The following is a 55,499-nucleotide window of genomic DNA, read 5'->3' as shown; positions in this document are numbered from 1 at the left end:
GATGCACGTGCTCGGCGTGACGGACAACGACGATGCCGACTTCGCCGCGATGATCCAGTTCGGTGACTCGACCATCCGACTCGCCGAGATCGCCCGCCAGTCCGGACGTGCGGTCGACGCGGTCAACGAGCTGTGGCCGCTCGTCGCCAGGCTGGAGGCGCGCGCCGCCGAGGGCCGCGCCGAGCGCGACACGATGATCCTGCTCGGGCAGGGCAGGGCGGCGCTGGGCGTCTCGCTGGGCACCGTCCTGCCCGAGGAGCGGTTGGCCGCTGCGGCGCGCTGGACCGGCAAGGCCCTCGTCGTCGCCGAGCGGCTGGGCGATCCCGTGTTCCTCGCGCACGCGCTCCGGATGCACGGCAACGAGCTGCGCAAGGCCGACCACGTCGGCGCGGCAATCGCGCGACTGAGCCGAGCTGTGGCCGTGTCCAGTGATCGGGAAGGCCAGGGCGCGGCGTTCGCCCTGCTGGCGCGTGCTGCGGGGGAACAGGGCAACGCGGACCTCTTCGACCAGGCGATCACCGGTTACCGCGACCTGCTCGACGCGGAAGCGGGGCGCGGGATGCTGTTCAACCGGTTCACGTTCCGGGAGATCGAACTACGCGGCCTGATCTCGACCGGCCGCGCCGCCGAGGCCGTGCGCGCGTTGCAGACCGACGTCAGCGGGCCACCTGTCGCACCGCAGTGGCACATCATCGAGCGGGTGACCGCCGGGCAAGTGCTGCTCGCTGCCCGGCATCTCGACGGCGCGACGGAGGCGTTCCGAGCGGCGCTGACCGCTGCCGAGGTCCACCGGTTGCCGCACCAGGTGCAGCGGACGATCCGTGCGGCCGACGCTGCCGGTCTCGCCGAGGTCAGTGCGGACGGTCGCGCGGCTCTCCAGCGGTTGACCGATCAGCTCGCGCCGTCCTCGGCGCGGCGGTGACCCGAGATCGCCCGAGTTTCGTACACAGCGCGAGCTGCTATGACGTACCGGTCGGGCGGACGGCAGTCGGGGGGTCATCCCCCACCCCTGGTCAGGACTGCTCGCGTGCGCGCGGGGAGGCTGCCGACCGGTCGCGACGGTGCTCGTCGGGATCACCATTCGGCTCATTCGGATCAGCACCCGTGACGTGATCCGAACGGGCCGAATGGTGATCCGGATAACGGGTCACAAGTCGAGTGACCAGACCGACCCCTGTCCGAAGCCCTGCCGGGTGGTCGCGATTCCGGCGCGCTTGCGGGCACGCTTCAACGTCGCCTCGGCGATGCCGTCCGCGCGTGCGGCCTTGATGATCTCGGCTGCCTTGCCGCTACCGCCGTGCTGGATCAGGTAGTCGCGCAGCCACGCGGCAGCCTCGTCGCGCTCCGAGCGTGCCTCGGGATGCCGGTCTCGGCGAGGATGTCGCGCACAGTGCGCTCGGTCTCACCCATCATGACCAGCCGACCGACCTCGGCGGGACCGTCGTCGGTCGGGATCACGGCGGACTCGATGCGGTAGCCCAGTGACGGCAGGTCCAACCGCCCGAGGTTGTTCTTGGCCTGACTGATCACACACGCGCCGTCGTCGCTCTCCTCGTCGCGAGCGACCGCCAAGACGGCGCGCGCCACAGCCGAGAACGCCCGACTTCCGGTGATCAGGTTCAGCGGGTCCGGGCTCGCCGACTTGTTGAAGTGGGCCAGCCCGACCACCGCGCACCCCGTGCGATCGGCCATGCGCGCCAGTGGTTCGAGGGCCTGCCGCAGCTCCCGGTCCCGATGGCGGACAGCAGCGGGTCGAGGATCAGCAGGCCGACGCCGCGCGCCGTGATCTCCTCGCCCAGCGCCTCGCAGTCCCGAGGCAACGTCAGGCCCGTGATGATGCCGTCCACGTCCACCTCGGCCCGATAGACCGCGTCGAGGTCGGCAGCGGCGAGCCTGGGCGCCACAGTGTGCGCCCAGGAGTCCTCGGTTGCGGTGTAGATGACCGGTCGCGGCTCGCCGTGCAGAGCGCCCGGCAACGTGCCGTTGGTGACCTGGGCGGCCAGCCAGCACGCGAACTGGCTCTTGCCGATGCCCTCGCGACCGGGCACCAACGACAGGGAGCCCGCGGGAACCCTGTCCTGCCAGGTCCAGCGCACCGCGCGCATTCGGATACCGGAAGCCGGGGTGAGCCTGATGTGCCTACCCTGCGGTGTCTCGATGCTCGGTGGATCGGTGCCGTAGGCCAGCGTCACGCGGCATCACCGAGGCCCCAGCGCGCCATGTGATGCGCGTGCTCAACCTCGGCGAGGGCGTAGCGCTCATGGACGCTGCGCACGTACCGCACGACCTCGGCGATTGCGCCGCTGTGCCGACCGACCACCTCGACGCCCGCCGCACCCCACGTCAGCCGTGCGGCACGTTCCAACGTCGCCAGGTCGATCCATCGGGCGTCCGCCAGATCGACTCGCACGCGCACGCCGAGCGGTACCGGGGTCGCGTCGCCGAGCGCGTCAATGCGCAGCTCCAACACGCCGTAGACCGTCCCGTTACGCTGGACGGGGTTCACTTCTCGATGCCGGGCGGCGGCTCCTGCCGGGGAGCCGCCGCTGTTCGTCTGCGTCACGCGGCGTCGTCCTCCTTGACGCCGAGCACCCCGCAGCAGGTCGGCCGTTGCGACGCGGTACGTGCTTGCCCAACCGCAGCACGCGTACCGGCAACTGATCGGATCTCGCCAGTTCGTAGGTCTTCGTCCGCCCGATGCCGAGCGCACGGCCTGCGGTCACCAGATCGACCGAGGGCGGCAGCGCGAGCAGTTCCCGGCGGGTCATCTCCCCAGACACTCAGACTTCATTTCGCAGCACCGATGTTGCAAATTGCACTCTCGATATGGCATGATCGTTCTACTGAACAGGACCGGACGCTACCGAGCCTGTCCAGCCAGTGCAAGGGAATCACCAGGAGGACACAGTGCACGAGCTGAGCGAGACGGTGGCGCAGGAAGTCCAGCGACACCGCAATCGGCACGGCTGGACACGCAAACAGCTCGCCGAGCGGTGCCAGGAACTCGGCGCGGACTGGCTGACGTTCTCCGCCATCACCAGCATTGAGACCGGTCGGCCGGACGAGACCGGTCGCCGACGTCGCGGCGTCACCGTGGACGAGCTGGCGGTGCTCGCGCGGGCGCTCCTGGTCCCCCCGGTGGTGCTGATGTTCCCCCTGCACACCGACGCCGAAGTCACCTGGTCCCCCGGCGCGACAGCACACCCCTGGCACGCGATCCGCTGGTTCAGCGGGGAAGGCCGCCAGCCCGTCAAGCCACGCGGCGGCGGGGAGTACGACGCCGCAACCGGCATCCACAAGTGGTACGAGGAGGAACCGAAGGACAACCACGAACAGCTCGACCTCCTGCGCCGGCACGAACGGCTCATCCGCGCGCTGACGGAGTCGGAGCAGCGGGCGATGAACGCGCACCGCTTCGCCGAACTCGCCCAGTCGCCCGAGACCAGGCAGGCCCGGCTGATCGAGGCCGACGCGGAAGACCTCTACCGCGCCCAGGTCATCGAGCGCGACCTGATCAACGTTCGCCGCGCGATGCGCCGAGCCGGTCTCACCCCACCGACCAACGACGAACTCGACCAACTCGACAGGAAGGACACCAACCGGTGAAAGCGGGAAGCATCACCCGCCGCTGTGCCTGCCGGAATCCCGACACGGGCAAGCAGTACGGCAAGGCGTGCCCGAACGCCAGGAAGAAGGGTCACGGCACCCTCGCCATCCGTCAGGAACTACCCCCGACCGCAGACGGAGAACGCCGAGTCTTCCGGCGCATGGGCTACGCCACCGTGGAGAAGGCACAGGCCGACCTCGACAAGGTGCGCGCGCTCCTGGCGATCCCGGAGAAGGACGACGACGAGGGACGCGACGCCATCGCCGCGCTGCTCGTCCAGGTCGCGGCCAACAAGGAGCCGATCCCGGACTACGACGAGACCAAGCGCCGCCTGCGCACCGGTCAGAACCTCGTCAACCGGATCACGGTCGGTGAATGGCTCGATCAGTGGATGGCGTCGGAGCAGCACCGCCGCGCCACGACCGTCAGCTACGAAAGCCACGTCCGCCTCTACATCAAGCCCAACATCGGCGACGTCCGGATCGACCGCTTGCAAGTCGCCCACGTCGCCAGGATGTTCCAAGCGATCGAGGACCAGAACGAAGTCATCCGGGCGAACAACCTCGACCGCAAGGAACTGGAGGTGCAGATCAAGCGGACGAGCGTCCGCAGCGAGAAGCGCAAGCTGCGCGAGCAGTTGGCGAGCCTGCCGCCGTACCGGCGGATGGTCGGACCGTCGAGCCGTCAGCGGATCAGGGCGACCCTGCGCGCGGCGCTGAACGACGCCATCGCACAGCAGTTGATCACCTTCAACGCCGCCGCGCACTTCAAGATCCCCTCAAAGCGACCCAAGCCGCTGGTATGGACCGCCGAGCGCGTCGAGCAGTGGCAGGCCACCGGCGTGCGACCGTCGCCCGTGATGGTCTGGACTCCAGAGCAGACGAGCCAGTTCCTCGACCACGCCAAGCACGACCGGCTCTACGCGATGTGGCACGTGCTCACCCTTCCGAGGGCTGCGCCGAGGTGAGGTGTGCGGGCTGCGGACAGAAGACGAGGACTTGGACGCGGGCACCCTCCAGGTGGCGAAACAGCTCACCGAGGTGGATTACGAGGTCGAGGAGAGCGACCCGAAGACCGAGGCTGGAGAGCGAACCGTTGCCCTCGACGCCGCCACTGTGAAGGTGATGAAGGCGCACCGCGCGCAACGCGCCTCGGAGCGCCTGACGGCAGGCCCGGCATGGGTCGAGTCTGGGCGGGTGTTCACGCAGAGGAACGGTGAGCAGCTTCGTCCGTCGTGGGTCACCGACCGGTTCGCCGTGTTGGCGGCTCAGGCTGGTCTCCCGCCGATCCGGCTGCACGACCTCCGCCACGGAGCGGCGACGCTCGCCCTGGCGGCTGGTGTCGAGATGAAGACGGTTCAGGAGATGCTGGGCCACAGCTCGATCACTGTGACGAGTGACACCTGTTCGACGGTGCTTCCCGAAGTCACTCGGAATGCCGCAGAGACGATCGCCGGTCTGGTCACTCGTCGGACCGGAACCGATGGGCACACATCGGGCACACAACAGCCGTCTCACAGCGAAATGGTCACGAGCTAAGCAGCGAGAAAAAACAAACCCGCTGGTGAGAGCGGGTTTGAGGTGGCGCGCTCGGCAGGATTCGAACCTGCAACCTTCTGATCCGTAGAGGCGAGAAGATCGACCTCCACGGTCCGCGTGGTCCGTCCACGCAGGTGAGCGTCCTTTCGCAGTCCAGGTCAGGGCCTCCAATCCCGCCCCGTCCGAGCAGTCCGTGAGACGACTGTGAGACGGGTGCGACGGAGGCCCACCGATGTCGACACCCACCCACTCCTCTATCCGCACACCCGACGACGTCCCGCGCCAGCCGCTGAGCGAACTGGTCGAGCACTGGTCGTCAGCCCGACTCCGCACCTTCGTGGCCGCCCACATCGAAGGCAGCACTCCAACCGCCGACGACCTGTTCGCCGAGCTGGCCTACAGCACCCGCATCGCCCAAGAGGCCACCTCCGGCCGCTGGTGCGTAATCGCCGACCTGTTGCGCACGCGCAACGCCATGTCCTGGACCGAGCTCGGCACCGCGATGGCGATGACCGGCCTCGAAGCCAAGACTGGCTTCCACGACTGGGTCATCCGCCAGACGCGCCTGCGCACCGTCACCGGCAATATCGGCCTGACCGATGCCGAGGCAACCACCCTCCACCTCCTCGCCGAGGAGGTGTCCTGGTGAGCATCGAAGCGATCAACTGGGCTCTGAACGATGCACCGATCCCCCGCGACCGCGGAGACGCCGCCAGCCTGGCGGCCGTCCTGATCGGCCTGGCGAACCACGCGGACCCGAACGGTCGCCACGCCTTCCCCAGCATCGAGAAGCTGATCCACTACACGCGTCTGTCCGAGCGCACCGTCCGCTCAGCTCTGCGCAGCCTCCAAGCCCTCAAGCTGATCCGCCCCTCCGATCCAGCCGTGATCGCCGCGCACATCAAGAGGGCCGACCGCAGGCCGAACGGCTACGACCTGGCCCTCTGCCCCTTCACCGGGCCTGCGGACAGCCACCACCACGGCCTGCGAGCATTGCCGCCCGTTGACCAGCACGAGGGGCAGATAACGTCGCTACGACCGGCAAGGAACAGCTTCACGAGGGGCAGCACTCGCCCCCGAACCGTCCTTAACCCTCCAGAGAACCGTCCTTCACGCGAGCGCGCGCCCGAGGCGCGCTCGCCCATGCCGCCCTGCGGCGAGTGCGACGCCCGCGACTCCGACCCGATCTCGGCCCGCGTCATCTGGCTGGACGAAGACCGAACCCGCTCGGTCCTCTGCGCACGCTGCCACCCACGAGCCACCGGAGCCGGGGAGACGGCCCAGTGACCGCACCCAACCCAGAACTCGTCACCCAGATCCGACAGGCGCTCGAAGCGGCGCGAGCAGCTGGCGAACCACCACCAGGCCGCCCCACCCTGGTTCGCCTGACCGGCGCCACCGATCACGCAGTTCGCAAAGCGCTGGCGGAGCTGGCGACGGAGGACACCAGCCTTGGCGACACCTCCACGCCACTCTCACCAGCCACTCCACCAGCCCGAACCACAGACGGCCGCCTGGTGGCCTGGGCAGGCTTCGTCTTCGGCTCGGTCATGTCGATCGCCGCCAACGTCCTCCACACCTGGCTACCAGCCGAACACCACCCCACCGGCTGGTCACCAGGACTGCCCCCGCAGATCGGAGCCGCAGTCTGGCCCATCGGCCTACTGCTCTCCGTAGAAGTCCTCTCCCGCATCCCCTGGCCCAAGGGCTGGCAATGGACCCTCGCCCGCTTCGGCGGCACCGGCACCGTGGCCCTCGGCTCAGCCGTCATCTCCTACGGCCACCTCCGAGACCTCCTACTGGCCTGGCACTACGGCCCACTGGCAGCAGCAGTCGGCCCCCTGGTACTCGACGGCCTCATGGTTATCTCCGGCTTTGCCCTTCTAGCGATGAGCCGCGTCACCTCCGATATCAACGCGGCAACCGTTGACGGTGAGGACGATGTGGTTGAGCCCACGTGAGACTCAGTGGAGTGATCTACAGGTCGCCTGTTGCCGTTGCAGGGCGCATCCCCCGTCAGGTCACTGCCAGCCACCCATCTCAGGATGCTGCGGCGAACTCCAAGAGATCTCAGCTGGAACCGGCGTGCTACACCCGCGCACCAACCTGCATGCGAAACTCCGGTACGGAGAGTTTGTGTGGGACGGCGCAGCCCGACGCCCTAGCATCATGGTCATGGCCGGCAGACACTTGAAGACACTCTTTCGGGCGTTCCATACCCGGGATGAGCTGGCGTTCCGTCGCGCGGCCCTTGAGATCATCGAGGAAGAGCAGGCCAAGCAGCATCACGCGTTGGCGCGCGATCTCCAGAAGCTCCTTGCCGTAGGTGGCACGGTCGATACCGGTAGCACCGTAATCCTTCCAGAGCCTCCGAAGGACCGGGAGGGAGAGTGGCCGCTTGCTGAGGTGCGTACACCAGACCGGCTCATCGAAGATCTTGTCCTAGCTCCCGAACTTGCAGCCACCCTAGGCCAACTGGTCGAAGAGGTCCGTCGATGGCCAGACCTGGACGCTGCGGGCATACCCAGGCGTCAGAGGCTACTTCTACAGGGACCACCAGGGTGTGGGAAGACCACTGCGGCAGAGGCACTCGCCACAGAACTGGGACGACCTTTTCTTTTGGTACGTCTCGATGCTGTCGTTTCATCTTACCTAGGAGAAACAGCAAGTAATCTTAGGCGTGTTCTAGACTACGCCAACCAGGCTCCTTTTGTTGTACTTTTCGATGAGTTCGACTCTCTCGGCCGCTCTCGCGACGACAGCAGTGAGCATGGTGAGATGAAACGCGTAGTAACCGCATTTTTGCAGATGATTGACACTTACCGCGGCCCCAGTCTTCTGCTCGCAGCTACTAACCACCCCGGTCTTCTTGACGCGGCACTGTGGCGTCGCTTCGACGAAGTCTTCACCTTCCGACTTCCTTCTGTACATGAACTGCGCCGGCTACTCCGTCTTCGACTTCGCCCCGTCCCGCATCGCGGAGTCGATATTGACAAAACAGCCAGCGCACTCAAGGGCTTGCCCCATGCAGCCGTGGAGAAGCTAGCCGCAGACGCTCGCCGCGCCGCGCTCCTACGGGGTCACAATGAGGTCCTGCCCGGCGATATCACCGATGCGATCGCAGTTGTGACCGCGCGGCCCTGGTAACGCCTGCTCAAGGAGGCGCACGATGCCTAGTCACCTGCTGCTACCCGATCCACGCCCTGTCGGGTCTCGGCGAGCTGGCGGCGGAGGTGGCACGCCAGTGCCGAGGAACCGACAGCAGCATGGTGCCCACCTGCAAGCAGAATTGCAGCAGGTTGTCACGGCACCGCGCCGCCTCGACGCAGGCGTCGACCCAAGTCTCGTTTTTAAGATTCGCGCCGCTGGTCGACCACAGGAAAATTCGCTCGAAGCGCGAAAACTCCAAGTTCTCGGCGAAACCGTGAGTTACACATACTTCGTACTCAGTAACGATGGAACGAATGAACTCGCCGTAGCGCTTGCAGAATATGCTCGAACCGGAGCACTATATTCGCTCGTCGACCTGATTAACGATATAGAACCCTACGGACCGGAGGATCGTCGCGGCCCTGGACTTGCCCCGCCACCTGATGGACAGTTTCTCGTAGACGTTATCATTTGGCCTTCACCAGACGGAACGGAAGCACGGCGACGCGCCTCCATCGTTGATGCAGTGCTTGCACAAACGGAAGTTCAGGCTCAACTTCGTTCCGTTAGCCCTCGACGAAACCTGATTCGTGCACGTGTCAATGCGGAAGGTCTCGAAGATCTACTTAATACCAGTGTAGTGGAACTGGTCCGCACCCCTCCTGTACCATTCCTTGATTTTCGCGATTGGCGCACACTCCAATCTGAGGACCTACCCCATCGAATTACCGTGGCATCGGCTGCAGTTGGCGTGCTCGACGATGCCCCCGCCTCTGCCCATCCACTGCTATACGGCCTTGTAGAATCCGTGGACCCTGTCGGACCGCCCAACTACCCGTGGCAGCAGCCTGGTGATCACGGTAGCGAAGTGGTCGGCCGTGTCCTTCTACCGTTTCTTCACGAAGAATTGCGCGAAGGCTCGCCTTTCAAAGCCTACGGAACAGTGCGCGTAGCGCGAATTCTGGAACCCGATCCAAATAACCCTTCCGGTGCCCCACGGTTTGCAGTTAGCGACTTTCCACACACGCTCGTCGAAAAAGGAATTCGCCACCTCCACAAGACTTACGGCGTAAGAATATTCAACTTGTCGGTCGGCTATAGCGAACCTTACTCCGATATTCACCTTGACGCCCTTACCGAGACCATTGACGAACTCGTTAGAGAACTCAATATTGTGGTAGTCGTTCCTACGGGAAATGTAGTTTTCCACTCCCTTAGCGCCATGACACCCAGTGGCCATCACGCTGCTGACGACTACCCCAAATACCTCGACACTCCCGAACATCGACTTTCTGAACCCGCACCCGCAGCCCTCGCCCTTACTGTCGGCTCCTTGGCACTCAGTGAAGGAGTAGCCGAGATAGGGTCGAATCGCCTGGGATGGCAAGCCATCGCCAGCGCAGATCAAGTATCACCTTTTAGTCGCACCGGCCCAGGAACCGGATCGAATGAACGGCGACGCAACAAGCCAGAAGTAGTTCACTACGGCGGAAACCTCGTCTTGAGCGATCTCGGGCATGTGGTCACCAATGATATGGGTGCCAGCCTCGTCAGTACGGCAATAAATTCGACGAACGGACAACTGTTCAAAGCTTGCAACGGGACAAGCTACGCAGCACCAGCCGTGGCGCGCATTGCAGCTGACATTACGCACGCCTATCCTGATGCTTCGGCCAACCTAATCCGAGCGCTGCTAGCCGGTAGCGCACGTTTGCCCGATACGTCAGCAGATAACGTCGAGGAGCACCGCAAGGCTGCTCGATTCGGACTGGGACGCCCCGATACAGAACGTGCCATCAATAGCGGAAATCGACGCGCGACAATGACTTACGACGGTGCCATGCCTGTCGACACCGTGCACCTGCATCCGGTACCGGTTCCTGAAGTTTTCCGACGAGGCAGTGGTAGCCAACGTACACTCATCATAGCGCTGGCGTTTGACCCTCCGGTGCGACGTCAACGTCGCGAGTACCTCCACGCCAATATGCAGGTTGACCTTTACCGCAATATCGATCTTGACGAACTCCGAGAAGTACTACGACGTCAAGAATCCACAAATGCCCTGGATCCAATCAGAGACCGCAGACGCCCTCCCCTAATTCCTGGCAGCGATTTCGTAGCAAGCAGTACGCTGCAAGTGCGCAGCTGGACTATGACTAACTCGTTCGTCAACGATGACGATATCTTCTATGTCGCGGTCACTCATCGCGCAGCGACTTGGGCCAGAAACGACCCTCGTTACCTTGAGCAGTCGTATGCACTGACCGTAACACTGGAAGACCAGCATCTTGTTCATGCGAATCTACACCAACTTCTAACTCAACAAGTTCGTCTACCTGCACGACTCAGGATTCGCCCATAGATGTCGGGACGACAGAGCCGCCGCGACTCTTAATAGGCCGTTTGATAGGAGCCGGCTCCACCTATTTTACTCAGCGCAGTACATGCTGAGCAAGATAGGTGGAAGAGTGCCTCTTCCACCTGAGTGTGCGTGCGGCATGGCATGCTGTGCACCTGGGTAAGGCATCACGAGGAAGCAGAAGAAGACCACCAGGTGGCCCACCTAGCTGGTGGTGACGGCGTCCGAAGCGACGTCGTCCTAGCCAGTGTCGGGGGGACACGGTTATGGGTGGGCAAGAGCAGGAACGGTTGGGCTATCGGGAGCACGCTGCAGGGGAGCGACGGGCTCGGCGTGGGGCTTTGCGCTACACCGACGCCGAGTGGGCAGACCTATGCAAGGTCGCTGCTGTCGAGGGAATGAAGCCTGGGGCATGGGCTCAGCAGGCTGCGCACCAGGCTGCGGTTCGGAAGCTTCGCGGTGAGTCGTTCGAGGACAGCCAGGTACGCGAGCTGATCTCGGAGCTTCGTGAGCGTCGGCGAGTGCTGACTAATGTGGGGAGCAGCCTCAACCAGGTTGCTAAGGTCGCGAACTCGACCGGGCGGGTTGATAGCGCTGCCGCCATTCGCACGATGCTTCGAGTTCTGGGCAATATGCTGAGGTCACACGACGCTGTGGTGGCTTCGATCTGGTCGAGGCTTCGACGATGATCGCCAAGGTCGTTCGAGGGTATCGGCCTGCCGGGCTGATTCGGTACCTGTTCGGACCTGGCAAGGCCGAGGAGCATCGGAACCCTCGAATTGTTGCGGCTTGGGATGATGCCCCTTGGGCACATCAGCCGGAGAAGGCTGTGGCTGTCCGAGTGGATGGCGAGGTAGTCAAGCCGGGTGAGTTCGACTTCACGCTCGGGCCGCTGATCACCACCATGCAGGAGTGGCCGCGGGTAGCCGGGTTGCCGTTGAGCACTCCGCAGGCGATCACTGACGAGTGGGCAGAGCGGATTCGGTTTGGGGACGTGCCGGCGGATGCTCCGGCTTGGGTGCGGCACTACAAGTGGGATGCCCGGAAGAAGGCCGTAGTGCTCCGGCCTGGGTACGTGTGGCACACGCCGGTTCGGCTTCATCCTGGGGATCGGACGCTGAGCGATGAGGAGTGGGAGGGCATCGCTGAGCGGTTGATGAAGGCAACTGGGATTCATCAGGCCGGGTGTCGGTGGATCGCTGTGCGGCACGCTGACGACCACATTCACCTCATGGTCACGCTCGTCTCCGAGGTCACCGGTAAGCAGTTCACACCCTACCGGGATTTCCTGGCACTGCGGAAGGAGTGCCAGGCGCTGGAACGTGAGCTTGGCCTGACGCCCACAGCCAGCATCGACAAGACCGCTCCGGTGGCGCCTACCCGGCAGGAGAAAGGCAAGGCTGAGAGGCTGGGGTGGGAGGTGACGGCTCGGGAGGAGTTGCGGCTTGTCGTTTCGCAGGTCGCTGCGACGACGAGGAGTGGTGAGCAGTTCCTGCGTGAGCTGAAGCGGGAAGGGTTGAACCCGCAGGCCGTGGCTGGTGATGGCGGCCGAGTGCTCGGCTACACGGTTTTCTTGCACAAGGATCGCACCAGGAAGTCGAAGCCGGTTAGGTACTCGGGGTCGAAGCTCGCCGCTGACCTGAGCTGGCCGAAGCTCACCGAGCGCTGGGCTTCTATACCGCCGCCCGATGCGTTGGAACGGATCAACGGCGCGTGGGCCACGCCTGAGCAGCGCCAGACGGCTATGGAGGCGAGCACCAAGGTCGTCGAGCACGTTGCCGAGGTACTGCGGACCCGCACCCTGCACGAGGATCTGGGCGGGATCGCGCATGCCACTGGCGAGGTACTGGCTGCCTTGGCTCGGGGACGGGAAGGGCGCTCGGGCGGTGTGCTGACTGAACTGGTCACGCAGTACGACCGAGCGGCACGAACACCACATCGGGTTCTACCGGAACGGATCGGACCGCTGGCCCGCAAGCTGCGCCAGGCAGCGAGGGTGATCGCCGCGGTCGGGGTTCTGACTGCGCGCGGCAATGAAGCGCTGGCTGCGCTTGCCCTGCTCGCGGCATTGGTGCTGCTGATTGCGCGGATCGCGATCTGGCTTCAGGCTCGCAATCGAATCCATCAGGCTGCTGCGGCCGGTCGAGTGGCTCCCGCGCTGAGTGAGTTCAGGGACGCGGAGCACGCAAGGGTGCACGTTGTTGTCAGGCGTTCGACCAACACCCCGGTGAGCAGGACACGGCTTCAGCGCCCGATGGTGGGAGGGAAGCCGGTGGTACCGAAACTTCAGCGGCCCCGTGGACCAGGCCATTGAAGGTGGCTGTCTTACCGACCTAGCAGCGTGTCGTGGATGTGGTCGTCCAGCTCGGCGACGAAGGACTCCTCGCGCCATGGGCGCAGGTGCCTGCGTGCGCGGCCGATGCGTTGGGCCGGCACTCGGCCGCCAGTAGTGGCGGTGATGTCCACAGCTTCGTGGAGGAGGGTGACGCAGGCTGCGGCGTCACCGAGACCGAGGCGGGCCAGGGCGAGGTCCGTGGCGCCGATACCTCGTTGGACCGCGTCGCGTGCGCCGGTGAGGCTGGTCAGGGAGCGGGTAAGCAGGTCGTCGGCGCGGTGGGCTTGGCCGCTGTAGAGGGCGCACAGGCCCTCGAAGCCGCTGACCCTGTCGGCGTTGAAGGCGGCGAACGGGTCGCCCACGGAGAGCTGGTCGACGGTCTTCCACGCACGGTCAAGGGCGGTGGCTGCGGCGCTCGGATCGCCGGCGCGGGCTTGGACTTCGGCATGGACGGCGTGAGCACGGGCTCGGATGGCGTGGCTGGAGCCGCGGTGGGCGTCGACGGTGGCGGCGCGGGCGAGTTGGAGTGCGGCGTTGAGATCGTCGGTGGCGTGCAGGGTGACCATCGTGTGGCTGGTGAGCACGGCCGCCAGGCGGCTGCGGTCGGGCAGACGGGCGGCGGTGGCTTCGGCGTCGCGGTAGAGCGCCATCGCGACGTCGTCGTCGCGCGTCTCGAAGGCCAAGCGGGCGGCCAACGCGTAGGCGTCGGTGGCGAGGATCAGCAAGTCGATGGTCGGCTTCGGCCCGGTCAGCAGCGTGCGGCAGGCATCGAGGACCGGTGCCAGTTGGAGTTGGAGGCGGACGAACGGTGTTGAGCCGACCTGTTGATTGAGGTCGGCGACCGTGACGGCCAGGTGGTCGACCAGGTCGTCGGCTCGGCGTGCCGGATTTCGTGGACTCGGTCGGGCGTGGGTGATCGAGTCGATGAGCCGGTCGATGCGTTGAGGTGCGGTGCCGAAGTCGCGGAGTACGTCGAGGAGCTTGGCGAAGTCCGAACCGGTGCCGAGATCCCAATCCCCAGTCGAGGTCTTCGCGTAGATCCGGGCCAGGAGGTATTGGTAGCGGTCGCCTGGCTTGGTGCGATCGGCGGGACTCTCCCAGCGGGCGACGGTGCGTTGGATGCTGGACACCGGAAGGGTGGCCGGAGACGCTATCCCGAGATCGCGGGCGGTGTCGCGGAGTGCTCGGGCAAGGTCCGCCCAGGACCAGCCGCGCGACTCGCGCAGCCTGCGCAGGCCGGCGGCACCGAGTTCACCTTCGACGGCGGTCACGGATTCATTAGAGCACTCATTCCGTGTCAGACCGGTACCACCAGGCGAGGCTTTCCCCGATCGGCGGCATAGTTCAACGTGTACCAAGTGCCGGAGGTCTGGCCGGTGCCTCGGGGAAAGCCGATGACAAAGTCGCTGCGATCGACCATGTACCGGTTGCGGGCGTGGTAGGCCGACGTGTCGAGAGCGGGCGCGGCCAGCTCGATGACTTCGGCGAGTCGGTTGTGCCCCCGCCACGACTTGATCGCCGAAGAGGCTGATTTCGGCTGGTCAGCGACTGTGCAGGGGACCACTACGGTGAGGGCTGCCGAGGTGTTCTCGGCCAGCCAGTTGAGAGTGGCGGTGTCGATACCGGCCGCTCCTCCGATGTAGAAGTGGGCGTTGCCGAACGGCAGCAGGTAGTCATCGAAGAGCACGTTGAGGCGGTCGTCGTCTTCGGCCGATATTGAACGCGTTCCCGTGATGGTGATGGTGCGAACCACTCGGAGCCGTCCTTTCCGCGATGTCATCGAATGTCATCTGCCGCGCGAGCGCCCTCAAACGATCTCATGACTCGGCAATCCGTTCGCGCGCCGAAGGGAAGTCATGGAGATCGTGACCGAGGAGAAGCAGTCGTCGGCTCGGCTGAGCACGGCACGCAGCAGGGAACTGGGCGAGGAGCTGCGGCGCGTCCGCCATCGGGCGCGGTTGTCGTCTTCGTTCCTGTCCGAGGCGCTGGGGTGGTCGCTGGGCAAGCTCAGCAAGTTGGAGACCGGCAGCCGCGGCACGAGCCCGTGGGAGATCGGCACGCTGTTGGGGCGTTGCGGCGCGGACAAGCCGACCCGCGACCGCGTCATGGCCATCGCCAACGAGCCGGACACGGGCAGCTTCCTGCGGCTGCACGACGGCTCCCCCGACTCGCTGCTAGCGCTGTCCGTGCATGAGCAGACTGCGCGGGCCGTGACCGTGTACGAACCGCTGACGGTCCCGAGCCTGGCGCAGACGGAGGACTACGCACGAGCGGTGAGTGGCAACGAATCCGTGGTCGGGGCACGTGCAGCGCGTCAGGAGGTGCTGCGTCGGCCAGGTGGACCGCAGACGGTCCTGTTCGTCCACGAGGCCGCTCTGCGGTTGGTGGTCGGCGACCACCAGGTGATGCGGGACCAGATGCTGCGCCTGACCCTGATGTGCGGCTGGGCACGGATGAGCCTGCGGGTGATCCCAATGACGGCCCACGCGCATGGGGTCTTGCGGGGTCCGGCCGCGCTGCTGACCTTCACGGCGCCGGTCAATCCAGTCGCCTACGCGGAGACGGACACCGCAACCGTCTTCCACGATGCCCCGAATGTCGTCCTCACCTACAAGGCCAAGATGCGGCAGTTGGAGCGGCTGGCCTTGAACGCGGAGCAGTCGCGTGCGGTCTTCGCCCGGTGGGCCGATGCCTACGACCGCGAGAACCGCTGACGCACCCGATGTCATACACAGTCAGGCTGCGCACCACGGCATTCCTCCAAGCTGTGCGATCCGCACGCATGCACTCCGACTACGCGCTCACACAAGCGATGGAGCTCAACCGTTCCACCGTGACCCGTGTGATCAAGGGACAGCTGAACCCCGGCCCGGCGTTCATCGGCGGCGCGTTGAGCGCGCTGAACAAGCAGTTCGACGACCTATTCGAGGTCGTCCATCTTCCGCAACCGGGGAAGACCGACTCGTGATCACCAGTCCGACTGAGCTGCCTGATCTGCGCTTGCGGATGCGCGAGCACGTGATGACCTCCAAGTGGGGACACGAGATCGTGCACCGCCTGGATGAGGGCAAGGCCGCGTTGACGCCTCGGCTGACCGGTCCACCGCGCATCCGGCGGGCAAGCACGGTGACCGGTGCGTTGCTCATGGCGCGACGTGAAGAGCAGCGCTTAGGCGAGGCCCAGCTCTACTGGGTCGACCAGGACATGAGCACGCTCGCACTCGCAGCCGCTGCCACGCCGTCCCGTGAGCCGGTGATGGCACGCCGAATGCCTGCCGAGTCTGGGCTGATGGTGTTCTGCGAGCCGATCGGCGGCCGGGGTGGCGAGCAGGTCGTGGCGGTGTCCTGGTCCCACTGGACGCCGCAAGATCTCGGTTTGGAGGACGGCTCGGGTCTGCTCACGTGGAGCTTGAACACGCTGGGCGGCGCAGTCCCGCTGCACCCAGGTTTCGACGGCGTGTGGCTGACCTACTGGACGCCGCAGCTCGTGCCGCTCGCCGAGTCGGTGCTGCCGTTCGGTCAGCCCTTACCGCTTCCACGCCCCGACACCGCAGAGCAGTGGGCGCACGTCGTCTACACCTCCTGGCAGCTCATGGCGCAGACCGGCAATGCCCGACTCGCCGCGCTCGAAGAGCTCACCCGCACGCGCCACGGCCGCAAGCGTGACCAGCGCGCCGACATCGAGGACTCCAGCGCCGTCCGGCTCGTCCGGGTCCACACGCGCCAGCGAGCCATCGCGCCTGCAGGACATGATGCCCCGCAGTGGACAAGCCGCTGGCCCGTCCGCCCTTACCGGCGCAACACCTGCCTCAACTCCCGCCTCCATGCCGACGGCGGCTGTGAGCACGAGGAGCGAATCGTTCCAGCCCACATCAAGGGACCGGCTGATAAGCCACTCAAGGTCAACACCAGGGTGAATGTCTGGGACTCCCCGCCACCGACGAAGTCCTAGACCGGCCTAACGCAACACGAGTGTGTGGCGATGACCTTCGCGAAACAGTTCCATCATCGTGGGGGAAGACGTGCAGACGGACGAACAGCGGGGCGCGTGGCTGATGCTCGCCGTCGGGGACGACCGGCCGCGCCGCAGCAACGACGGTTACGACGACGCGCCGGCGGCCCACTACAGCTGGGACAGTTCGGTCCTGAACCACCAGCTACCGCAGGCGGGCGACGTGATCGTCCTGTGGAACAAGAAGGTCCTGCTGGGTGCCTCGGTGATCGAGAAGATCGTCGTCGGCGAGGAGGACAAGGCCTTCCACCGCTGTCCGTACTGCGGCAGGGCCACCATCGAGCTGCGCAAGACCGCGAAACCTCCGTACCGGTGCACCAAGTGCACCGGTACGTTCGAGGTGGCGGAGGTGGTCACCATCCGAAAAGACGTCACCACCTACCGGTCACACCACGAGGTCGCCTGGGTGGATCTCACCGGGGAGCTGACCAGTGATCGGTTGCGCGGGCTGTGCACGCGGCCGAAGTCGCAGCTCAGCATCCGCCAACTCGACTACGCGAGGTTCCAGGAGGCCGTGCGGGCGGCACCGGGCCGACCGTCCCTGTCACCGGTCGAGGCCGCTTTGGCAACCACGCTGAGGGGCGGTCACACCACGGCGGTCGTGCGCGTACGGCGAGGGCAGGGCGCCTTCCGCAGCCACCTGCTGAAGGAATACGGCGACAAGTGTGCGTTCACCGGCCCCACCCCGCACGCCGCGCTCGAAGCAGCCCACTTGAACAGCTTCGCCGCCGACGGTCGGCATCACGACCAGGGCGGTCTCCTGCTTCGGCGCGACGTGCACCGCCTTTTCGACCTCGGCCATCTCGCCGTGGATCCGCAGGACCACACCATCGACGTCTCCGAGGCCATCGGCTGCTACCCCGAGTACCGCCAGCTCCAAGGCGAGAAGCTGCACGTAGAACTCACCACGCGCCAAGAGGGCTGGATCGCGAAGCACTGGGCCATGCACCGAAGCTGAGCTGACAATTGTGTGCCCGTTCCGGCGGGGCGTCCGCCGACAACGCCTGGCTACGCCACAGCTATTGGTCCCTAGGCTGCGTCGTCCGACAGCTTGCGGATGATCGATGCCGTTACTACGCGATAGCTACGGCGCAACCTGATCACCCTGGCTGGGAAGTCACCGGTGGTGATCAGTTCGTAGGCGTGACTGCGTGAGATGCCGAACGCGCTCGCCGCCTTCGCCACGTTCACTGTCGCGGGCCAGCGCCTGACCTCATCGAGCGTCGGGCGCCATGTGTCGTTGTTTTGCCTGGTCATCGAACGATCCCCCCGATCGTTGAACCGCCATTACTCCATTCGAGTGTGCGTCGACCTTCATCTGTCTGTCAAGCGAACCGACGAGCTGGCATACTCGGCGAGGTGACAGAGCCGCAGTCGGTCGGTGCCGTCGTCGGGGAGAACCTGGAGCGCCTGCGGAAGTTGGCGCGGCTCACCCAGCACGAGACGGCTCGGTTGTTCTCGCGGCGGGGTATCCCGTTCAGCCGCAGCAAGATCGCGGCGTTGGAGGCTGGCGAGCGGCCTAACCCGAACTTCGCTGACGTGCTGTTGATCGCTCACACGTTCAACGTGGAGCTGTCCGAGCTGTTCGAGGGTGATGGGCCGGTGGCTGTCGCCGAGCACTTCACCCTGAGCAGGCCGCTGATCCGGGACTTCATCCGAGGGATCGCGAGCGGTGGCCGGTCGGAGGAGTGGGATCCGAAGACGCGCCGGGACGAGCTGTTCGGGCTGTCGGCGATCCGGGCCAAGGGTGAGGCGTGGTTCGCGGCCAAGGTTCAGGGGACCGAGGCTGACAACACCCTGGCCCAGCGACTTGGGGTCTCGCCCAAGGCGGTAGTCGACGTCGCCCAGAAGCTCTGGGGACGGACGCTCACCGACGAGCGGGACGCCCAGCTGGCCGACCTTGGCGACCTCGACATCAACGAGCGCCAAGCCCACCGCGGGCACATCACCCGGCTGCTGTCACAGCAGGTCCAGGCCGAGCTTGATCGGCGTGGGCTGATCGTGGAACCGATAGAGGAGCACCAGGAGGACGAGTGAGCGACCCGATCAAGAAGATCACGTTGAAGGACGGGACGGTGAGATACCGGTTCGTTGTGGACATCGGCCGCGACCCGGCGACGGGCAAGCGGCAGCAGAAGACCTTCACGTTCGACACCAAACGCGAGGCCCGCGCCGAGTACGACAAGACGCGCCACAAGGTCAACGAGGGCACTTACATCCGGCCTAGCAACACAACGGTCGGCGAGTACCTCGATGGGTGGTTGGAGGGCGCTACGCGGAACCTCCGGGCGTCCAGCAACCGCAGCTACCGGGACGCGCTCCGGCCCGTGCGCGAGCAGCTCGGTGCCACGCCGATCCAGCGGGTCACCAAGGCCGACATCGAGCGGATGGTCACCTGGATGGAGACAGCCGGGAGACGGCGAGGTGGCAAGCCGGGGACGGGGCTGGGGCCACGCAGTGTGCGGTTGACGTTGGGCAGGCTCACGGCCGCGTTCGAGATGGCGACGCTGGAGGGGCTGGTGGCGCGCAACGTCGCCAAGCTGGTGAAGCCGCCGAAGTACAAGCCGGCGAAGCCCGACACTTGGTCGAAGAACGAGGTGCGGCTGTTCATCCTCAAGGCCAAGGAGGATCGGCTGCACGCGGCCTGGCGGCTGACGCTGTACGGGTTGCGTCGCGGTGAGGTGCTCGGGCTGCGGTGGGACGAAGACGTCGACTTCGGTGAGTTCGCCAAGGCGTGCGAACGACACGAGCTGAAGTGGTGCGTGGACTGCTACGCCGAGGGCACGGCGACCGTGCAGGTTCAGCAGGCGAGGGTGCTGGTCGAGGGCAAGGTGCTGATCGTCCCGCCCAAGTCGGAGAACGGGTTCCGCAAGCTCCCGCTCGACGTCGCGGCGGCATCAGCTCTGCACACTCTCAAGGTCAAGCAGGCCGAGGAGAAGCTGGCGGTCGGCGAGGGCTACCGGCAGAGCGGCTACGTGGCTGTGGACGAGGCTGGCGAGCCGGTGCACCCCGAGTGGTACTCGGACGAGTTCGGCCGCCTGTCGAAGCGGGCCGGGGTGAAGCGGATCGTGCTGCACGAGGGACGGCACACGGCGCTCAGCCTGATGGAGAAAGCCGGGGTGCCGATCTCGATCGTCAGCAAGTGGGCCGGGCACTACGACACGGCCTTCACGTACTCGACCTACGTCCACGCTAGTGACGAGGATCTCCAGAGCGGGACCGAGACGCTAGGCAAGCTCTACGGCTGAGCAGCAGTACGAGCGTTCGTGTGAAGATGTGAGACAGCAGCCCTCCACACAACAAATCAGGACCCCGTTCCGTTAACCGAAACAAGGCCCTGACCTGGACTTACTCTAGTGCGCTCGGCAGGATTCGAACCTGCAACCTTCTGATCCGTAGTCAGATGCTCTATCCGTTGAGCTACGAGCGCATCGTTCTTCAGTTGTCACCCAGCCGAAGCCGGGTGTTGCGGAGGCTCCGGGATTTGAACCCGGGATGGGCGATAAACCCAAACCGCATTAGCAGTGCGGCGCCATAGACCAGACTAGGCGAAGCCTCCCGGAGCCCTCGGCTACGACGCATAGATTACACATGCCACCGGCACCCAAGCAAAACGCCCCCCTCCTTACGGTGTCTACCCTGGTCAGAGGGGGTGCGGGGGGCGTTCGCGAGGGGGTCAGGGGACGGTGGAGTGAGGTAGGTCTCCTGCCAAGTCGATGAATGGGCGCAGTGACGCCGGGTTGCGCAGGGCGTCCAGGCTGACCGCGCGCTCGGGTGGGGTGCCGGCGAGGATCTTCTTCACGGGGACCTCGCACTTCTTGCCGTTGAGGGTCCTTGGGATCTCGTCCACTGCAACGAACCTGTTCGGCACGTGTCGTGGGGAGAGGTTGGTGCGGAGTTCGGCTCGTAGGAGGGGCTCGACGGTTGCCAGGGTTGTGCCTGGCTCCAGGACCAGGAAGCACAGGAGTTCGCCGTCGGTCTGGCCTGCGCCTGAGGTGTCGATCACCAGTGAGTCGGCTACGCCGGGCATGCCTTCGACCACCCGGTAGAACTCGCTGGTGCCCATGCGCACTCCGCCTCGGTTGAGGGTGGAGTCGCTTCGGCCGTAGATGATCGCCGAACCCCGCCGTGTGATCTTGATCCAATCGCCGTGCCGCCAGACTCCCTCGAACGTCGAGAAGTACGCCTCGTGGAGTTTCGAGCCGTCCTCGTCACTCCAGAAGAACACCGGCATCGACGGCATGGGCTTGGTGATCACCAACTCGCCCACCTCCTCGATCACCGGAGTGCCGGACTCGGAGTAGGACTCGACGGCCGCTCCCAGCGCACGGCACGAGAGTTCGCCCAGCCAGACGGGTAGGTCGGGGGCCGCGGCCACGAAGGCGGTGCACAGGTCGGTGCCACCGGAGACCGAGGCGATCTGGATGTCCTGACCGACGGCGGACGCGATCCAGCGGAAGCCTTCGGGGGTCAGGGGGGCACCTGTGGAGCCGACCACGCGCAGGGCCGTCAGGTCGTAGCGAGTGGCCGGGTGGAGGTCTTCCTTCAGGCACGACTGGATGTACGGCGCCGACGTGCCGAAGTACGTCACGCGGTGCTGTTCGGCGAGGTGCCAGAGGACGTTCAGGTCGGGGTGCGCGGGGCTGCCGTCGAACAGCACGATCGTCGTCCCGACCAGCAGGCCGGAGACGAGGAAGTTCCACATCATCCAGCCGGTGGTGGTGAACCAGAAGAAGCGGTCGCCAGGCCCCAGGTCGCTGTGCAGCGCGAGCATCTTCAGGTGTTCCAGGACGATCCCGCCGTGGCCCTGGACGATGCCCTTGGGCAGCCCCGTGGTCCCCGACGAGTACAACACCCACAACGGGTGGTCGAACGGCACCGGCTCGAAGGCCAGGGCCGCGCCGTCGTGGTCGGACAGGAGGGAATCCCAGGTCACCACGCCTGGCAACGGGGTGCCGCCGACGTAGTCGATCATCACCGTCGCCCGCAGGGACGGGATCTCCCCCCGCAGCTTCTCCACGGTCGGCCGGACGTCGAACGCCCGCCCGTTGTACCGGTACCCGTCGACGGTCACGAGCACCGTCGGCGTGATCTGGGTGAACCGGTCCGCGATCGCCCTCGCCCCGAAGTCCGGCGAGCACGACGACCAGGTCGCGCCGAGCGACGCCGCCGCCAGGAACGCGATCAGCGCCTCGGGCGAGTTCGGCACCAAAGCCACCACCCGGTCACCGGGACGCACCCCCAAAGCGACGAACCCGGCTCGCACCGCGGCCACCCGCCGGCGCAACTCGCCGTACGTGAGCTGCGACGACAGCCCGTCCTCACGGTGGAACACGACCGCCAAGTCGGTTTCCCGGCCCCGCAGGGCGTGCTCGGCGTAGTTCAGGGTGGCACCGGGGAACCAGGACGCCCCGGGCATCACGGGAGCCTCCAGCACGCGCGTGGGAGCGCTGTGGAACACCACCTCGAAGAACTCCGCGATCGCGCCCCAGAACCCCTCCAGGTCGGAGGTGGACCACTCCCACAGCGACCGGTAGTCGGGGAAGTCCAGGCCCTTCGACGAGGCGAGCCAGGAGCGGAACGCGGTCATCCGGCTGTCCTGGACCCGATCGGGGGCCGGGCGCCACAGGAGTTCCGCCTCGCCGGCGGCGGTGCCGGCACGCATCTCGGTCATACCTGAAGTTCCTAGCCGATCGGACGGCCCGGAACCACAGTCACGACCCACACATCCGGTCAGTTCCGGCCGGCGCCCGCCACCAGTCCCTCGACCGCGGAGATCAGCCGCTGCGCGTCCGTCGGCGCGACGACGAGCCACCCGTCGTCCCGCCGCACCAGGTACCGGCCCTCGGCGGTGTCCAGCCACGACACGACGGCGCCGGTCGGGTGCAGGTACCCGGCCCGGTTGCGGGCGATCACGCCGACCTGGCCGCCGCCGTTGCGCGTGGTCAGGGCGCGCATCAGGGTGTTGGCCTCCGGCTCGCGCAGGCCGACGTCGCGCAGCGCGTCGAGGAACCCCTCGGTGCCGTCGTTCTCCCCCGCCTTGCCCGCGGCCAGGTAGTCGTCCCAGCGCACGTTCACCGACCGGCCGCTGCCGGGCGGCGCGGGCGGCAGGGTGTTGACCGTGGTGGCGGCCAGCGCGGTCGGCCGGAACCCGGTGACCTGCACCTGGTTGCCGAGCCGTCCGGCGAACGCGCCGTGCCACGCGGCGGTGGCCAGGCCGCGCGCCTGTTCGCCGCGCAGGGTGAAGAAGACCTCCAGGCCGATCTCGAACTCGGCCAGGCCGCGCAGCAGCCCGTACAGCTCCTCGTCCGGCCGCTGCACGGTGCCGAGGCCGCGTCCCGCCAGGTCGCGTGACGCGGTCTCGATCAGCCTGGCCCGCTCCGCCTGCGTGTGCCCGAAGTGCCTGGTGCCCAGCGGAACGGGGTGGGCCTCGCGGTGGACCGCCTGCCAGAGCAGGAAGAACTCGACTTCGCTCAGCCGGAAGACGCGCTCGGTCACAGCCCGATCACCGGGGGTGCGGCCTTGCGGTCGACGCCGAAGACGTTGTCGTCGTCCTCCAGGTAACCGGGACGGTTGCGGTCCTTCTCGCCACCGCCGCCACCGGCGACGGGCGGCGGTGCGGCGATCGGCGCGGCGCCGATCATGCCGGACTGCGGCGTCACCGATTTCGGCGCCTGGAACGTGCTGGTCACGCTGCCGGGGTTGGCGCCGGAGCCACCGCGTTCGGCGCCGAGCGCGCCCGTGGCGCCGCCGGGGCCGCTGATCGGGGCACCGCCACCGCCCGCCGCGCCGACGGGTGTGGGCTTGGCTCCGCGACCGCCGCCGAAGCCACCTCGGCCACCGGCGAAGCCACCGCGGCCGAACTGGGCGGCCGTCCCGTCGGGACGCTGGTTGTTGGCACCGGAGCTGTTGGGGTTGTTGGGGTTGTTGTTCACCACGACCGGGCCGCTGCCGCCGCCGCTGCCGCCGTCGGGGCCGGTCGGGGTCGGCGTGACGACCACCGGCGGCGGGGGCGGTGCGACCGGGTTGGTCGGCGGGCTGAACGACGGCACGGTCCGGTCGACCTCGTACGAGTTCAGCTGGAACATCGCCATGACCTCGGCGGCCTGGCGGTGCGTGGCGTCGGCGGTGACGACCGAGTCGACCGCGGGCGCGGCGATGGTGTCGATACCGGTGAACGCGCTGGGCGTCCTCGCGACCAGCCGGGGGTTCGCGGCCAGGCCCTCGTCGGCCACCGGGGTCAGCGAGCCGAAGTCCGACGCCCGGTCGCCCACGAGCGGTGACCGGGGCGTGGCGACCGGTGTCGGGGTGGCGGTCGGCGTGGACGGGCTGTCGGCGACGGGCGTGACCACCGGCGGCGCGGGCGCGGGCGGCGGCATCATCTCGCGCGCCGTCTGCACGTGCTCGATCTCGGTGGCGATGCACTTGGCCACGTTGTCGGCGTGCTCGCTGGTGTTCAGCGCCCACTTCTCGACCGACTCCAGCGCCTCGCGGGCGCGTTCGGCCGAGTGGCCCTCCCACGCCTGGCTGGACTGGCCGATCGCCTTGGCCAGCAGCTCCTGCACCTCGCCGAGCGCCTTGCTCACGGCCGCCCAGTCGGCCTGCGCGCTGCCCGCGGCCTTGAGGTCGACGCCGGTGTTGACCATGTCCCACAGCGCCTGGTGGCTGTAGGTCATCCAGTCGACCTTCTGGCCGAGGTCGGGCTTGTCGTGGTCCTGGCCACCACCCTGACCGCCGCCGTAGCCACCCCCGTAGCCGCTGCCGTGGCCATAGCCCTGGCCGCCGCCCTGACCACCGCTCTGCCCTTGGCCGCCGCCCTGCGCGCCGCCGTGGTGGCCGTACTGACCGCCCTGGTGGCCGTACTGACCGCCTTGACCGCCTTGGTGGCTGTACTGGCCGCCCTGGTTGCCCTGGTTGCCGCCGTGCTTGTTGTCGCCCATCAGCCCTTGGCCTCCCCCGCGGATCCGAAGGCGTCCGACGCGTCGTCGTCGGCCTGTTCCAGGTTCCGCGCCGCTTCGCGGATGGTCTCCTCGACCTCGAAGAGCACCTGCATGAAGTCGCCGATCACGTTGACCGCCGACTCCTCGTTGCCCACGGCGACCTCGCGCAGCCGCCGGCTGATCGCGTCGCTCACCCAGTTGTTGCCGAACTTCAGCTCGACGTCGAGGTTGTTGACCGCCTTGCTGTGCACGTTGTCGACCAGGCTGCGGGCCTGGGAGACCAACTTGAGCAGGTCGGCGACACCCTGCTTGTCCAGGTCGAGCTGGACGGAGTCCTTGTCCACCGCGTCCAGCGCGGTGGTGGCCTTGTCCAGGTCGGTCTGCGCGGCCTTCGCGAAGCTCTCCGCGACAGGCGCCTTGACGGCTTCGGCGGTGGCCGCGGCGGGCAGGGTCGCGGTGGTGGCACCCGCGCCCGGATCAACGACCTGCGTCGTGACCGGCGCGGGTACAGCCGGCGCATCAGCCACGACAGGTGGTGCGACCGCGGGCTGCGCCGCGGACGGCGTGAAGCCGGGCGGGATCTGCACCGTGGGTGCACCCGCCGCAAGTGGAACCGTGTTCCCGTCGCTCATCACTACCCCCTGCACTGCGATTCGCCGCAGGCCCGCGGCGTGTTAGCCGTGCGTCAGCCATGCGTCGACCGAATCAGGCGTTCCGGACGCCCTCCTTAGATGTACCGGGAAGCCCGTTCGGTTCCAAGCCGCCGACCAGAGGCTTAGCGGAGATGCGAATCGAACCAGTTCAGCGCACGCTGCCAGGCCTCCGCGCTGACCTCCGGCGTGGTGTCGAACCGGTGACTGGTGTGGGAGAACCGGACCACGTCGGTCGCCACCGGGGCGGCGGCCGCCGCGTCGCGCAACTTCTCCACGTCGGTGAACGGGATCTCGGCGTCGTCGTCGCCGTACAGGCCCAGCCACGGGCACGTCAGCTCCTCCGCCACCTCCACCAGCGACGGCAGCCCATCGGACAGCGGTTCCAGGATCCCGCCACCCCCGACGGTCACCGCGGCACCGATGGTTCGGCTTCCCGCAACCACCATCGCGACCGATCCGCCCAGGTCGAAGCCCATGACGCCCATCCGGTCCTGGCTCACGCCCTGCTGCCCGAGCCAGACGAACGCGACGTCGGTGTCGGCCAGCACGGCCTCACCGGACAGCCCGCTCACCATGGCCGGCGCCTCGTCGCCGGACACCTCGTCGTAGAGGTGCGGCGCCACCGCCAACCACCCCTCGGCGGCCAGTCCGCTCACCAAGCCGCGGACGGTGTCGGTCACGCCGCGCGCCTCGTGGAGCACGACCAGGCCGCCGCGGACGGCGTTCTCCGGCTCGGCGACCGTCAGCCGCAGCTCGCGGCCGTCGGTGAGGGAGAGCGTCTCGGTGCGGGTAGCAGTCATGGGACAACCCTTCCACGTGGGGGTGAACGCCAGTCAACGTGAGCATCGGTACGGCAGGTATGCCCCATCCGGGTCTTCCACGGGCTAACGTCCAGCTCAGAACCCCGAAGGGAGTCCTTGGATGACCGTGCGAACCCGCGCCGATCTCGTTGCATTGCCCGGATACGTGCCCGGCAAAACCATCCCCGGCGCTATCAAGCTGGCCAGCAACGAGGTGTCGGCCGGACCGCTGCCCAGCGTGGTGCGGGCGATCGCGGAGGCGGCGACCGCCGTGAACCGCTACCCGGACACCGCCGCCACGGAGCTGGTGGCGCGGTTGAGCGACAAACTGGGCGTGCCCGCCGAGCAGGTGGCCGTCGGCTGCGGCTCGGTGACGTTGTGCCAGCAGTTGGTGCAGGCGACGTGCACCGACGCGGACGAGGTGGTGTTCGCGTGGCGCTCGTTCGAGGCGTACCCGATCATCACGGCGGTCGTGGGCGCCCAGCAGACCCGCGTGCCGCTGACGTCGGGCCACGGGCTGGACCTGGACGCGATGGCCGACGCCATCACCCCGCAGACCCGGCTGGTGTTCGTGTGCAACCCGAACAACCCGACCGGGACGGCGTTGCGCCGGGCGGAGATCGAGCGGTTCATCGAACGGGTGCCGTCGGACGTCCTCGTGGTGATCGACGAGGCGTACAAGGAGTTCGTGGACGACCCGGACGTGCCGGACGGCGTCGAGCTGGCGAAGCAGCAGTGGGCGGCGGGCCGGGACAACGTGGCCGTGCTGCGCACGTTCTCCAAGGCGTACGGGCTGGCCGGGCTGCGGGTCGGGTACGCGGTGGCGTCCCCGGCGGTGGCCGAGACGCTGCGCAAGGTCTACGTGCCGTTCAGCGTGAACGCGCTGGCGCAGGTCGCGGCGCTGGCGTCGTTGGACGCCGAGGCCGAGCTGATGGCGCGGTGCCGGGCGATCGTGGCCGAGCGGGCGCGGGTGCGCGGCGAGCTGCTGGACGCGGGCTTCGAGGTGCCCGAGTCGCAGGCGAACTTCGTGTGGCTGCAGCTGGGTGAGCGGACCGCGGCGTTCAACGAGCACTGCCTGGCGCACAAGGTGGTCGTGCGGGCGTTCGCCGGTGACGGCGCGCGCGTCACGGTCGGCGAGCCGGAGGAGAACGACGCGTTCCTCGCGGCGGCCAGGTCTTTCAACGGCTGAACGTCAAGCGGCGGCGTTCAGCGGCGTTCACGTTCAGCGGCGTTCAGCGACGTTCAGCGGGTGAGGATCTGGGTGATGGCCACGACTCCCACCACCACGATCACCGCGCGCAGCGCGGCGGGTGGGAGTCGGCGGCCGATCTTCGCGCCCAGCTGACCGCCGACGACCGAGCCGAGCGCCAGCAGCAGCACGGCGAGCCACGCCACGTCGGCGATGAAGATGAACAGCACGCCCGCGACCAGGTTCACGAACCCGGTGAGCAGGTTCTTCAGGGCGTTCATCCGCTGGATGTGCTCGCTCATCAGCACGCCCATGAGCCCCATCACCAGCACACCCTGGGCCGCGCCGAAGTAGCCGCCGTAGATGCCCGCGAGGAACACGCCGATCCACAGCGCGAGCCCGCCGTGCTCGTGCCGTTCCCGTTCGGCGAGCTTGCGGTTGAGCCACGGCTGGGCGACCACCAGCACCAGCGCGATGGCGATCAGCACCGGCACGATCGTGGCGAACGCGTCCTCCGGCAGCACCACCAGAAGGATCGCGCCGACCACGGCGCCGAGGACCGAGGCGGGCAGCAACCGTTTGATCCGGCTCGCCTGGCCGGTCAGCTCGCGCCGGTAGCCGAACGCGCCGCTGAGCGAGCCGGGCACCAGGCCGAGGCTGTTGGAGACGTTCGCCACCACCGGCGGGTAGCCGACGGCCAGCAGCACCGGGAACGTCACCAGCGTGCCGGAGCCCACCACCGTGTTGATCCCACCGGCGAACACACCGGCCAGGACGACGACGATCGCCTCCAGCGTCGTCACGGCCACTCTCCCTGATCATCGCAGTTGGTCAGCGACGCTAACACCACGTCAGGCGGGGCGCGGTGTGGTCCCTGCGACACCGCGCCCCGCCTGAGAGGGGTTTGAACCGCCGGCACCGACGGGCGGCGTGCCACCGGCGTCACCGCCCGGCCCCGGCTGCGGCCCTGGCTGGGGTTGCGGGCTGGGGTTGCGGGCTGGGGTTGCGGCTGTCCCCCGTGAGCAGGTCCGTGCCCACCGCGGGTTGTCGACGTCCCCCGAGCCGCCGCCGGGCAGGGCTCTTACTCGATCGCGCCGAAAGCTGCCGCCTCGGCGGAGTGCCGCACACCGCTCTCCCTGAACTCCCGCAGCGTGTACGCATCGGACAGTCCAGCGCCGAAAACCAGCGTGCCGAGGTCGCCGTCGACCACGTAGCTCCCGCGGGGTGATCGGGCGATCGTGGTCGGTTCGTCGTCAGCCCACGGTGCGGTGCGGTGCGCGGTGCGGGCGGTGCGCCAGTCGTCGGCCGAACGCAGCACGCTGACGGCGGCTTCACCCGGCGCGGCCAGGCCGTTGGTCACCACGGCGAGCGTGCCGTCCGGGCGCAGGTCCATGCCGTCGCCGCCGACCAGCGGGCGGTCGAGGGCGACCTCGGAGATGCGGCCGTCACGGGTGACCTTGAACAGCGTGCCCGTGTCGTAGCGGACGGCGAGCAGGAATCCCCTGGGGTGCCAGACGATCCCGTTCAGGCCGATGGTTCCGCCGAACCTCGGGTCGCGGGCCAGGACGGTGGCGCGGCCGTCGCGGTCGACCCGGTAGAGCGCGTCGGAGGCCGGGTCGGTGACGTAGGCGTTGCCGGCCCGGTCGACGGCGACGTCGTTGGCGCTGTGCCGACCGGCGCCGATGGCGAGGTCGACGACGTGCAGCGGACGTCCGGTGGCGAGGTCGAAGACGCCGAGCCCGGAGGACTTGTAGGTGGTGTCCGGGGTGGATCGGCGGCCCAGGCCCATGTCGCCGTACGCGACGTAGACGCGGTCGCGGACCACGTGGACGCCGAACGTCGACACCATCCGGGGGTCGCTGATCAGGGTCTTGGTGGTGCCGTTGCGGACGATCTCCACGGTGCCGTGGCGCAGCGAGGTGAGCAGGAACGTGTGCCGCAGCGGGTCCCAGGCGATGCCCTCGGGGTGCAGTTCGGCGGACTTGCCGGTGATGACGCCTGGCGCGGCCGTGGCGGCGGCCGGCGTGGCGGTGAGGACCACCAGGACGAGGACGATCAGGAAACGCATAACGCTCCGTCCACTTGTATGAGTATGTGCACGAAGCTATATCAGAGCTCTGATAGCCGTCAACGCGCTTTACGATCGAGGGCATGGGTATGCCGTTCGAGGAGCGCCTGGGCGGCGACATCAAGCGCGTCGAGCACGACCTGATGCTGGTGAAGCAGCAGGCGGTGCGGCCGGCCGGGCTGACCGTGGCCCAGTACGCCACGTTGCTGGTGCTGAACGAGCACCCCGGGGTGTCGGCCGCCGAACTGGCCCGCCGGTGCCGCGTGACGCCGCAGACGATGACCACGATCCTGCGCAACCTGGAGGCGGCCGACCTGATCGCCCGCGTGCCGCACGAGGTGCACCGCAACGTCCTGGAGACCCGGCTGACCGAGGCGGGACGGGCGGCGTTCGAGGTGGCCGACGAACGGGCGTCCGCCGTCGAGCGGCGGCTGGCCGACGAGTTCAGCGCGGAGGAGCGGAAGACGCTGAGGGCGCTGCTGGCGCGGTGCTCGAAGGCGTTGACCGACCAGGCGTGACGGCGGTCAGCCGAGGTTGTCGGTGTCGAACGTGTTGCAGCGCGCCGGGTCGCCGGTGTCGAAGCCCGTCGTGTACCACTTCTGGCGCTGCGCCGACGTGCCGTGGGTGAACTGGGTCGTGTCGATCCGCCCGCCGCCCAGCTCGCCCTGGATGAAGTCGTCACCGATCCGGGCCGCCGCGTCGAGCGCCGCGTTCACGTCGTCCTGCGTCACGCCGGTGATCAAGGGCTGCCCGGACGCCGTCGGCACGCTCTGCGCGTGGTTGGCCCAGGCGCCCGCGTAGCAGTCCGCCTGCAACTCCAGCCGCACCGAGTCGGACGTCGGCCAGGACCGCGAGCTCACCCGGTCGGACGTGCCGAGCAGGTTCTGGACGTGGTGCCCGTACTCGTGCGCCAGGATGTACGCCTCGACGAACGGCCCGCCGGTCGCGCCGAACTTCCGCTGCAGCTCCTGGAAGAACCCCAGGTCGATGTACACCTGGCCGTCCGCGGGGCAGTAGAACGGCCCCACCGCGGACGTCGCGTTGCCGCACCTGGTCTGCACGCCGCCGGAGAAGAAGTTCGTCTGCGCGGCCTGGTAGGTGCGCCCCGAACGGGCGAACTGGTCGGTCCAGTAGGCCTGGATCGAGTTGATGAACGCCACCGCGCGGCAGTCGGTCTCGCGGTTGGCGTCCGCGCCGGTGCGGCACTTCTCCTTGATGGCCTCGGACCCGACCTGCTGGTCCCGGCCCACGTCGCTGAACCCGGAGCCGGACGGCAGCTGTCCCGGCACGCCGAGCTGCGACAACACGAAGTAGAGGATCAGGCCGACGATGCCGAGACCGCCGCCACCCAAGGCGACCCGGCCTCCGACGCCCCGCTGGTCGGTGACCTGTGACGTGTCGAGCTCGGCGTTCTCGTTGAACTGCACCGCGCGTCCTCCCGCCAAGGGCCCACAGAGACCACAGAGGCCACGGAACCCGAAGAACCCACCGAAGCCGCACAACAATAAGCCCCGGGTGCGGGACCCGACGTCGGGGCACCGCACCCGGGGTTTCCCATGTGGAGGTGACGAAACCGTTCGTGACGAGGTCGGCGTGGACCGCGGTCGGCGTCGACGTCGGAGACGACGCCCTCAGACTTCCCGGGTCAACATCGTCAAGCGCGGCGATGGCGCCGATGGCGTCGTGCGCTCGAATACCCCGTCGGAACCGCTCACGTTCGCGACCGGGCCGATCTCTTGACCGCTCCGCCCGCGGGGTTGCGGTTCGAACGCGCATCGTCACCGCGAGGACTTACCTGCACCGCACCACCTACCCCTTCCGGGCGTGCCGCCGGCGGGTCAGCTCGGGTTCCGCCGGTGGCAGGTCCTGCTTCGAGCATGCGCCTGATCGGCGCAATGCACAACCGTTAGCCACGTCCCTGAACTGGTGAAACAGAATTAATCCGACTCAGTGGACGGCCGTCGCGCGCGGTGAGCACGCTGTGGGGCGCCCTGTGAGCGGACCGTAGAAGCGTCCGCTCACAGGGCGTTCCTCACGGCGTGTTGGTGATGCGGCCGAGCGCCGGCGGGGTGGTGTTCGGGTTGGCGGCCAGGTAGGCGCTGAAGCCGTCCAGGTCGATGCCGCCACCGGTGATCCCGGTGCCGCCGGTGAAGGCGCTGAAGCCGTCACCGCCGCCCTGGAGGAAGCTGTTGATCGTGACCCGGTAGTTCGCGGCCGGGTCCAACGGCGTTCCGTTCAGGACGATGTTCGACACCTTCGAACCGATCGGCGCGGACGCCGACCACGAGTAGGTCAGGCCCTTCGACGGCTGGAGGATGATCTGCCGCTGCGCGCCGTTGACGACCTGCCACTGCTGCTCCAGCGCCGCCTTGATCTGCGCGCCGGTCAACGTCACCGTCTGCAGGATGTTGCCGAACGGCTGCACGGTGAACGCCTCGCCGTAGGTCACCACGCCGTTGCCCTCACCCGCGGGCGAGGAGGCGTAGGTCAGGTCGGCGCGCACGCCGCCCGGGTTCATCAGCGCGAGGACCGCGCCGTTGTCCGTGGTGGAGGCCAGCTGCGAGTCGGCGATCAGGTTGCCGAGCGCGGACTCGCCCGCCGCGTTCTGCGCTCGCAGGATGTCCTGCGCGATCGTGCCGACCGGGCGGTTCGCGATCGGGCCGGACTTCGACTTGGCCAGGTCGATGATCGCCTGGATCTCCGGGTCCGGGGTGACGTTCTTGGTCACCACGTGGTTGCGGGCGACGGTCGCGGACCGGACCACCTCACGGGTGCGCTTGTCGATCTTGATGTCGACGACGGACAGCTCGCGGCCGAACGCCAGGCCCTCGATGAACGGGCGCGGGTTGCCCGCCGGGTCGGTGACCGTGCAGTTGTAGTGCTGGTGGCTGTGACCGGAGAACACCGCGTCGATCTTCGGGCTGACCTGCTCGGCGATCTTGCGGCCGGGGCCGCCCACGACCGTGCGGCACTCGTCCGGCCCGCCGCCCGCGGTGTTGTCGCCCTGGTGGATCAGCAGCACGATCGACTTCACGCCGAGCCAGTTCAGCAGGTCCGCGTACCGGTTGGCGGCGGCGACCTCGTCGCCGAACTCCAGCTCCTTGATGCCGTTCGGGTCGACCAGGATCGGCACGTCCTTCAGCGGCATGCCGATGAAGCCGATCGGGACGCCGTCGCGGAACTCCACCCAGAACGGGGGCAGCGCGGGGCGGTCGTTCTCGGCCAGCGTGACGTTCGCGCCGAGGATCGGGAACTTCGCACCCTCGTAGGTCTCGCGGAACTGGCAGCCGTCGGTCGGGTGGCAGCCGCCGCGCTGCATGCGCAGCAGTTCCTGGTAGCCCTCGTCGAACTCGTGGTTGCCCGCCGCCGTGGTGTCCATGCCGACCTGGTTCAGGACCTCGATCGTCGGCTCGTCGTGGAACAGCGCGGAGACGATCGGCGACGCGCCGATCAGGTCGCCCTGGCCGACGATCACCGAGTTGCGCACCTCGGCCTGGAGGTTCTTGATGTGGGTGGCGTTGAACGCCGCGCCGCCCGCTTCGACCTGCGTGCCGTCGGACAACGTGACGCGGCCCGAGGAGCCCGTCGGGGGCTCGATGTTGCCGTGGAGGTCGTTGATGCCGATCAGCCGGACGTCGACGGTGCGCGCAGGCTTGTTGTCGGCCATTGCGGGGTTCTGCACGAGCGTGACCGCCAGCGCGGCCGCCGCCGTCACCGCGAGCGCGGCTGAGCGCTGCGCGGTGCGTCTGAACGAGGTCATGCGGTTCCTCCCTGCGGCGCCCGGTAGGAGGGCGCGGTACGGCGCAGGAGTTTGCCTCTCGGAGATGACCTACACCAGACATGTTCATGGATCGTCCGTTAACGGAGATCTGCGGCCTAGCCTGGTGAGGTGACTGAGCACGAGCCGCGTTGGCTTGACGATGGGGAGATGCGCGCCTGGCGCAACTACGTGGTCGGGGCAGCGATGCTCGCCGACCGACTGCACCGTGAACTGCAGGACGGGCACGGGGTGTCGCTGGCCGATTACGAGGTGCTCGTGCGGCTGTCCGAGCAGCGGGGGCGGCGGATGCGGATGTCGCAGCTGGCGGACGAGGTGGCGTCGTCCAAGAGCCGGGTGTCGCACCAGGTGGCGCGGATGGAGCGGGAGGGGCTGCTGCGGCGGCGTGAGTGCCCGGAGGACGGGCGCGGGGTGTTCGCGGAGCTGACGGACGAGGGCATGGCACTGCTGGAGGGTTCGGCGCCGACCCACCTCGAGGGGGTGCGGGAGCACATGATCGACCTGTTGACGCGGGAGGAGCAGGAGGTGGTGGCCAAGGTCTTCGACCGGGTCATCACGCACCTGCGGGCGCTGGACGGGTAACCTGCTGCCGCACACCGGGAAGCGTGGCAGAGCGGCCGAATGCACCCGCCTTGAAAGCGGGAGACGGGCAACCGTCCGGGGGTTCAAATCCCTCCGCTTCCGCAGTCTGACCAGCAGAAACAAGGGCGGCTCACCAGTCGGTGAGCCGCCCTTGTCCTGTCCAGTCTCATTCACAGTCTCATTCGAGGGTCCACAGGAACCCACTCAGCCGGTGCGCGATGTCGTCACGCATGGCGGCGGTGACGTGCATGTACCGCTCTGCGACCTTGGTGTTCGACCAGCCCATGAAGTCCATCACCGCCCGCTCACGCACGCCCAACAGCAGCAGGACTGTCGCGGCGGTGTGCCGAGCGTCGTGGAGCCGAGCGTCCCGGACACCAGCGTCCGTGAGTAGCCGCTTCCATTCGTCGTGGTCGGCCCGTGGGTCGAGCGGTTTGCCGTTGGGTTGGGTGAACATCCAGTCACCTTCCTGCCACAGGTCCCCCGCAACTTCCCGCTCCTTGTCTTGTGTCTCCTTGTGGCTCATCAGCAGCTCGAAGAGCTGATCGGGCAACCGGATTCCGCGCCGTCCCTTGCTCGACTTCACGTCGACTTCCAGGATTCCGCCGATCCGCTCCGGGCAATACCTCGCGTGCTTCACGCAGCCGACCGGGCAGGGCGGTGGACACTTCTTGTGCTTCTTGCACGCGGCCGGGCACGGCTTCGTCTTGTGGCGGGTGGTGATGCAGGCTGCCGGATCAGAACAACCGTGTTCGTACGTTTGCCGTTGACGTTGCTTGCTGACTCTCAGAACTTTGGTGGTGGTGTTGAGCCGCGACCAGCGGAACCCGAGCGACTCGCCTTTTCTCGTGCCGATCGCCAGGGCCAGGATGAACCGCACTCCGTTGCGTCTGGTGAGCGCGGCCGTCATGAGGGCTTGGACTTCTTCGGGCTCGAACGGCTCGATTTCGTCCTCTTCGAGCCGTGGTGCCTTCACGAGATCGAAGGGATTTTCCCTGATGACCTTCCGCTTTCGTGCCTCTCGCCACGCGGTCCGTGCCGTCCGGTGCACCTGGTGCACGGTTCCCGGTTTGAAGTCACCACTGCGCAACATCTTTGCGTACAGCTTCTCGAAGTGCTCCGCTTCGGTCTGGTCCATCCACCGCTGACCCAACGCGGGGATCACGTGCTTGTAGACCGCCGTCCGGTAGCCCTCAAGCGTCTTGTAGCGCACGCTCGGCGCGGCGATGTTCTCCACCCAGTGGGTCAGCCACTCACGCACTCGCCAACGCTTCGCACCAGCCTTGCGGATTTCGCCGCTGTCCCGCTGGTTCTCCAGTTCGCGGACCTTGTCGCGAACCTCCCCCTCGTCTTTGCGCATGACGTGACGCCGGTCGGGCGTTCCGTCGTCTTTCGTACCGACCGTGACACGACCGTGCCAGTAGCCGTCTTTGCCGTAGTAGACGCTCGATGTGCCGTTCGGCTGGCGCGTCTTTTTCGTGCGAGCCATGCCGCGCCCTCCTAAGCTGCGTCCGGGTTCTGCAAGAGCTTCCGCGCGTAGGCATCCACCGCCGCGACGTGGATACGCCGCAGGCGACCGATCTGCACCGACTCGATCTCTCCAGTACCGATGAGGCGGTACATGGTCGTGCGGCCGACTCCGAGCCTTTCCGCTGCCTCCTCCGTCGTGAGAAGAACACGGTTCGACGGTGCCGCAGTGGCCTTTGGGACGACGCTCGACACGTCCCGTGATTCCGTCTGTTCTTCCGCTAGGAGCGTCGTCAACTGCGCCACCAAAGCGAGGATGGCAGCGGTGTTCTTCGCGGTCATGCCGCACCTCCGGTGACGCGGGTGAGGGGGGTAGCCGTCCCAGCCGTCCCAGCCGTCCCGATGCTGGTCAGGGCGGGACGGCTGGTTTTAGTGGGACGGCTCGTGCCGTCCCAGGGGTTCGTACCGTCCCGCTCTGACCAGGGCTGGGACGGTTGGGACGGCTGGGACGGCTCCTGCTCGGGGGGTGGGCAGTAGCGCGCCCAAGCGTCCTCGAAATCGGCACGGGTGTAGCCCTTGGCTTGGGTGCCGTCGGGGAATCGGACGTTGCCCGAGGTGATGTCGAACTCTCGGAGCATTCCGGCGAGTTTCGCGGCGGTGATGCCGGTTTTGCCGAGGGTGGTCCAGGGTGCTTCGGGGTCGGCTTTGAGTTGGTCGAGTAGGACGCCGGAAGGGATGGCGGCGTGGTTGCCGAAGATGGTTCGGCAGTCGATGAGCAGCCGGATTCGGAGGGAGCCCTGGTCGCTGCTGGCGGCTTCGCCGGTGAGGGCCAGGACGGCCGCGCGGGCACGGTTGGGCCAGGTGCCCCCGGCGTGTTCGGCGACGGCCACCAGGGGTTCCCAGGTGTCGGCGGCGCGGTCTTCGACCGGCATGTCGGGTTCGGTGGATTCAAGCGTGTCGAGGTCGGCGCGAAGCCAGGTGTTCAGTAGTTGGCCGATACGGCGCAGGCCGGGGCGGTCACGGCGGATCCGGTACGGCGCGACGCTCTCGCCGGGGCCACGTCGGCGCATCTTCACGATCACGGCGCGGTCTTCGATGGTGTCGGGCAAGGCACCGATTCCGGCGAGTGCGGCCATGGCGAAGGTAGGCAGGGTCACCACCTTGTTGAGGTTGGCGTCGTAGCGGGTCGTGGGGCGGTTTCGCTGGTGGCCTGCGTTGAGCAGCCCGCGTACTTCCTCGTGGTTGCCTGCGTTGGGGCCGAAGATCGTGTCGGCTTCGTCGACCAGCATCGTGGGCGGGTCATCGGTGACGGATCGGTAGATGGCGGCTGGTGAGGAGTTGACCGTGATGAACGGTTCGTGACAGGTGGCTTCGACCACGTCCAGCAGTCGGGACTTGCCGCACCGCTTCTCCGGTCCCCGGATGACCAGCCGGGGCGCGTGTGCCCAGGCGGGTTGTGCGTGGGTGGCGGCGATCCACAGGACGACCGCGTCGGCAACCTCCGGCGTCGGCAGGATCACGTAGCGGGTGAGCGCGGCGTGTAGTTCGTCCAGCAGTTCCGCGCCGTTGGTCGTGGTCATGCTGCGTTCCTCCTCGTGCGTTCGCGGTAGGCGGCTTGTCGGCAGGCGTGGGAGCAGTAGCGCGGCCACCGGCCGGTAACGGGGCGGATGAGCGTGTTGCCGCAGCGGCAGTGACGCTTTCCACCGGCGCCGGTGGCTTCCGTCATCGGTGTGGCGCGGCGGGGTGACGTTTGCGCCCTGGGTGCTTGCGTCACGGGCTTGGCGTGGTGGCGCGCGTGGCCGATGAGCTGTACGCCGATCCAGGCGGTGTAGATGGGCGGGATGGCCTGCTTGAGGTTCGGCCAGGGCATCCAGTCGATTTCCATCGCCGCGCGGCCTGCTTCGGCGGACGTGCCGCGTGACGTTTCCCCGTCGACGGGGTTTCGTCTCCCGCGCTGGCCGTAGGAGCCGTAGACCGGCACGGCCGGTGCGTCGCGGTCGTGGTGGCACGGGGTGCCGTACAGGGTGAGGTTGGACTCGAACAGGCGGTGTCGGCGGACGCCCAGCCGCAGCGTGTCGCCGCAGATGGTGATCGGGTCGATCAGGGGTGCGCCGGGGACGTTCTCAATGACGTAGCCCCAGATGTCCCCACGGGCGACCGCGTCACGGAGCCGCTGCCGGATGGGGTCGATCAGATCGGGGTGGTCGTCCCGGCGGTCCTCCGGCGTGGCCTGGGACCAGCGCTGGCAGGGCGGGGACGCGGCGATCACGTCGTAGCCGGTCAGGTCGACGGTGAGGGCGTCGGCCTGGATGAACGGGAACGGGTAGTGCGGTTGGGGTTCGATGTCGACGCCGGTCACGTCGAACCCGGCGGCGCGGTAACCGGCCGACGCGCCACCCGCGCAGCAGAACAGGTCCAGCAGACGCGGGCGGCTCACGCGGCACCTCGCGTGCCGAACAGTCCGTCCGTGGTCGGTGGGGTGGGGTTGCCGGGTCGGCTGGGCCGCTGCGTGCTGGCTCCGGCCCGGAGTCCTTCGCGGATGGTGCGGGTGACCTTGGTTTCGGTGCAGTCGCAGCCATCCCCGATCATGTGGGCCGCTGCGGTGAACAGGTGGTGTTCTGCTGTAGTCGAGGGGAGATTGCCCTCCCCGACGTGGCGGCCCAACGCGACGGCGGCGACGAACAGCGTCTTGTTGTGGGTGCCTGGTTGGGCCGCTGCGACCCTGTCCCGTTCACCCCTGACCGCCGCGTCGACGTAGGCGGGCAGCCGCTCGGAACGCCTTACAACGGGCGCTGAGACGGCCGTACGCGGCTTGGGAGTGAGGGCCTGGACCAACCAGCGGGGGAGGTCGGCGGGGTCGCGGGTGTCGGTGGTCCTGTAGGTGCCGTCCGGGGTGATCGATCCGGGCGCGACGACGTAGCCACCGGCCGCGCGGGTGTCGATCAGTGGTCCGAGGGTGGCGGCGGTGTTGCGCAGCTCCACATCGGACGGTGCCCGGTAGTAGAGGTGTTCGCCGCCGCGTGCGGTGGCCACGGCGCGGGTGTCGAACAGTTCGGCAACCGAGTGCCCGCCGCGTACGCAGAGGTCGGTGAGCACGTCGCGGCCCCACTCGATGCCCCTACGACTACAGCCGTCCTTGTCCTGTGCGGCGGGCGACTTCGGCATGTCGAGGTCGATCACGACGTGCCCGCTCCTGCCGGGGGCGATGCCGATGTTGAACGCCCCGGCGAACCAGCAGCGCTCGATCACGGCGGGGTCGGTGGTGGCGCGCTGCTCCCATCCGACGTGCCCGGCGGCGCACGCTCCGGTGCGGGTGCAGGACTTCGCGCCGTGAAGTGCGGGGATCTTGGTTCCGGGGCGTAGCGGGAAGACGTGGAAGCCCATCGCGGCGGCGGCAAGGGCGTGGCGCATCAGTGCGTCGCGGTGTGGTGATGCCGTGGTCATCACGTACTCCTGTGACTCTGAGTAGTGGATCTAGGCAAGGGGGTGCCGTCACGGCCACCCGTGAACGGGTGCCGAGTCGGCGGGGAGGGAGGAGAGTGAGCGGGCCGTAGGCCCTCGTCATGGCCTGTTTCGGCTGGTCGGACGACCGGGCGGGGTGCGACTCCCTGACCGTGGTTGTCGCTGGTCAGGTCGGGGAGCCGGGGTCAGGGAGTCGACGGGGAGAACTCCCCGGGATCGCGCCGACTCCCTGACCCGCTCCCCGTGCTACGCGCCGTCCTCGGTGTCGTCGTCCTCGTCGGCCAGCGTGTCACGTTCTGTGATGGCCTTGGTGACGTCGTCGGCCCGTACGACCATGACGCCCTCGGACTTCACGACGGGGATGCCGTGGTCGGTGAGCGCGGCCCGCAGGTCGGAGAACGACCAGCCCTCGTAGGTGCCGGGGTCGTGCTCGACCAGCCGCGCCAACACGGTCTGCGTCCGCACCCGCTTGTCGCCGCGCATGGCCTTGTCGATGTCGGCCAGGTGGTCGACGACGACCGGCGGGGCCTCGACCTCGACCACGGGCGTGACCGTGCGGCCCGCCTCGGCCATGAGCGCCATGGCGCGGTCGATGACCGGGGACACCATGTCCGCGCCGTCCTCGAACGGCACGTAGAAGGTGCGGACCAGCTCGAACACGTTGTCCGTGATCCCGACCGCGACGCAGGTGCCCCGGTCGGTCTTCATCCGCAGGTCGGTGGCGCGGATGCCCGCCTTGTACTTGCCCGCACCGAGCAGGCCGTCGTTGGCGACGTGATCGGACACGGCGAACGCCACTCCGGTGGAGACGTTGCGGGTGACCTCGCGCGGGATGCTGTCCTTGGTCGGGGACTGCGTGGCCAGCACCAGGACGATGCCGTACTTGCGGCCCCGCTTGATCAACCGCACGGCCAGTTCGGCGGCCTCCTTGCCGTACTTCGGGTGCATGAACAACTCGTGGCACTCGTCGATCGAGCACACCAGCAGGTGCAACCCGAGTCCCGGCTTGTCGGCCAGCTTCCGGCTGGTCTTGGGCGGACGGCCCGGCTGCTCACCGAGCACCTTGCCGCGCCGCTCCATCTCGACCAGCAGATCCCGCAACGCTTGCAACGCGGCTTCGGCCACCGAGTCGTCCATGCCCATCGCGTAGCGGGCCAGGCGCGGCCGGAACGGCTCGAAGTCGGGCGACTCGCCCATGACGAACGTCCACAGCTCCACGGTGGGGTCCAGCGACGCGCCGAGCAGCAGGGTGCGCATGGCGGCGGACTTGCCCTGACCGGGACGGCCGCCGATGAGCCAGTTGGACTCGAACAGCATGGCGTTGATGACCGCGCCCCGCTGCGTCAGTCCGAACGGGACGCCGTCGAACACGTCCACCGCACCGTCGTGCATCAGCGGCCATTCGCCCGCACCGCCACCGAGCTTGCCCTTGTCGGCCACCCACAGGTCCAGCACGCCGGACTCGTCGCCCTCGGTCGGCCACGTCTCCAACGCCGCACGACCCAGGTTCCCGGCGAGCTTCTTGCGTTGCGCGGCAACCATGTCCGCCGTGACACCCATCGGCAACCTGATCTGCGCATAGGTGCCGTCACCGTCCACACGGGCCGGAACCGAGTACACCAACTGCCCGCCGTTCTTGAAGAACTGGTTCAGCGGCGCGATACCCAGGTGCGCCAACGCGGTGGAGATCATCCGCTCATCGATCCACGAGTCGGCGTCGTCGCGGTCGGGGCGCACGAGGAACCCGGCACCGGGCGTCTTGTCCCGACCTTCCCACACCGCCGCCGCCACGATGCCGACCGGCACCAGGACGACCAGCCAGGACAGCACCGACCCGGTCACGTCCAACACGTCGTAGGTGGTGGCCAGCCACTCGGGCATCTGGTGCCGCTCCACCAGCGAGTCGGCCACCGCCAACGCCACACCCGTCACACCGACCGGCGCACCCGCCACCGCGACCACCCGCAACCCGGACGCGGCCTTCGACCAGCGGACGGCGGCGTCGGCCCGGATCATCTCCTGCGCCGCCCGCCGCGCCTCCTTGTCGCCGGTGAGCTTGGCCGCGCGGGCGTCGGCCCGCAGGTCGGCGTAGGTGAACCAGTTCCACGCCTTGGCCGTCCACCGGCCCAACCCACGGACCAGGAACCAGGACAGGCGCACCGTGTCCCGTGGGGACTTGCGGACCCGGTAGGCCACCACCGACCGGACCCGCTGACTCGTCTCCGACTCCCGCAGGACGCGAATCACCTGGCCACCCGTGCTACGGACCCGGTCCGCGATCAAGCGCCGGTCCAGTGCCGCGCTGTCCTCGGGCGAGACCAACTCGCCCTCGAACACCTTGCGCTCGACCTCGGTGCCGGAGTGCAGGTGCACCACGTTGTCGAAGTCGTCGGAACCGGGCGTGTCCAGTGCGGTGCTCATCGCCGCTCCTCCGTCCCGTCGTCGTGAAGCAGGTGGGTCAACGCCGCACCGCAGCCGAGAACGACCACGGGCAGGCAGGACACGAACGTCGTGATCCACCACGGCGCGACGGTGATCCCTGCCGCGACCATGAGGTGGTAGGCCACCTGACCGGCCGCACCCAGCACCAACGACCCGATCGCGGACGCGCGGGCGAACCGGCGGGCCTTCTCGGACCGGGTGCCGCCGGACAGCCACACCCGCAACGCGTACGCGGCGTAGGCCTCCACACCGATCGGCAGCGTGATCGCGGAGTTGATGACGAACGAGTCCGCGATACCGGGCAACAGCCGGATCGGCCCGAACCCGGTCAGCTCACCCAACCCCACCCAGCCACCCCAGATGGCCACGAACGCACCCGCCGCCAGCAACAGCAGCGGCCACGACCGGGGCCGCTTCACCTTGGCAGCCGACTCGGCGGACTCGGCGGACTCGTGACGGTTCCCCGCCGGCGGGGTTTCGTCCCGCGTGACGCTTGCGCCCCGGTCGCTTCCGTCACCGCCCGCGGGGCTTTCGTCTCCCGTGTCGGGAGACTCGGTGACCGGGGACGGGACCGGGTCCACGACCGGCACGACCTCGACCTTGTCCACCACGGGGTCGACGTCCTCGACCGGCACGGCGGACGGCACGGACTCGGCGGCATCGGTCGCCGGGACCGAGTGCAGGTGCCGAGAAGCGGCCTCAACCTCGACCGGGTCCGGCGTGACCGGGGTGAGGGTGAACCCCTCGTCGTTCAGCGCGGCGAGTACCGCCTTGGCCTTCTCGGCACCCACCCGGCACTCGCGCATGACCCGGTTGCGGGAGGGGATCTCGCCCAACTCGACCGCCAGGTCCTTGACCTGCTGGGTGAGCTGGTCCAACGTGATCGGGTACGCGCTGGTCATCGCTTGCCCCCTTCGGTCCGGGCATGCTCGGTGGTGGTGACGGTGAGAGCCCGCACGATCACCACAGCGGTGACGAACGCGGGCACGGCCAGCGCGAGCGCGGTCACCCGCGCGTCGGTGGTGTTCGCGACGATCAGCCACTGCCCGCCGCCGATCACCACGGTGGCCACCAGCGTCCGCAGGGTGTTGCCGCCCATCCGGGACACCTGACGGGTCTTGCGCACCGCCTTGGCCGTAGCGCGCGCCACGGCCACGACGAGCACCGCGCCGATCATGAGCGCGACCGGCAGCCACGGCCCGATCCTGTCGATGACGTTCACCGTCCGGCCCCCTCGTCGCTGCGGGCGGCGTAGCCGTCCTGGTCGATCGGCCCTCGGTAGCCGGTCTCTCGCGGGTCGTAGAACCGGGTGTCCGCCGGGGTTTCCGGTGCGCCGTCCCATCGGCGGGTGGTCGGCTGGTGCTGCAGCGCCTTGTCGGCCATGCTGGTGCTCTCCTGCCTGCTCTCGTGGGTGTTGGAGACCAGGACCGGCGGTGTCTTCTTGGCCGGAGTCGGCCGCCGGTCCGAGGTGTTCAGAAACGCGGTTCGGAGGCTCGTCACGCCGCCTCCAGGTCTTCCAGGCCGCCCTCTGCTTCGAAGCAGGGCCAGCACAACCGGGTGCTGGTCGGCAGCGGGTACAGCGGGTCCTTGCCGCAGATGCGGCAGATGCGGCGCGCGAGGTTGGCCTTGGCCAGCGCGGTCCACTTCGCCGGGGTCATCGGCCGGACCGGCGCGGCCTTGGCGATCAGGTACAGCGACGCGAACACCGTCTTCTTCGATGCGTTGTGCCGCACGTACAGCACCGCCACCGGGTCCTGACCGTTGGGTCGTAAGCCCATCGCGCGCAACTGCCGGAACGTCGCGAGCTTGTCCCGAGGGGCACAGCCGTAGGACAGCAGCGGCAACCCGTCGTGCGTGCCCCGCGTGTACTGCGCGCCCTCGGCCCACGGCACCGACTGCGTCAGCACCCACGGGAACCGCTTGCCCGCCATCACGCGGCTTCCGATCCGGTCGGCACGATGACGCCGTTCCGACGCTCCCGGTCGGCCAGCGCCGTCCCCACCTCGCGCTGCACGATCTCCCGCACCAGGTCGGTCAACGCCGCAAAGTCCACGACCAGCCGCCCGGACGGAACGGACACCGTCATGAACCGGTGCGACTGACCACCCAGGTCGTTCTGAGTCACTGCCATCACGCGGCCTCCGTCCCGGTCGGAACGGGCATCGCGTCCCGCGCGGCCAGCACTCGCACCGCGCCGGACAACGTGCGGTCCACGTAACGGCGGTCCCACCGCTTCCGGGCCGCACCGTCCAGCAGCCGGGACGTCGGCGCGGGCATCTCCGCCAACTCCTCGTCCACGGCCACGATCAACGCGTCGATCACGGCTTCGGTCAGCCCGTCTGGGCTGAACTGCGTCGATCCGTCTGTGGCTTCCACCATCTGACTCCATCCGTCTGGCGAGGCAACCTCGCATGTCTGCCGGTCTGTATGCAGACATTAGGAGTGGCGGACTTGGGTGTCAAGACTCTGTATGCAGACTGCCCTACACTGGTGTCATGACCAGCGGATTCACGGATGCACGTCCGCTCCAAGTGCAGGTTGCGGACGATGTCCGCCTCAAGATCGAAAGTGGCGAGTGGCCCCCAGGCCACAAGTTGCCCTCGTTCGATGACCTTGCAGCGGCACATGGCTGCTCACTTGCGGTGGTACGCAAGGCAATTGACCTGCTAAAACAGCAAGGTCTCATCGTGACGATGCAGGGCAGTGGAACGTTTGTTCGTTCTCGCCCAGTCACGCAATTGCAGGGAATTGAGCGCTACTCGCGCAGTCTTTGGGAGTCCGGCAAGACGGTACTTGTCGCTACGCCCAGGGATTCAATTTACGGTACCGCGAGTCAAGAAATCCGAGCACTCGAAGAGGTTCCTGCATCCAAGTTGGTTGCCGATCGCTTGGGGATTGAGGTCGGAACGCCGGTATGGGCTCGACGTAGAACCACTGCCGTTGACGGTCGACCTAACCAGCTCGCCGACAGCTACTACGAACTGGATGTCGTCCGTGGTACAGCGATTATGGAACCTGACACGGGCCCTGGTGGTGGATTCGCCCGGCTCGAAGAGAATGGCTATCGACTGGCCGAGGTGGAGGAAGAGCTTTCGACCAGGATGCCTACGGGTCCTGAGTCCGTTTCACTACAGCTTCCGCCGGGTACCCCGGTGCTTGAGCTCGTGAGGACGGTTTACGACGATACTGGCCGCGCAGTGGAGGTTATGGTTTCCGTAATCGCTGGTGACACTGCTGCATTTCGTTACCGCTTTCCCATTCCGGACTAAGGATCTAGATGCGAGCCGTGATGGAAAGCCAGGCTACGCCTGGTCGGGCAAACGATGACTATGCCGCACTTGGCTTGGAATGGGCCGTCGTACTGGACGGGGCAACGGCGCTAAAACCAGCAGAGAACGGCTGTATCCATGACGTTCCTTGGGTGGTCCATCGACTTGCCGGAAATCTGGCTCACCTGCTGACCATTGCGCCGGATGTTGCACTGGCCGACGCTTTGGCTGAGTCAATCGCACGCACTTGCGCGGCGCATGAGAAGACGTGCGACTTGAGCAACCCGGACAGTCCTTCCTCAACGGTCACGATATTGCGCTGTCGAGATGATTTTCTCGACTACCTCGTTCTTGGGGATTCGCCGCTGCTGGTCAACCGTGCGGGAAAAGTCGAACCCATCTTGGATGAGCGGATGGCGAACCTTAACGACTACTCGTATGAAGCTGTGATGGCAGTGCAGAACACTCCAGAGGGGTACTACGTTGCTAGCACTATGCCCGATGCTGCTTACCAGGCTGTCCGTGGCACTGTTCCGGCGGAAGGCGTCGATGCCGCAGCGTTGCTAACCGATGGCGCAAGCCGCCTTGTAGATGCATTCCAGTTGATGTCGTGGGAAGAACTGTTTCGCATCCTGTCCGATGAAGGACCTGCGAGCCTGGTTGCACGAACGAGAAAGGTCGAAGCGGACGGGGCCACGGCGAACGATGGTCGGAAACGCAAGCACCACGACGATGCGACTGCCGTACTTGTGGAGCTTGCACCGTAGCGACGGCTGTAGCGCGTCCAGGCGTCGCCGGACCGGTGACGGAAGCGACCGGGGCGCAATCGTCACTTGCCCCTGCCGGCGGGGTTTCGTCGTCGGGGGCGGTCGAGCCAACGGTGCTCGACTTAGTTCTACGTCTGTCCACAACGGACCGAACTAGTCTCAAACGCCGTCTCATTCACCCCGGTTCAACCGTCGTTCAGGACCGTTCAACGAGGTTCAGGCAGGTGGCCTGGCCTGCGGCAGGGACGGCGGCGACCCACCCCGTACGGCTATGCAAATACCTTGAAAGCGGGAGACGGGCAACCGTCCGGGGGTTCAAATCCCTCCGCTTCCGCACGTTAGAGGGGGTGCGGCCGGTCTCTTGGGACCGGCCGCACCCCCTTCGTGTAGCAACGGGTGTAGCAACGTCCTCAGCCCAGTTCGGCCGTGAGCTTCTTGAGCGCTTCCCGCTTGTCCTGGAGTGAGACAGAGGCGTAGATCGTCATTGTCACGTCGATGGCCGAGTGGCCGACGATGTCCCGGACGATGTGCGGCGGCACGCCGAGCCGGAGCAGCAGCGTCACGCACGAGTGCCGCAGGTCGTGGAACCTCACGCCGTCGAGGCCCGCACGCTTGCGCAGCGGGTACCAGCTCGCCCGAAGATAGGTCGGATCGATCGGCCCGCCCTGCGGCGTTGTGAAGACCAGCCCGGAGTCCTCCCATGCGTCCGCCGCTTCGGCCTCATCATCCTGGCGGTCCCAGTGCTCAATGAGCGCTTCCGCGACGAGCGGCGGCAGCGGAGTGGATCGCTCCGATCGGTCCGTCTTCGGCGGGACGAACACGAGCTTGGTACCGACTCGCTGAAGGGTCTGCCGGACCTGCAAGCTCGGGAAATACCGGTCCGCGCACTCTTCACAGAACTCGTCCGCGTGAGGCCCGCACGGCTCATCCCAGCCGTCCCAGTCGATATCGGTCCACCGCAGGCCGAGCAGCTCACCACGGCGCATCCCGAGGTAGAGCGCCAGCACGTACAGCGCCTTTAGCCGGTCGCTCTCTGCCTCCTTCAGGAGCTTCCGCGCCTGGTCCGCGTCGAGACCCCGGTGAACGTCGTACCGAGGTGACTTGACCTGCACCAGCTTGGCCACGTTGCGCGGGATGACCTCCTCTCGCATCGCGTGTTGAAGGGCGTTCCTCAGAACCGCGTGGATCTGCTGAACGGTTCGATCGGAGAGCACTTGACCGCAGCACTCCCCCACGGCACAGCACCGCCGAGCATCCTTCGGCCGCTTGGCGTCGATCTTGTCCGCGCAGCACCGGCAGTCGTGCCGAAGCCGAGTCAGGAACGTCCGCACGTCCTGCGCCGAAAGCCGCTGGAGCTTCTTCGCGCCCAGGCCGGGGACCAGGTGCCGCCGCACAACGGCCCCATAGCCTTCCACCGTCCTCGGACGCTTGGTGGAGACGACGTTGTCCAGCCAGTACTTCAGGTAGCCCTCAATCGTCCAGTTGTCCGCAGAAACCGGAATGCCAGCGTCGGAATCCGCGATCTTCTTCCGGAGCTTCTTCCAAGCCTCCTCTTCCGAGGTTGCCGAAACAGTCACCCGCTTCCGATGACCGGTGGTGGTGAGCACGTAGGCTGCACCGATCCACATACCGTCTTTGCGCTGGTAGACGGACCCTTCGCCGTTCGACCGCTTCCCCCGAGCCATTACGCGGCCTCCTGCATCAGGCGAGACAGGTACTCCTGAACCGAGGTCGCCGGAATTCGCCGGCTACCACCGATCTTGACCGAGGTCAGCTCCCCTGCCCTGATCAGGTCGAACACCTTCGTCCGACCGATTCGCAGGGCGCGTGCCACCTCTTCGACGCGGTACAGCATGTCCTTCATGAATCCCCCCGAGCGATCAAGCTGCGAGCTGAGTTGCCGAAAGTTCTGGAGAGCCAGCCGCGAGCAACGCACGGTCGTACTCGGCTTTCCACGTGACCCGTTGGGCTATGGCGTGCATGAGCAGGTGCGCGCGTGGCGGCACGTTGGGGTCGCCGGGCCGGACCTTGTGCCAGACGAGCTCGGACGTGTCGGGTTCCGGCTTCTCGATACCCACGGCCTTGAGCGCTTCGAGGACGAACCGCTTCCGATCGGCCCTGTGATCGGCCAGCGTCTTGCCCGACCACTTCCGCGACACCAGCACCCGCCGACCGGGCAGGCCCAGCGTGGTCCGCCGGTGCGCCCGCCCCTTGCAGTGCCCCGGCGTGGTCCGGGAGCCCGCGCCGCGTGGTTGGACGCCGTAGAGCAGCCAGACCGGGCACCGGTCCGAGCAGGGCGTCACGGCCAGCTCGTCCGCCAGGCGGTCCGCGTGCCTGCGCTGCCGGTCGGTGCGTTGCTCGACCACCTCACCGATGGACTTGGTGAGGTACTTGGTCAGGTAGCCGATGTGGCGTCCGGCCTCCTCCGAGCCGCCCAGGATGCCCTTGGAGTGGACCTGGCGGCCGAAGGTCACCACGTGCGCCGGCTCCTCCACCGCCTCGACCGCGTCGACCCAGGCCGTCAACGGCTCCCGCGTGTCCGGGTCGACGAACGCCTCGGCCCGCGCGTCCCAGACCGGCAGGTGGTCACCGCCGTAGACGCGTTCGTCGTGCGCGGGCCACCACACCTGGTGGTAGGTCGCCGCCGTGACCAGGCGGACGGTCTCGTGCGGGATCGAACCGCGGACTGCCGCATGCAGGTGCGGCGCCGCCCGCCGCTGCGGTTCGACGGTGGCGAAGTACTGGACGTCCCAGCCGACGACCCGGCGCAGGTTCTGCCACCACCGGTCCACCAGGGAGGCGAAGTGCACCGCGTCCCGGGCCGCGCGCCGGTAGTCGTAGGTGTCCGGGTCGACCGGTGTGCCGTCGTCACGCACCCGCCCGTAGGTGTCCAGCGTGAGCGTGACGAACATCGACGGCCGGAACCCGCCCGCGTACTCCCGCCCGACCGTGCGCTTCTCCACGCGCCGTCGAGGCAGGTTCGGCGCGTCCTGCCGCCGCTTCGTGGACCGCTTCACCGGCCGCTTGCCGGGCGCGTCGGGCGAGGGGAACCGGCCCCGGACACCGAGTTGCCGAAGTTCCGCGTCGACCGAGTGGATCTCCTCCCGCAGCTCGTCAGCGTGGCCCGCCTCACCGGCCTCGACCGCGTCCCGGTACGCCTTGACCAGGTCCGCCCGGAACGTCATCAGCTCCGTCTCGTCCTGCGACGGCCGGCGCGGGGTGAAGTCGGGTTCCTCGGCCACGTGCCAGCCCTCACGGCACTGGGCCATCCGCAACGCCTTCGCCTTCCTGGCGCACGGCGCACACACGCTCTCGACCGTCGACCCGCACGGCACCGCGACGTACCGGACTTCGTAGCTGGCCCGGTCCTCCACCTCCATCGTGAACGGCCGCACGCACACCCCGTGCTGCTCGGCCGCAGCCTTGGCCACGTCCAGCGCCATCGGCTGACGCATCCGCTCAGCCCGCGTACCAGTCGTCACGCCGCCACCCCCTCGGCACCATCAGGGTTGTTCGGAAACGGCCGCACCTCAGCAGGCCGGAAGTAGTCGCGCAGCGTCGCCAGATCCGCATCGGTCACGTGGAAGGCCCGAGCCCGATCCGGCTCCCGCTGGCCGTCCTGCTTCACCCAGGCGACACCAGGCGTGTTCTCGCTGATCTCGTGAGCCGCCGCGCCCCGCTGCCGGACACCGTCGCCAAGGACCATGTCCACCTGTTGCGGTTCGTCCAGGCGCAGCGCCACGCGGGTGCTGAACAGGTGCCGGAAGGACACGACCTCCTTACGCGGGTCCTGCACCAAACCGACGAGCACATAACCGGGAGCCCGCCCCTGCGAGGCGATCGTCTGGACCGCCCGCACCGCACGCTCACGAAGCTGCTTGTCCGGCTGGTAGGCGATCACGTCCGCCAGCTCATCCACGACGAGCACGGTCAACGGCTCACCGGTGTCCCGAGCCCACAGCCGCCGAATGCCCCGGTAGCGAGAGGCCCGCTCCTTCACCTCAGCGGCGATCTCCTCCAGCAGTTCGACCGCGTCAGCGCCGTTGCCGAACACCAGCCGATCGAAGGCATCTGGGCACTGGCCCAGCTCCATCCCGCCCTTCGGGTCGATCCCCACGAGCCGCACCAGGCCCGCCCGAACCGCCGGCGCGAGCTGCCACACGATCGACCACAACACCGAGCCCTTCCCGGCCCCTGGCACACCGACCACCAGGAGCTGAGACCCGAGCAGCCGCAGCCGCCACGGCTTACCCGTCTCGGTCCGCCCGACGACCACCCGCTTGAAGTCGACGTCCGCCGAACCGTCCAATGCAGGAACAGGCACCGGCCGCACGAGCGGATCAGCGTGGACGAAGTCCAGTTCCAGCAACCGAGGCCGCAGCACCCGGACACGGCACGAGCGAGCGCCGAACGAGTGCGCCAGGTTGTCCCGCCGCAGCTCCCACGCCTCAGGTGACTGGGCAGGGATCATCCGCACCCGAACCCGGTCCCGCCAGCCCTCCGAGCGGACACGCCGCAGCTTCGGCCGGTACTCACGGCCACGGTCCCGCTTGGCCAGGTCGGACAGCCGCATCACCGACCGCCATTTCGGGACGTACACCGTCGCCCGCCGCCACTCGGTGACCAGCCGGAACCAGACGTGCCGCAGGAACGACGCCCGATGCAGACCAGCCCAGATCGCCAACGCCGCGACCAGCGACAACAGCGCTAGCACCAACGGCGAAAGACCGAACCGCCACCAGCACCAGGCCGCCGACGCCGGCACCAGCGTCACCACCGGATACCGGACGACAACGAGCACCAGGCGCACGACGCCGACCAGCGCCAGCCACACCACGGCCACCAAGGCCGCAATCCACTTTGCTTTGCCCGGCACCAACATCCACCACGGCACCCGAGGCCGAGCACCCTCGAACGGAGCCGGATCAACCCATCGAGACATCAGGCCACACCCCCGACCGGGAGCGACCAGACCGCCGGCACCACGACCAACACCACCACGGCGAAGATCAGCGGCAACCAACCCAGACAGGCACAGCACGCGAGCTGACCCGGCGCGAACACGCCGAATCGCTTACAACGCTGGCACTTCGACCCGTTGGACAACTTCCACTCTGACGGGGCGACGGCCCGACTTGACGCACGTCCCCCACGACGAGATACCCTCAACATGACTGGAATCCCTTGTGTGTCAACAAAAATGCATGACGAAGCCAGTCAGGTGAGTCGCAGGGAGACAGCCGGAGCCCGCCAAGACTTGGACCGTCTTCCCGCGACCCACACCGACCAGCCGCGAACTGTTCAGTTGTCATCAGGGCGTCCGCCATCGCCACGCGACCACATCGGTCACGCGCTCCAGGACACGCCTACGTTGCTAGAAACGTGGTGGAAGTGGCTTGGCCTTGACCGGCCGATGCCTCACACGAGCCTCCGCACGGAAGCCACGCCACGCCTCCACCCCTGCCGGGGTCAGTTGGTACAGATAAGCCCTGCGGCTGCGGGCCGGCACGACCACACCCGACACCCGGACCGCGTGACCGGCGGCGATCAGGTCCCGCACCACCATGCGGACCGTCTCCTGGTTCAGCCCCACCGCCGCCGCCAACTCCCTCGCCAGCCAAGCCCGGTACGGCTGCTCAACCCACTTGGCCATCACCTCGGCCAGCGCACCCGCCAGTAGCACACGTTCGCCGCACTGCGCGTCACGCCGTCCGGCAGGTGCGCACCCATCACGACCCGATCAGGCCGCACCCCCACCGTCCCCCTTCCCCGAGCTCCGCTCATCCGGCGACCAGTTCGTCTCGACCTCGAACAGGTCCTCGAACCGCACCTCCAACGGCGCGAAAGCGGCCAACGCCCCCGCGATGAACGCGGCACCCGGCCGCAGCTCACCGGTCAACACCCGCGAAATGGTCGAGCGGTTCACACCCATCGCGGGTGCCAACAAGTAGTCCGAAGTCAACGCCGACCGCCGCGCCGACCGCTGGAACTCGGCCACCCGCAACTTCACCGTGTACCGACTGTCCCGATTACCGGCACGGACACGTCTCGCCCGGGGCTTGGGCCGCTGCGCCGTCACCGGCCGCTCCCGTCATCCCCCGCCGACCCGGAAGCCAGAGCCCGCGCGATCTCCTCGCCCTTCTCCCGCTCCCGCGTGGCCCAGTACAACGCCTCGTGGTGATGCCCACGATCGATCTCCGCGACCCGCCCGTACACCTCGGCCGACCGCAGGTAGAAGTCACGCTTCGCAGCCGGTTCCGCATCAGGCGCGGGCATCACCTTGACCAGCGCATCGTGCGCGTCCTTCAGCGTCGTAACCGCACGCGCCGTCCGCCACAACTCCTCATCCGAAACGTGCTTCGCCTTCCTCATGCCCCGTCCTCATCCGGGTTGACACGGGCGTACTCGATCCGCGCCCGACGATCGAATTCCTCGGCAGCGACGGCGCAGGCGTGACGAGCCCACAAGGGCACCGCCAGATCAGCGGCCAAGATCCGCCACGCCCGCGCCACCGCCGAGTAGCTGTCAGCCAGCCGAAGCACCGCCGCCGATCCGTCCGCAGTGGACGCCCCGAACAGGGCTTCGGTCTGCTCCGCGTACGCGAGGTTCCAGCGAGCGACCGCCTCGCGAGACGGCCGCGCCACCTCAGGCCGCCTTCTGCTCGCCCTGGGGCTTCTCGCCCGAACGCTTCGGAGCAGCGCCCACCTGCGGCGACACGATGCCCGTAGCCCGGATCGTGAACCCCTGGTACTTGTACCGATCACCCATCACGCGCGGCTCAACCGTGAGCCCGTCGAACGCCACCGGCCGCACCTCCACACCAGGCATGACCTGCACAGCCTGCGGCGGCACCGGCTGGACATCAGCCAGGATCGTCACCGTCACCGACGCGTCCCGCTCCTTCTCGGCGGACGGGTCCGTGACCACGACCTTCCACTGGCGCTTGCCCGTGCGCTCGTCAACGCGCTGTTTGGCCTGCTTCCCGCGGCCTTTGTCCTCCGCGCTCATGTACTCCATGTCCGGCGCGACCTCACCGACCATCAACGCCCCCATGGGGAACACCTGGTCAAACGACGCCTCGAACCGCGTCCCGTACGGAACCGCCACGAGCCACCTCCATCACCTTGCCAGCCCGCCTGTCCGAGCTAGCCAAGTCACAAGCTAGCCAGCCTAGCTAGCCAAGTCAAGCAAGTGGGTGTTTGTGCTGGTGAGCTAGCTCTCTAGGCGAGCTAGACAAGTAGCGCGCAGCGAGGCACAGTTCAACAAACGGCACATGATGTACATATGAGGCCCGATAGGAGCTGTGCATGGCACTGGACCCGGACGACCCGCGACCGCCATACGTGCAGGTGGCAAACGCTCTACGGGCCGCCATCCTGACCAAGGTCTTCAAGGCCGGAGACAAGCTCCCGTCCCGCGCCGAGCTGGCCAAGAAGTACGACGTAGCCCCGATGACGGTGCAGAGCGCCCTACGCGAGCTGCGCGACGAGGGCCTGATCGTCTCCCGGCAGGGCAGCGGCGTGTTCGTCCGAGAACGGACAGAGCGCCCGGTCGGCCTGCGCCCCCACATCGAACAGGCCTTCGCGTCCGACCGCGTGACGATCGACTTCTCGGGCTTCTCCGGCGAGACCCTCCACGGCATCCTTCAGGAGCCGCTGGACAAGATCCGCATCGGCCGCCTGACACCCGAGGCGATCCACGTCCGCATCCTCGTACCCGACCCCACCGTCCCGTGGTCGGTCCCCTGCACCGTCGACGACCAGGCCGACAGCCCAGCCTTCCGCGAACGAGCCGCCGAGATCATGCGCCGCCACACCCTGGCAATCGTGGACAACGTCACCGAACTCGGCGCACTCGGCCTGGTCAAGGACGCCACCGCAGAAGTCCGCGTCCACCCAGCCCCACCACTCTTCAAGCTCTACCTGATCAACAACGACGAAGCCTTCTTCGGCTTCTACCCCGTCCGCGAACACGTCCTATCCCTAGGCGGTCAACCCCAAGCCATCTACGACCTCATGGGCAAAGACGCCATCCTCTTCCACCACAGCACCACCGACGACGACACCAGCACCGGCAGCCAATACGTAGACCAAGCCCGCACCTGGTTCGACAGCCTCTGGACCACCATCGCGACGGAGTATAAGCGGTGACCACCAATCATGTGGTTATAGACGACCCGGAAGCCTTGCGCCGCATTCTGGCGACCACCGACGTGTTGTTGCTCGACTTCGATGGCCCCGTCTGCGCGATCTTCGCCAACGTCCCCGCCCACTACGTCGCTGACCAGCTCCGCAACGTGCTGGCTGACAGTGGTCACACCACGCTGCCCGCCGAGGTCGAGAAGACCGAGGACCCCTTCGACGTCCTCACCTACGCCGCCGCACTCGGCACCGACGAGGCCCGCTACGTCGAAGCTGCTCTACGAGCTCACGAGGTCGAAGCCGCAGCCACCGCGCCACCCACGCCAGGCGCACACGATTTCATCCACGCCTGGCAAGCAACGGGTCGCAAACTCGCGATCGTCAGCAACAACTCACAGGCAGCCGTCAACACATACCTACACCGGCACAACCTCACGCCCCTCATACACACAGTGTCCGCACGTACCAATTCCGACCCTACGCTGCTGAAGCCAAACGCTCATCTCGTTGACCAAGCAGTCGCTTCAGTCAACGTCCGACCATCCAGATGTACATTGATCGGCGATTCGTCCAGTGACATCTCCGCAGGAAGAGCGACTGGAACAAGGACCATCGGGTACGCGAACAAACCTGGAAAGGTGGCGACGTTGTCATCGCCACAAGCCCACGCAATCGTGACATCGATGAAGATACCAGCAGCCATCCTGAATGCAGCCGACGGCGAGTTCCGATGACTGTTGATCCGAGCGAAATAGAAGCGTGGCTAAAGCGCACCGGATACCCCTTCGAGATGCAGGTTGCGAACGCCTTCCGACAGGGCGGAGCATCGTCAGTTTCCCAGTCAAATTACTACCACGACGTGACAACTGGAGAGATCCGCGAGGGCGACGTATTGGCCCAGTGGCCAGGATCAGTTTCGGTTCAACTCGAAGTTGCAATTGAATGCAAGTCCCCCACAACTCCGTGGGTCATCTTCACCGACCGACACGAGTTCGACTTCCCGTTTAGCCTGAGACACTGGCTTGACGCCACGCCACAGTCCGGCATGACGGCGGAGCTGATCACGTCAATAACGGACCAGATTGATGAGGACAGCCTCCCACTTCTCTCCCTGGTTCGGTTCCCCGGGTACGGCGTTACCGAGAAGAAGAACGAAGACAAGTCACGAAGTAGCGGGGTCGGAAGTGCGTATGACGCGGTACGCCAAGCCGCGTCTTTCGCATTGGGGCTCTCGCGCAGATACGATCAAGCAGGGCAGCAGATGCCCAACGCTATCGGTCTACTCAGCTTCCCAATGGTCGTAACACGATCACCACTCTTTGAGTGCTGGCTGGGTATCGACAACGAACCAAAAGTCCAAAGCGTGGATATTTCATCGGTTCACGTGTATCTTGGCTCCCCTCCGCAGCATCTGATTGTCACCATCTGCAATGAGTCCGGTCTCACCAAACTAGTCAAAGCCTGCGACAACATGATGCAGAGCTTGTCTCGATCTTCCGCTTCGATGACGAGATAGTCATGAACACGTACGTCTACGGCTTCCGGGTCGCACACGCCCCAAGCCCTGCACCTACGTCACCGCTCTGCGGTCGATCTCTTCAGGACCTATTCTGAGAGCTTCAGACATGTCCGGAACGCATCCAAGACAGAGATGCTATAGGAAACTACGACCCAAGACATTAACGAGGACTAGTGCGCGACACAAAACCTAAACGTTACGAGGGCACGTGGAACTTTGCGGGAACCACACTCGGTGGCTACGTTGAAATCCGTGAAGAAATCACGCTAATCCTCTATGGCACCTTGACGGCACCTAGCCCGGATCTTTCGTGTGGGTGGCGGCCCGGCTTGAGGCTGGGACCGGTGGCTGTTGCGGGTCCTCCTTCCGGTGTTCGGCATGGTCGAGGTGGCCCGTTGTCGGCCGGGGTGCCGCCGGGTTCC

At 67.2% G+C, this 55,499-nt stretch carries 60 protein-coding genes and 4 tRNA genes (1 of these 64 running past the window's edge); 26 read left to right on the top strand and 38 right to left on the bottom strand.

The genetic code is table 11. The annotated features are described in order from the left end of the window. A protein-coding gene (locus FM051_RS40235) for a helix-turn-helix transcriptional regulator (protein WP_238412986.1) crosses the window boundary here: on the top strand, positions 1 to 922 show its 3' portion. It extends 245 nt beyond the left edge of the window; 922 of the gene's 1,167 nt are visible here — the last part of the coding sequence; its start codon lies off the left edge, out of view; its stop codon occupies positions 920 to 922. Between the two features lie 383 nt (positions 923 to 1,305). On the opposite strand, the gene FM051_RS50935 is transcribed toward FM051_RS40235, so the two are convergent. The 3 genes from FM051_RS50935 to FM051_RS50170 form a co-directional block, all read right to left on the bottom strand. After that, positions 1,306 to 1,668 carry a hypothetical protein gene (locus tag FM051_RS50935; RefSeq protein WP_202919258.1) on the bottom strand — a complete coding sequence of 121 codons (363 nt, stop codon included), beginning with the start codon at positions 1,666 to 1,668 and terminating at the stop codon, positions 1,306 to 1,308. Beyond that, positions 1,620 to 2,105 (bottom strand): AAA family ATPase, encoded by a 486-nt coding sequence (locus FM051_RS50930; RefSeq protein ID WP_202919257.1) that lies wholly within the window; start codon positions 2,103 to 2,105, stop codon positions 1,620 to 1,622. The genes FM051_RS50935 and FM051_RS50930 overlap by 49 nt, the downstream gene beginning before the upstream one ends. Before the next feature lie 83 nt (positions 2,106 to 2,188). After that, entirely contained in the window at positions 2,189 to 2,563 is a 375-nt protein-coding gene (locus FM051_RS50170; RefSeq protein WP_162470789.1) for a hypothetical protein, read from the bottom strand. 344 nt (positions 2,564 to 2,907) lie between these two features. Here FM051_RS50170 and FM051_RS40220 point away from each other — a divergent pair, with 344 nt between their 5' ends. The 9 genes from FM051_RS40220 (at position 2,908) to FM051_RS40185 (ending at position 12,968) form a co-directional block, all read left to right on the top strand. Further along, positions 2,908 to 3,606, top strand: coding sequence for a helix-turn-helix domain-containing protein (locus FM051_RS40220; protein WP_158852375.1), 699 nt, complete (start codon positions 2,908 to 2,910; stop codon positions 3,604 to 3,606). Continuing rightward, positions 3,603 to 4,574, top strand: coding sequence for a hypothetical protein (locus tag FM051_RS50925; protein WP_202919256.1), 972 nt, complete (start codon positions 3,603 to 3,605; stop codon positions 4,572 to 4,574). Before FM051_RS40220 ends, FM051_RS50925 begins: the two co-directional genes overlap by 4 nt. A 31-nt stretch (positions 4,575 to 4,605) precedes the next feature. Continuing rightward, positions 4,606 to 5,145 (top strand): tyrosine-type recombinase/integrase, encoded by a 540-nt coding sequence (locus tag FM051_RS50920; RefSeq protein ID WP_238412985.1) that lies wholly within the window; start codon positions 4,606 to 4,608, stop codon positions 5,143 to 5,145. Positions 5,146 to 5,377: 232 nt separating this feature from the next. Then, entirely contained in the window at positions 5,378 to 5,794 is a 417-nt protein-coding gene (locus FM051_RS40210) for a hypothetical protein (RefSeq protein ID WP_158852374.1), read from the top strand. Continuing rightward, a complete protein-coding gene (locus tag FM051_RS40205; RefSeq protein WP_158852373.1) occupies positions 5,791 to 6,432 on the top strand; it encodes a helix-turn-helix domain-containing protein in 642 nt (213 codons plus the stop codon). The genes FM051_RS40210 and FM051_RS40205 overlap by 4 nt, the downstream gene beginning before the upstream one ends. Next, a complete protein-coding gene (locus FM051_RS40200) occupies positions 6,429 to 7,106 on the top strand; it encodes a DUF2637 domain-containing protein (RefSeq protein WP_158852372.1) in 678 nt (225 codons plus the stop codon). The genes FM051_RS40205 and FM051_RS40200 overlap by 4 nt, the downstream gene beginning before the upstream one ends. A 214-nt stretch (positions 7,107 to 7,320) precedes the next feature. Next, a complete protein-coding gene (locus tag FM051_RS40195) occupies positions 7,321 to 8,292 on the top strand; it encodes an AAA family ATPase (RefSeq protein WP_158852371.1) in 972 nt (323 codons plus the stop codon). Positions 8,293 to 8,389: 97 nt separating this feature from the next. After that, positions 8,390 to 10,657 (top strand): S8 family serine peptidase, encoded by a 2,268-nt coding sequence (locus tag FM051_RS40190; RefSeq protein WP_238412984.1) that lies wholly within the window; start codon positions 8,390 to 8,392, stop codon positions 10,655 to 10,657. Positions 10,658 to 11,339: 682 nt separating this feature from the next. Next, a complete protein-coding gene (locus FM051_RS40185; protein WP_158852369.1) occupies positions 11,340 to 12,968 on the top strand; it encodes a relaxase/mobilization nuclease domain-containing protein in 1,629 nt (542 codons plus the stop codon). An 11-nt stretch (positions 12,969 to 12,979) separates the two neighbouring features. Here the strand turns inward: FM051_RS40185 and FM051_RS40180 are convergent, their stop codons facing one another. Further along, positions 12,980 to 14,260 (bottom strand): NsdA family TPR-like regulatory protein, encoded by a 1,281-nt coding sequence (locus FM051_RS40180; protein WP_158852368.1) that lies wholly within the window; start codon positions 14,258 to 14,260, stop codon positions 12,980 to 12,982. Between the two features lie 26 nt (positions 14,261 to 14,286). Next, the gene (locus tag FM051_RS40175) at positions 14,287 to 14,742 is read right to left on the bottom strand and encodes a DNA-processing protein DprA (protein WP_202919254.1); all 456 of its coding nucleotides are present in this window, start codon (positions 14,740 to 14,742) and stop codon (positions 14,287 to 14,289) included. A gap of 103 nt (positions 14,743 to 14,845) precedes the next feature. Between FM051_RS40175 and FM051_RS40170 the strand changes: the two genes are divergently transcribed. The 4 genes from FM051_RS40170 to FM051_RS40155 all read left to right on the top strand — a co-directional run bounded on the left by FM051_RS40170 (position 14,846) and on the right by FM051_RS40155 (position 17,958). After that, a complete protein-coding gene (locus FM051_RS40170) occupies positions 14,846 to 15,703 on the top strand; it encodes a helix-turn-helix domain-containing protein (RefSeq protein WP_158852366.1) in 858 nt (285 codons plus the stop codon). Positions 15,704 to 15,822: 119 nt separating this feature from the next. Continuing rightward, positions 15,823 to 15,957, top strand: coding sequence for a hypothetical protein (locus tag FM051_RS53765; protein WP_338019519.1), 135 nt, complete (start codon positions 15,823 to 15,825; stop codon positions 15,955 to 15,957). Next, positions 15,954 to 16,940, top strand: coding sequence for a hypothetical protein (locus tag FM051_RS40160; RefSeq protein WP_158852364.1), 987 nt, complete (start codon positions 15,954 to 15,956; stop codon positions 16,938 to 16,940). The genes FM051_RS53765 and FM051_RS40160 overlap by 4 nt, the downstream gene beginning before the upstream one ends. A 58-nt stretch (positions 16,941 to 16,998) precedes the next feature. Then, positions 16,999 to 17,958 (top strand): HNH endonuclease, encoded by a 960-nt coding sequence (locus tag FM051_RS40155; RefSeq protein WP_158852363.1) that lies wholly within the window; start codon positions 16,999 to 17,001, stop codon positions 17,956 to 17,958. A gap of 71 nt (positions 17,959 to 18,029) precedes the next feature. Here the strand turns inward: FM051_RS40155 and FM051_RS40150 are convergent, their stop codons facing one another. Next, a complete protein-coding gene (locus tag FM051_RS40150) occupies positions 18,030 to 18,257 on the bottom strand; it encodes an AlpA family phage regulatory protein (RefSeq protein WP_158852362.1) in 228 nt (75 codons plus the stop codon). A gap of 102 nt (positions 18,258 to 18,359) precedes the next feature. On the opposite strand from FM051_RS40150, the gene FM051_RS40145 reads away from it, so the two are divergent. Continuing rightward, the gene (locus tag FM051_RS40145) at positions 18,360 to 19,037 is read left to right on the top strand and encodes a helix-turn-helix transcriptional regulator (RefSeq protein WP_158852361.1); all 678 of its coding nucleotides are present in this window, start codon (positions 18,360 to 18,362) and stop codon (positions 19,035 to 19,037) included. Then, entirely contained in the window at positions 19,034 to 20,248 is a 1,215-nt protein-coding gene (locus FM051_RS40140; RefSeq protein ID WP_158852360.1) for a site-specific integrase, read from the top strand. Before FM051_RS40145 ends, FM051_RS40140 begins: the two co-directional genes overlap by 4 nt. Positions 20,249 to 20,357: 109 nt before the next feature. Here the strand turns inward: FM051_RS40140 and FM051_RS40135 are convergent. From FM051_RS40135 to FM051_RS40105, 7 genes are all read right to left on the bottom strand, one after another. Beyond that, positions 20,358 to 20,430: transfer RNA gene (locus FM051_RS40135), tRNA-Arg, on the bottom strand. A gap of 39 nt (positions 20,431 to 20,469) precedes the next feature. Beyond that, a tRNA-Ser gene (locus FM051_RS40130) sits at positions 20,470 to 20,559 on the bottom strand. A gap of 117 nt (positions 20,560 to 20,676) precedes the next feature. Continuing rightward, complete coding sequence (locus tag FM051_RS40125) at positions 20,677 to 22,674, bottom strand: acetoacetate--CoA ligase (RefSeq protein ID WP_158852359.1); 1,998 nt, start codon at positions 22,672 to 22,674, stop codon at positions 20,677 to 20,679. Positions 22,675 to 22,733: 59 nt separating this feature from the next. Next, entirely contained in the window at positions 22,734 to 23,498 is a 765-nt protein-coding gene (locus FM051_RS40120) for an ESX secretion-associated protein EspG (protein WP_158852358.1), read from the bottom strand. Then, positions 23,495 to 24,940 carry a PPE domain-containing protein gene (locus tag FM051_RS40115; protein WP_158852357.1) on the bottom strand — a complete coding sequence of 482 codons (1,446 nt, stop codon included), beginning with the start codon at positions 24,938 to 24,940 and terminating at the stop codon, positions 23,495 to 23,497. The genes FM051_RS40120 and FM051_RS40115 overlap by 4 nt, the downstream gene beginning before the upstream one ends. Then, positions 24,940 to 25,572 (bottom strand): hypothetical protein, encoded by a 633-nt coding sequence (locus tag FM051_RS40110; protein ID WP_158852356.1) that lies wholly within the window; start codon positions 25,570 to 25,572, stop codon positions 24,940 to 24,942. The genes FM051_RS40115 and FM051_RS40110 overlap by 1 nt, the downstream gene beginning before the upstream one ends. 143 nt (positions 25,573 to 25,715) lie before the next feature. Beyond that, the gene (locus tag FM051_RS40105; RefSeq protein WP_158852355.1) at positions 25,716 to 26,393 is read right to left on the bottom strand and encodes a dienelactone hydrolase family protein; all 678 of its coding nucleotides are present in this window, start codon (positions 26,391 to 26,393) and stop codon (positions 25,716 to 25,718) included. 121 nt (positions 26,394 to 26,514) lie between these two features. Here FM051_RS40105 and hisC point away from each other — a divergent pair, with 121 nt between their 5' ends. Further along, positions 26,515 to 27,582: a histidinol-phosphate transaminase gene (hisC, locus tag FM051_RS40100; RefSeq protein WP_158852354.1), complete on the top strand. Its 1,068-nt coding sequence runs from the start codon at positions 26,515 to 26,517 to the stop codon at positions 27,580 to 27,582. A 53-nt stretch (positions 27,583 to 27,635) separates the two neighbouring features. On the opposite strand, the gene FM051_RS40095 is transcribed toward hisC, so the two are convergent. Both FM051_RS40095 and FM051_RS40090 read right to left on the bottom strand, forming a co-directional pair. Then, the gene (locus tag FM051_RS40095; RefSeq protein ID WP_158852353.1) at positions 27,636 to 28,385 is read right to left on the bottom strand and encodes a sulfite exporter TauE/SafE family protein; all 750 of its coding nucleotides are present in this window, start codon (positions 28,383 to 28,385) and stop codon (positions 27,636 to 27,638) included. Between the two features lie 278 nt (positions 28,386 to 28,663). Then, on the bottom strand, positions 28,664 to 29,650 hold the full coding sequence (locus tag FM051_RS40090) for an SMP-30/gluconolactonase/LRE family protein (RefSeq protein ID WP_158852352.1): 987 nt from the start codon (positions 29,648 to 29,650) through the stop codon (positions 28,664 to 28,666). Between the two features lie 83 nt (positions 29,651 to 29,733). On the opposite strand from FM051_RS40090, the gene FM051_RS40085 reads away from it, so the two are divergent. Continuing rightward, complete coding sequence (locus FM051_RS40085) at positions 29,734 to 30,168, top strand: MarR family winged helix-turn-helix transcriptional regulator (RefSeq protein WP_238412983.1); 435 nt, start codon at positions 29,734 to 29,736, stop codon at positions 30,166 to 30,168. Positions 30,169 to 30,174: 6 nt separating this feature from the next. Here FM051_RS40085 and ypfJ read toward each other — a convergent pair whose 3' ends face one another. Both ypfJ and FM051_RS40075 read right to left on the bottom strand, forming a co-directional pair. Continuing rightward, positions 30,175 to 31,077 (bottom strand): KPN_02809 family neutral zinc metallopeptidase, encoded by a 903-nt coding sequence (gene ypfJ, locus FM051_RS40080; protein ID WP_158852351.1) that lies wholly within the window; start codon positions 31,075 to 31,077, stop codon positions 30,175 to 30,177. 605 nt (positions 31,078 to 31,682) lie between these two features. After that, positions 31,683 to 33,410, bottom strand: coding sequence for a bifunctional metallophosphatase/5'-nucleotidase (locus FM051_RS40075; RefSeq protein WP_158852350.1), 1,728 nt, complete (start codon positions 33,408 to 33,410; stop codon positions 31,683 to 31,685). A gap of 129 nt (positions 33,411 to 33,539) precedes the next feature. On the opposite strand from FM051_RS40075, the gene FM051_RS40070 reads away from it, so the two are divergent. Together FM051_RS40070 and FM051_RS40065 are read left to right on the top strand one after the other, a co-directional pair. Continuing rightward, positions 33,540 to 34,010 (top strand): MarR family winged helix-turn-helix transcriptional regulator, encoded by a 471-nt coding sequence (locus FM051_RS40070; RefSeq protein ID WP_238412982.1) that lies wholly within the window; start codon positions 33,540 to 33,542, stop codon positions 34,008 to 34,010. Positions 34,011 to 34,027: 17 nt separating this feature from the next. Continuing rightward, positions 34,028 to 34,112, top strand: a tRNA-Ser gene (locus tag FM051_RS40065). A 76-nt stretch (positions 34,113 to 34,188) separates the two neighbouring features. On the opposite strand, the gene FM051_RS40060 is transcribed toward FM051_RS40065, so the two are convergent. The 12 genes from FM051_RS40060 to FM051_RS40005 all read right to left on the bottom strand — a co-directional run bounded on the left by FM051_RS40060 (position 34,189) and on the right by FM051_RS40005 (position 43,760). Next, positions 34,189 to 35,499: a tyrosine-type recombinase/integrase gene (locus FM051_RS40060; RefSeq protein WP_158852349.1), complete on the bottom strand. Its 1,311-nt coding sequence runs from the start codon at positions 35,497 to 35,499 to the stop codon at positions 34,189 to 34,191. A gap of 11 nt (positions 35,500 to 35,510) precedes the next feature. After that, positions 35,511 to 35,819 (bottom strand): helix-turn-helix domain-containing protein, encoded by a 309-nt coding sequence (locus tag FM051_RS40055; protein ID WP_158852348.1) that lies wholly within the window; start codon positions 35,817 to 35,819, stop codon positions 35,511 to 35,513. Then, on the bottom strand, positions 35,816 to 37,057 hold the full coding sequence (locus FM051_RS40050) for a DUF3631 domain-containing protein (protein ID WP_158852347.1): 1,242 nt from the start codon (positions 37,055 to 37,057) through the stop codon (positions 35,816 to 35,818). Before FM051_RS40050 ends, FM051_RS40055 begins: the two co-directional genes overlap by 4 nt. Further along, positions 37,054 to 37,914 carry a DNA cytosine methyltransferase gene (locus FM051_RS40045; protein WP_202919253.1) on the bottom strand — a complete coding sequence of 287 codons (861 nt, stop codon included), beginning with the start codon at positions 37,912 to 37,914 and terminating at the stop codon, positions 37,054 to 37,056. Before FM051_RS40045 ends, FM051_RS40050 begins: the two co-directional genes overlap by 4 nt. Continuing rightward, positions 37,911 to 38,921: a bifunctional DNA primase/polymerase gene (locus FM051_RS40040; RefSeq protein ID WP_158852346.1), complete on the bottom strand. Its 1,011-nt coding sequence runs from the start codon at positions 38,919 to 38,921 to the stop codon at positions 37,911 to 37,913. Before FM051_RS40040 ends, FM051_RS40045 begins: the two co-directional genes overlap by 4 nt. A 264-nt stretch (positions 38,922 to 39,185) precedes the next feature. Further along, positions 39,186 to 41,360 (bottom strand): Ish1 domain-containing protein, encoded by a 2,175-nt coding sequence (locus FM051_RS40035; RefSeq protein WP_158852345.1) that lies wholly within the window; start codon positions 41,358 to 41,360, stop codon positions 39,186 to 39,188. Continuing rightward, positions 41,357 to 42,283: an ABC transporter permease gene (locus FM051_RS40030; RefSeq protein ID WP_158852344.1), complete on the bottom strand. Its 927-nt coding sequence runs from the start codon at positions 42,281 to 42,283 to the stop codon at positions 41,357 to 41,359. Before FM051_RS40030 ends, FM051_RS40035 begins: the two co-directional genes overlap by 4 nt. Further along, positions 42,280 to 42,603: a hypothetical protein gene (locus FM051_RS40025; protein ID WP_158852343.1), complete on the bottom strand. Its 324-nt coding sequence runs from the start codon at positions 42,601 to 42,603 to the stop codon at positions 42,280 to 42,282. The genes FM051_RS40030 and FM051_RS40025 overlap by 4 nt, the downstream gene beginning before the upstream one ends. Continuing rightward, positions 42,600 to 42,881, bottom strand: a complete 282-nt coding sequence (locus FM051_RS40020; RefSeq protein ID WP_158852342.1) for a hypothetical protein — start codon at positions 42,879 to 42,881, stop codon at positions 42,600 to 42,602. The genes FM051_RS40025 and FM051_RS40020 overlap by 4 nt, the downstream gene beginning before the upstream one ends. Further along, a complete protein-coding gene (locus FM051_RS40015; protein WP_202919252.1) occupies positions 42,878 to 43,312 on the bottom strand; it encodes an RRQRL motif-containing zinc-binding protein in 435 nt (144 codons plus the stop codon). Before FM051_RS40015 ends, FM051_RS40020 begins: the two co-directional genes overlap by 4 nt. Continuing rightward, the gene (locus FM051_RS40010) at positions 43,312 to 43,512 is read right to left on the bottom strand and encodes a hypothetical protein (protein ID WP_158852341.1); all 201 of its coding nucleotides are present in this window, start codon (positions 43,510 to 43,512) and stop codon (positions 43,312 to 43,314) included. The genes FM051_RS40015 and FM051_RS40010 overlap by 1 nt, the downstream gene beginning before the upstream one ends. Continuing rightward, complete coding sequence (locus FM051_RS40005) at positions 43,512 to 43,760, bottom strand: hypothetical protein (protein ID WP_158852340.1); 249 nt, start codon at positions 43,758 to 43,760, stop codon at positions 43,512 to 43,514. Before FM051_RS40005 ends, FM051_RS40010 begins: the two co-directional genes overlap by 1 nt. Before the next feature lie 116 nt (positions 43,761 to 43,876). Between FM051_RS40005 and FM051_RS40000 the strand changes: the two genes are divergently transcribed. The 3 genes from FM051_RS40000 (at position 43,877) to FM051_RS39990 (ending at position 45,753) form a co-directional block, all read left to right on the top strand. After that, positions 43,877 to 44,650 (top strand): GntR family transcriptional regulator, encoded by a 774-nt coding sequence (locus tag FM051_RS40000; RefSeq protein WP_158852339.1) that lies wholly within the window; start codon positions 43,877 to 43,879, stop codon positions 44,648 to 44,650. A gap of 8 nt (positions 44,651 to 44,658) precedes the next feature. Continuing rightward, positions 44,659 to 45,417: a protein phosphatase 2C domain-containing protein gene (locus tag FM051_RS39995; RefSeq protein WP_158852338.1), complete on the top strand. Its 759-nt coding sequence runs from the start codon at positions 44,659 to 44,661 to the stop codon at positions 45,415 to 45,417. Between the two features lie 236 nt (positions 45,418 to 45,653). Then, positions 45,654 to 45,753 (top strand) — tRNA-Ser (locus tag FM051_RS39990). 74 nt (positions 45,754 to 45,827) lie between these two features. Here the strand turns inward: FM051_RS39990 and FM051_RS39985 are convergent. From FM051_RS39985 to FM051_RS39945, 9 genes are all read right to left on the bottom strand, one after another. Then, positions 45,828 to 47,102 carry a tyrosine-type recombinase/integrase gene (locus tag FM051_RS39985; RefSeq protein WP_158852337.1) on the bottom strand — a complete coding sequence of 425 codons (1,275 nt, stop codon included), beginning with the start codon at positions 47,100 to 47,102 and terminating at the stop codon, positions 45,828 to 45,830. Further along, positions 47,102 to 47,281 carry a helix-turn-helix domain-containing protein gene (locus tag FM051_RS39980; protein WP_158852336.1) on the bottom strand — a complete coding sequence of 60 codons (180 nt, stop codon included), beginning with the start codon at positions 47,279 to 47,281 and terminating at the stop codon, positions 47,102 to 47,104. The genes FM051_RS39985 and FM051_RS39980 overlap by 1 nt, the downstream gene beginning before the upstream one ends. A gap of 16 nt (positions 47,282 to 47,297) precedes the next feature. Further along, the gene (locus tag FM051_RS39975; protein ID WP_158852407.1) at positions 47,298 to 48,872 is read right to left on the bottom strand and encodes a replication initiator; all 1,575 of its coding nucleotides are present in this window, start codon (positions 48,870 to 48,872) and stop codon (positions 47,298 to 47,300) included. 23 nt (positions 48,873 to 48,895) lie between these two features. After that, positions 48,896 to 50,299: an FtsK/SpoIIIE domain-containing protein gene (locus tag FM051_RS39970; protein ID WP_238412990.1), complete on the bottom strand. Its 1,404-nt coding sequence runs from the start codon at positions 50,297 to 50,299 to the stop codon at positions 48,896 to 48,898. Positions 50,300 to 50,791: 492 nt separating this feature from the next. After that, positions 50,792 to 51,070: a helix-turn-helix domain-containing protein gene (locus FM051_RS39965; RefSeq protein WP_158852334.1), complete on the bottom strand. Its 279-nt coding sequence runs from the start codon at positions 51,068 to 51,070 to the stop codon at positions 50,792 to 50,794. Positions 51,071 to 51,157: 87 nt separating this feature from the next. Then, positions 51,158 to 51,427 carry a transcriptional regulator gene (locus FM051_RS39960; protein WP_158852333.1) on the bottom strand — a complete coding sequence of 90 codons (270 nt, stop codon included), beginning with the start codon at positions 51,425 to 51,427 and terminating at the stop codon, positions 51,158 to 51,160. 65 nt (positions 51,428 to 51,492) lie between these two features. After that, positions 51,493 to 51,789 (bottom strand): AMED_5909 family protein, encoded by a 297-nt coding sequence (locus FM051_RS39955; RefSeq protein ID WP_158852332.1) that lies wholly within the window; start codon positions 51,787 to 51,789, stop codon positions 51,493 to 51,495. Continuing rightward, on the bottom strand, positions 51,786 to 52,061 hold the full coding sequence (locus tag FM051_RS39950; RefSeq protein ID WP_158852331.1) for a hypothetical protein: 276 nt from the start codon (positions 52,059 to 52,061) through the stop codon (positions 51,786 to 51,788). Before FM051_RS39950 ends, FM051_RS39955 begins: the two co-directional genes overlap by 4 nt. A 1-nt stretch (position 52,062) precedes the next feature. After that, complete coding sequence (locus tag FM051_RS39945) at positions 52,063 to 52,524, bottom strand: hypothetical protein (RefSeq protein ID WP_158852330.1); 462 nt, start codon at positions 52,522 to 52,524, stop codon at positions 52,063 to 52,065. A gap of 200 nt (positions 52,525 to 52,724) precedes the next feature. On the opposite strand from FM051_RS39945, the gene FM051_RS39940 reads away from it, so the two are divergent. From FM051_RS39940 to FM051_RS39930, 3 genes are read left to right on the top strand one after another with little or no spacing between them, the layout of a single operon-like run. Further along, a complete protein-coding gene (locus tag FM051_RS39940; RefSeq protein ID WP_202919251.1) occupies positions 52,725 to 53,567 on the top strand; it encodes a GntR family transcriptional regulator in 843 nt (280 codons plus the stop codon). Continuing rightward, positions 53,564 to 54,292, top strand: a complete 729-nt coding sequence (locus tag FM051_RS39935) for an HAD family hydrolase (RefSeq protein ID WP_158852329.1) — start codon at positions 53,564 to 53,566, stop codon at positions 54,290 to 54,292. The genes FM051_RS39940 and FM051_RS39935 overlap by 4 nt, the downstream gene beginning before the upstream one ends. Then, positions 54,289 to 55,074, top strand: coding sequence for a hypothetical protein (locus tag FM051_RS39930; RefSeq protein WP_158852328.1), 786 nt, complete (start codon positions 54,289 to 54,291; stop codon positions 55,072 to 55,074). The genes FM051_RS39935 and FM051_RS39930 overlap by 4 nt, the downstream gene beginning before the upstream one ends. The last annotated feature ends 425 nt before the right edge of the window (positions 55,075 to 55,499 follow it).

It is taken from the genome of Saccharothrix deserti, assembly GCF_009769385.1.
In the GTDB taxonomy this organism is placed as follows: Bacteria; Actinomycetota; Actinomycetes; order Mycobacteriales; family Pseudonocardiaceae; genus Actinosynnema; species Actinosynnema deserti.
Note: the sequence above shows the minus strand (reverse complement) of the source record. Positions and strands in the feature narration are given on the sequence as shown.

Bases quoted from the DNA above. Each gene is read 5' to 3' on its own strand.
- FM051_RS50930 (WP_202919257.1), bottom strand. From the start codon at position 2,105: ATGCGCGCGGTGCGCTGGACCTGGCAGGACAGGGTTCCCGCGGGCTCC.
- FM051_RS40210 (WP_158852374.1), top strand. From the start codon at position 5,378: ATGTCGACACCCACCCACTCCTCTATCCGCACACCCGACGACGTCCCG.
- FM051_RS40195 (WP_158852371.1), top strand. From the start codon at position 7,321: ATGGCCGGCAGACACTTGAAGACACTCTTTCGGGCGTTCCATACCCGG.
- FM051_RS40185 (WP_158852369.1), top strand. From the start codon at position 11,340: ATGATCGCCAAGGTCGTTCGAGGGTATCGGCCTGCCGGGCTGATTCGG.
- FM051_RS40170 (WP_158852366.1), top strand. From the start codon at position 14,846: ATGGAGATCGTGACCGAGGAGAAGCAGTCGTCGGCTCGGCTGAGCACG.
- FM051_RS40150 (WP_158852362.1), bottom strand. From the start codon at position 18,257: ATGACCAGGCAAAACAACGACACATGGCGCCCGACGCTCGATGAGGTC.
- FM051_RS40125 (WP_158852359.1), bottom strand. From the start codon at position 22,674: ATGACCGAGATGCGTGCCGGCACCGCCGCCGGCGAGGCGGAACTCCTG.
- FM051_RS40115 (WP_158852357.1), bottom strand. From the start codon at position 24,940: ATGGGCGACAACAAGCACGGCGGCAACCAGGGCAACCAGGGCGGCCAG.
- FM051_RS40110 (WP_158852356.1), bottom strand. From the start codon at position 25,572: ATGAGCGACGGGAACACGGTTCCACTTGCGGCGGGTGCACCCACGGTG.
- FM051_RS40105 (WP_158852355.1), bottom strand. From the start codon at position 26,393: ATGACTGCTACCCGCACCGAGACGCTCTCCCTCACCGACGGCCGCGAG.
- hisC (WP_158852354.1), top strand. From the start codon at position 26,515: ATGACCGTGCGAACCCGCGCCGATCTCGTTGCATTGCCCGGATACGTG.
- FM051_RS40090 (WP_158852352.1), bottom strand. From the start codon at position 29,650: ATGCGTTTCCTGATCGTCCTCGTCCTGGTGGTCCTCACCGCCACGCCG.
- FM051_RS40085 (WP_238412983.1), top strand. From the start codon at position 29,734: ATGGGTATGCCGTTCGAGGAGCGCCTGGGCGGCGACATCAAGCGCGTC.
- FM051_RS40075 (WP_158852350.1), bottom strand. From the start codon at position 33,410: ATGACCTCGTTCAGACGCACCGCGCAGCGCTCAGCCGCGCTCGCGGTG.
- FM051_RS40060 (WP_158852349.1), bottom strand. From the start codon at position 35,499: ATGGCTCGCACGAAAAAGACGCGCCAGCCGAACGGCACATCGAGCGTC.
- FM051_RS40055 (WP_158852348.1), bottom strand. From the start codon at position 35,819: ATGACCGCGAAGAACACCGCTGCCATCCTCGCTTTGGTGGCGCAGTTG.
- FM051_RS40050 (WP_158852347.1), bottom strand. From the start codon at position 37,057: ATGACCACGACCAACGGCGCGGAACTGCTGGACGAACTACACGCCGCG.
- FM051_RS40040 (WP_158852346.1), bottom strand. From the start codon at position 38,921: ATGACCACGGCATCACCACACCGCGACGCACTGATGCGCCACGCCCTT.
- FM051_RS40035 (WP_158852345.1), bottom strand. From the start codon at position 41,360: ATGAGCACCGCACTGGACACGCCCGGTTCCGACGACTTCGACAACGTG.
- FM051_RS40030 (WP_158852344.1), bottom strand. From the start codon at position 42,283: ATGACCAGCGCGTACCCGATCACGTTGGACCAGCTCACCCAGCAGGTC.
- FM051_RS40015 (WP_202919252.1), bottom strand. From the start codon at position 43,312: ATGGCGGGCAAGCGGTTCCCGTGGGTGCTGACGCAGTCGGTGCCGTGG.
- FM051_RS40010 (WP_158852341.1), bottom strand. From the start codon at position 43,512: ATGGCAGTGACTCAGAACGACCTGGGTGGTCAGTCGCACCGGTTCATG.
- FM051_RS40005 (WP_158852340.1), bottom strand. From the start codon at position 43,760: ATGGTGGAAGCCACAGACGGATCGACGCAGTTCAGCCCAGACGGGCTG.
- FM051_RS40000 (WP_158852339.1), top strand. From the start codon at position 43,877: ATGACCAGCGGATTCACGGATGCACGTCCGCTCCAAGTGCAGGTTGCG.
- FM051_RS39995 (WP_158852338.1), top strand. From the start codon at position 44,659: ATGCGAGCCGTGATGGAAAGCCAGGCTACGCCTGGTCGGGCAAACGAT.
- FM051_RS39985 (WP_158852337.1), bottom strand. From the start codon at position 47,102: ATGGCTCGGGGGAAGCGGTCGAACGGCGAAGGGTCCGTCTACCAGCGC.
- FM051_RS39980 (WP_158852336.1), bottom strand. From the start codon at position 47,281: ATGAAGGACATGCTGTACCGCGTCGAAGAGGTGGCACGCGCCCTGCGA.
- FM051_RS39975 (WP_158852407.1), bottom strand. From the start codon at position 48,872: ATGCGTCAGCCGATGGCGCTGGACGTGGCCAAGGCTGCGGCCGAGCAG.
- FM051_RS39970 (WP_238412990.1), bottom strand. From the start codon at position 50,299: ATGTTGGTGCCGGGCAAAGCAAAGTGGATTGCGGCCTTGGTGGCCGTG.
- FM051_RS39965 (WP_158852334.1), bottom strand. From the start codon at position 51,070: ATGGCCAAGTGGGTTGAGCAGCCGTACCGGGCTTGGCTGGCGAGGGAG.
- FM051_RS39955 (WP_158852332.1), bottom strand. From the start codon at position 51,789: ATGAGGAAGGCGAAGCACGTTTCGGATGAGGAGTTGTGGCGGACGGCG.
- FM051_RS39940 (WP_202919251.1), top strand. From the start codon at position 52,725: ATGGCACTGGACCCGGACGACCCGCGACCGCCATACGTGCAGGTGGCA.
- FM051_RS39930 (WP_158852328.1), top strand. From the start codon at position 54,289: ATGACTGTTGATCCGAGCGAAATAGAAGCGTGGCTAAAGCGCACCGGA.